Source organism: Pseudomonas sp. v388, assembly GCF_003935425.1.
Lineage (GTDB): Bacteria > Pseudomonadota > Gammaproteobacteria > Pseudomonadales > Pseudomonadaceae > Aquipseudomonas.
On the sequence record NZ_RHQN01000002.1, the window covers coordinates 113,501 to 168,722 of the forward strand.

Here is a 55,222-nt window from a genome sequence, read left to right on the forward strand (position 1 = left end):
GCAAGGGCGACGATCAGGATCGTGCGTTTAATATCCATGATTACTCGGCCATCGAAGAAGAACGGGAGGTGGGGACAGGTGGAACCGGGTCATAACCGCCGGGATTCCACGGATGACAGCGACCTAGACGACGAAGAGTCAGCCAGCCGCCGCGCAAAAGGCCATGATTATCGATGGCTTCATACGCGTAGCAGGAACAAGTGGGGTAGAAACGACAGTGACTGGCCATCAGCGGGCTAATGGCATAGCGATAAAACTGGATCGGAACGAGCGCCAGTTTACGCATCTGAACTGTCTACCCCCGCAGTTTCGGGTTTGTCTGCTGAAATGGGTCGGCTGCGCGCCAGACGTTTCCAGAGCTTGCCGAAATGCTCGATCAATTCGGGGTTTTCTACGTCACCCAAGCCTTTACGCGCGACGATCACGATATCCCAACCGACCAGCAGATCCTGGTGTTGGCGAAACGATTCGCGCATTAGGCGTTTCAAGCGGTTGCGCTCAACGGAGAGCTTGACGCTCTTTTTACCTATCACAAGCCCCAGGCGGGGATGCGGCAGGTCGTTGTTGCGCGCAAGGAGCAGGAGATTTTTCCCCGGAACCTTGCCGGTAGGGGAGTCAAAGACTGCCTTGAAATGCCGGGGAGTAAGCAAACGCTTTTCCCGACTGAAGTCCCGACTCACCACCAGTGCCGATTAATCAAACTGCCAGACGCTTACGGCCTTTGGCGCGACGACGCGAAAGGACTGCACGGCCGTTCTTGGTGGCCATGCGAGCACGGAAACCGTGGGTGCGGGCGCGCTTGATAGTGCTGGGTTGGAAAGTACGTTTCATGGCGTGTTACCTGGTTCGTCCACTACGGGCCGGAATGGCCCCCGTTTTAAGAGACCGGGGATTCTAGAGAAAGCAGGCGCGCAGGTCAATTTCCAACCAGCTTTTCCGTCATTTACTTCGCAGAGGGTAATTGTGGCCCCTGCCCCTTCGGTGTGGCCGCGCGGCTGAGTCAGTAATAGAAATAAAAAGAACGAAGTATTTAAAGCTTTTTTATAGAGCTTATAAAGACTAGGGGCGACCCTATCTGTGGATAAGTGGCTCGAGGCCAATGTAATCAATGTGTACAGAGAAGGGTAACCCTGTCGAGAAGCGGTGGTGACCCTGTGCTGGGGCCTCGGAAAACCTGTGCATGGAACGCCATGTTATCCACAGGGCGGTTATCCACAGAGTTCAGCCCGGGGTTATGCAATGGGCTGAAGCGTGGTTATCCACATGGCTTATGCACATGCCGTTGAACGTTTGATTCACAGCGGATGAACGCTAAAACTCGGTTCGACCCGATACCTACATGTGGATAAGTCCGCATCGGATCGTTACAATGGCGGCTGTTTTTGGCCTTACCGGCGTTCAACCTAGGGGATATCCGTGTCAGTGGAACTTTGGCAGCAGTGCGTGGAGCTTTTGCGCGATGAGCTGCCTGCCCAGCAATTCAACACTTGGATCCGTCCGCTACAGGTAGAAGCCGAAGGCGACGAGTTGCGTGTGTATGCACCAAACCGCTTCGTTCTCGATTGGGTCAACGAAAAGTATCTGGGTCGTTTGCTCGAGCTGCTCGGCGAACATGGCCAGGGGATGGCGCCTGCTCTTTCCTTATTAATAGGGAGCAAGCGCAGTTCTGCTCCGCGGGCCGCTCCCAATGCCCCGTTGGCCGCTGCTGCCTCTCAGGCGCTGTCGGCCAATTCGGCAAGCAGCGTCGCGAGCGCTGCGCCGGCAGTGCCTGCGCCTGTAGCGGCGGTGAGCGCGCCTTCACGTGCGGTCGAGACCGAAGGCGAGCCTTCGCGTGACAGTTTCGATCCGATGGCCGGGGCAAGCTCACAGCAGGCTCCAGCCCGGTCCGAGCAGAGAACCGTCCAGGTTGAAGGCGCGCTCAAGCACACCAGCTATCTCAACCGCACGTTCACCTTCGAGAACTTCGTCGAAGGTAAGTCCAACCAGCTGGCACGTGCTGCTGCGTGGCAGGTCGCGGATAATCCCAAGCATGGCTATAACCCGCTCTTCCTTTATGGGGGCGTTGGTTTGGGTAAGACTCACTTGATGCATGCGGTGGGCAATCACCTGCTCAAGAAGAACCCCAACGCCAAGGTGGTTTATCTGCATTCCGAGCGCTTCGTGGCCGATATGGTCAAGGCGTTGCAGCTCAACGCAATCAATGAATTCAAGCGCTTCTACCGTTCGGTCGACGCGCTGCTGATCGACGATATCCAGTTCTTCGCGCGCAAGGAGCGTTCCCAGGAAGAGTTCTTCCACACGTTCAACGCGCTGCTTGAAGGCGGACAGCAGGTCATCCTGACCAGCGACCGTTACCCCAAGGAAATCGAAGGCCTCGAGGAACGTCTCAAGTCCAGATTCGGCTGGGGCCTGACGGTTGCGGTCGAACCGCCCGAGCTTGAAACCCGGGTTGCGATCCTTATGAAGAAAGCTGATCAGGCCAAGGTCGACCTGCCTCACGATGCGGCGTTCTTCATTGCTCAACGTATTCGTTCCAACGTCCGTGAACTCGAAGGCGCGCTCAAGCGTGTCATCGCGCACTCGCACTTCATGGGCCGCGACATCACGATCGAACTGATCCGTGAGTCGCTGAAAGATCTGCTTGCTCTGCAAGACAAACTGGTGAGTGTGGATAACATCCAGCGCACCGTCGCCGAGTACTACAAGATCAAGATCTCCGACCTGTTGTCCAAGCGTCGCTCTCGATCTGTTGCACGGCCTCGTCAGGTGGCGATGGCGCTCTCCAAGGAGCTGACCAACCACAGCCTGCCGGAAATCGGTGACGTATTTGGCGGCCGGGACCACACCACCGTTTTGCATGCGTGCCGCAAGATCAACGAACTCAAGGAATCCGACGCGGATATCCGTGAGGACTACAAGAACCTGCTGCGAACTCTGACCACGTGATGACGCCAGTGCAGCTTATTAAGGCAAGGGACTAGACCATGCATTTCACCATTCAACGCGAAGCCCTGTTGAAACCCCTGCAACTGGTCGCCGGCGTGGTCGAACGCCGCCAGACCTTGCCGGTATTGTCCAACGTGCTCCTGGTTGTCGAAGGCCAACAGCTGTCGCTGACCGGTACCGACCTGGAAGTGGAACTGGTTGGCCGCGTGCAACTGGAAGAGCCAGCCGAGCCAGGCGAGATCACCGTCCCGGCGCGTAAGCTGATGGACATCTGCAAGAGCCTGCCTAACGACGCCCTGATCGACATCAAGGTCGACGACGCCAAGCTGGTCGTCAAGGCGGGGCGCAGCCGTTTCACGCTGTCCACCTTGCCGGCCAACGATTTCCCGACGGTAGAAGAAGGTCCAGGCTCACTGACCTTCGATCTGGTGCAGAGCAAGCTTCGCCGCTTGATCGAGCGGACCAGTTTCGCCATGGCGCAGCAGGACGTCCGCTACTACCTCAACGGCATGCTGCTGGAAGTCAGCGCAGGCATCCTGCGTGCCGTGGCCACCGATGGACACCGCCTGGCCATGTGTTCGATGTCTGCGGATATCGGGCAGGCCGACCGTCATCAGGTCATCGTGCCTCGCAAAGGTATCCTGGAGATGGCCCGCCTGCTCACCGAGCAGGACGGTATCGTGAGTATCGTGCTGGGTCAGCATCATATCCGTGCCACGACCGGCGAATTCACCTTTACCTCCAAGCTGGTGGACGGCAAGTTCCCGGACTACGAGCGGGTGCTGCCTAAAGGTGGCGACAAGCTGGTTCTCGGCGATCGTCAGGCGTTGCGCGAAGCGTTCAGCCGCACGGCCATCCTGTCCAACGAGAAGTATCGCGGCATCCGCCTGCAACTGGCTAATGGTCAACTGAAGATTCAGGCCAATAACCCGGAACAGGAAGAAGCGGAAGAAGAGATCGGCGTTGAATACAACGGTGGTTCTCTGGAGATCGGTTTCAACGTGAGCTACCTGCTCGACGTGCTGGGTGTGATGACGACCGATCAGGTTCGCCTGATTCTGTCGGACTCCAACAGCAGCGCCCTGGTGCAAGAGTCGGACAACGACGATTCCGCCTACGTTGTCATGCCGATGCGTCTGTAACGTCATGTTCAGCGGAATCTAGATGTCTCTCAGCCGCATCTCGGTCACCGGGGTGCGCAATCTGCACCCGGTGACCCTCTCCCCCTCCCCGCGTATCAATATCCTTTACGGCGCTAACGGCAGCGGCAAAACCAGCGTGCTGGAAGCCATTCACTTGCTGGGGATCGCCCGCTCGTTCCGCAGCACCCGGTTGCTTCCCGTCATTCAGTACGAACAGCCTGCCTGTACGGTTTTCGGCCAGGTTGAATTGGCAGAAGGCGGCCATAGCGCTCTGGGTATTTCCAGAGACCGCCAAGGCGGGTTTCAGATTCGCATCGATGGGCAGAATGCCCGCAGTGCCGCGCAGCTCGCGGAAATACTCCCCTTGCAGTTGATCAACCCCGACAGCTTTCGCTTGTTGGAGGGTGCACCGAAGATCCGTCGTCAGTTCCTCGACTGGGGAGTGTTCCACGTGGAACCACGTTTCATGGCCACTTGGCAGCGCCTGCAGAAGGCCTTGCGGCAGCGGAACTCGTGGCTTCGGCATGGTACACTTGACGCCGCTTCGCAAGCTGCATGGGACCGTGAGCTGTGCTTGGCCAGTGATGAAATCGATGAGTTCCGACGTGCTTACATCAAGGCACTGAAGCCGGTCTTCGAACAGACATTGGGCGAGTTGGTAGAGCTTGAAGGGTTGACGCTCAGTTACTACCGCGGCTGGGACAAAGAAAAGGAGTTGAGCACCGTACTCGCCTCTTCCTTGCACCGGGACCAGCAAATGGGTCATACCCAAGCCGGGCCACAACGCGCTGATCTGCGTCTTCGACTGGGCGCACACAACGCGGCGGACATATTGTCTCGCGGTCAGCAGAAGCTGGTGGTGTGTGCGCTGCGCATTGCGCAGGGACACTTGGTCAGTCAGGCGCGCCGTGGCCAGTGTATCTACCTGGTAGACGACCTGCCGTCCGAGCTGGACGAGAACCATCGACAGGCACTATGCCGCTTGCTGGAAGACTTACGCTGCCAGGTTTTCATCACCTGTGTAGATCAAGAATTTTTGAGGGAAGGCTGGCAGACGGAAACGCCAGTCGCTTTGTTCCACGTGGAACAGGGCCGTATCACCCAGACCCACGACCATCGGGAGTGATTGCATGAGCGAAAACCAAACGTACGACTCGTCCAGCATTAAAGTGCTGAAAGGACTTGATGCCGTGCGCAAGCGTCCCGGGATGTACATCGGTGATACAGACGATGGCAGCGGTCTGCACCACATGGTGTTTGAGGTGGTTGATAACTCGATCGACGAAGCGCTGGCTGGCCATTGCGACGACATCAGCATCATCATCCATCCTGACGAATCGATCACCGTGCGCGACAACGGTCGCGGTATTCCGGTAGACGTGCATAAAGAAGAAGGCGTCTCGGCAGCAGAGGTCATCATGACCGTGCTCCATGCCGGCGGTAAATTCGACGATAACTCCTACAAAGTTTCCGGTGGTTTGCACGGTGTAGGTGTCTCGGTCGTAAACGCCCTTTCAGAAGTCCTGCAACTGACAGTTCGCCGCAGCGGCAAGATCTGGGAACAGACCTACGTCCACGGTGTGCCACAAGAGCCGATGAAGATCGTAGGCGACAGTGACAGCACGGGCACTCAGATTCACTTCAAACCTTCCGCTGAGACTTTCAAGAACATCCACTTCAGCTGGGACATTCTGGCCAAGCGGATTCGTGAACTGTCCTTCCTGAACTCGGGTGTTGGCATCGTCCTCAAGGACGAGCGTAGCGGCAAGGAAGAACTCTTCAAGTACGAGGGCGGCCTGCGGGCGTTCGTTGAATACTTGAACACCAACAAGACACCGGTGAACCAGGTGTTCCATTTCAACGTCCAGCGTGACGATGGTGTGGGTGTCGAGATTGCCCTGCAGTGGAACGACAGCTTCAACGAGAACCTGTTGTGCTTCACCAATAACATTCCACAGCGCGATGGCGGTACTCACCTGGTGGGTTTCCGCTCTGCCCTGACGCGTAACCTCAATACCTACATCGAACAGGAAGGCCTGGCCAAGAAGCACAAGGTCGCGACCACCGGGGACGATGCCCGTGAAGGTCTGACGGCGATCATCTCGGTAAAAGTACCTGATCCGAAATTCAGCTCGCAGACCAAGGACAAGCTGGTTTCGTCCGAAGTCAAAACCGCAGTTGAACAAGAGATGGGCAAGTACTTCTCGGACTTCCTCCTGGAAAACCCGAACGAAGCCAAGGCCGTCGTCGGCAAGATGATCGACGCTGCACGTGCTCGTGAAGCTGCGCGCAAAGCGCGGGAGATGACGCGTCGCAAAGGTGCTCTGGATATCGCCGGCCTGCCGGGCAAGCTCGCGGATTGCCAGGAAAAAGACCCTGCCCTCTCCGAACTGTACCTGGTGGAAGGGGACTCTGCTGGCGGATCAGCCAAGCAGGGACGCAACCGTAAGACCCAGGCCATCCTGCCGCTCAAGGGCAAGATCCTCAACGTAGAGAAAGCGCGTTTCGACAAGATGATTTCCTCTCAGGAAGTCGGCACCTTGATCACTGCGTTGGGCTGCGGCATCGGGCGTGAAGAGTACAACATCGACAAGTTGCGTTATCACAACATCATCATCATGACCGATGCTGACGTCGACGGTTCCCACATCCGCACCCTGCTGCTGACGTTCTTCTTCCGCCAGCTGCCGGAGTTGATCGAGCGTGGCTACATCTACATCGCCCAGCCGCCGCTGTACAAGGTCAAGAAAGGCAAGCAGGAGCAGTACATCAAAGACGACGAGGCCATGGAAGAGTACATGACCCAGTCGGCACTGGAGGACGCCAGCCTGCACCTCAGCGACTCCGCACCGGGTATCTCCGGCGCCGCGCTGGAGAAACTGGTGAACGACTTCCGTATGGTGATGAAGACGCTCAAGCGCTTGTCACGCCTGTATCCACAGGAACTGACCGAGCACTTCGTTTACCTGCCGCCGGTGACGCTGGAGCAGTTGTCCGATCACGCCGGCATGCAAGCCTGGCTGGCCAAGTTCGACGAGCGCCTGCGCGCCGGCGAGAAGTCGGGCCTGGTCTACAAGGCCAGCCTGCGTGAAGATCGTGAGCGCAACGTATGGCTGCCGGAAGTCGAACTGATCTCCCATGGCCTGTCAAACTACGTCACCTTCAACCGCGACTTCTTCGGTAGCAACGACTACAAGACCGTAACGGCCTTGGGTGCGCAGATCAGCTCGCTGTTGGAAGAAGGCGCCTACGTGCAACGCGGCGAGCGCAAGAAGCCCGTCACCGAGTTCAAGGACGCCCTCGCCTGGCTGATGGCCGAAAGCACCAAGCGTCATACCATTCAGCGATACAAAGGGCTGGGTGAAATGAACCCGGACCAGTTGTGGGAAACCACCATGGACCCAAGCGTGCGCCGCATGCTCAAGGTCACCATCGAAGACGCCATTGGCGCTGACCAGATCTTCAACACCCTGATGGGTGATGCGGTCGAACCACGCCGTGACTTCATCGAGAGTAACGCGCTGGCGGTGTCCAACCTGGACTTCTAAGCCGTCTGGACGCAAGCACGCTGCCGATCTCCGGCTTCGAGCCGGCATCCAAAGCGTTCAAAAAGGCCAACCTTGACCGGTTGGCCTTTTTTTGTGCCCGCATCGCGGGATGCACGGGCATCAGCGAGCCATAAATAACCGTGATATCAGGAAGCGTTCGGTTTGATTTAGAGCATGGGCGAATTTCCCTTTTAATACGTTCAGCACCTAATCAATTACAGGAACTGAACATGAAATACACCATCGCTTTTTCCATGCTGGCCGCACTTTCAACCACCCAGGCATTCGCCCAGGACGAGGTCACAAGCGATACCCACTCGTTGCCGACCGAGCAGTATCACTACGGTATGAAGGTGGATGTTGCAAAGGTCATCCACCTGAGTGGCAACCAGGATCGCGCGGGGCTTACCCGCTCGGTGATGATCTACAAGGACCCCCAAGGCGAGGTTCACAAGCTGCAATACCTGATCGAAGGGACACAGCAAAACCAGAACGGCTGACACCTGCAGCAGAAACTAAAAACCCGGCCTGAGCCGGGTTTTGTTTTCGCATCGCACGTATATGCACGAAGTCATTTTGAACTTATGCACGTTTTTCCAAAAATCCGAGCTTTTGAAATATCCATCAAAAACAGCAGCTTAAGAGACATTTACGACGCTTTGTCAAAAACGGTACACAGGTTATCCACAAAATCAGACAGGCACTTTTTCACCTGTGGACACTGGCCTGACGGGCGAGCCTAGTGCGCGCTGTGCATCCTCGTTCCAGGTCTGGACACGCTCGTTGAGCGCCGCGATGGCGCGGGGTCCAGTGCCCTCGGCAAACATGGGCTCGCCAATCACTACTTCGATAGTGCCGGGTTGCTTGGCCCAGCCTTCCTTTGGCCAGTACTTGCCGGCGTTGTGTGCTACCGGCAGTACAGGCAAGTCAGCGTTGACCGCCAGTGCCGTACCCCCTCGCGAAAACTTGCCAACCTGACCGAATGGAACACGTGTGCCTTCCGGAAAAATCAGCACCCAGACACCGTCCTTGAGCAATTCGTCGCCTTTCTTGGCGATTTCCTTGAGCGCGGCCTTGGGGTTGTCACGATCAATGGCGATAGGACGCAGCATAGCCATCGCCCAGCCGAAAAACGGCACGTACAGCAGTTCGCGCTTGAGCACCTGGCTCATGGGCTCGAAGTACGCCGAAAGGAAGAATGTTTCCCACGTGCTTTGATGGTTGGAAATGATGACGCATGGCGTCTTGGGCACGTTCTCGGCGCCGGTGACGTTGACCCGAATGTTCAACAGCACACGCGTGAGCCAGATTGCGCAGCGGCACCAATAGACGTTGATGAACCGGTAGCGAGCCTTGAACGGCAGGAAAGGCGCGATGAAAAAACTCAATGTGCACCACAGCAGCGAGCTGGTGCCCAGCAACAGGTAGAAGAGAAAAATCCTGATTGCCCGCATGATCGACATAGTTGCGTTTACCGTACGGGCAACTGCCCGCTCCTTGAGCGTGCCGAACCCGAAGGCTTAACGGTTCAGCGAACGCCGGTGTGGATAAGTTCTGCGGCGACTGCCGCCAGATCGTCAAAAATCAAGGTGCCCGCGGGCACCTCGCCGTCCAGGGTCCTGCGGCCTTTGCCGGTCATCACCAGAACTGGCTGAGAATCGACGGCCAAAGCGGCCTGCAGGTCACCTTTGCTGTCGCCTACAAACCATAGCCCCTGCAGATCGACCGCGTAGTGGCGAGCGATGGTCTGCAGCATACCGGGCTTGGGCTTGCGGCAATCGCAGCCTTCGTCCGGCCCGTGCGGGCAATACACGATCAGACCGACCTCGCCGCCCTGCTCCGCCACCAGAGCGCGCAAACGCTCATGCATGGCATCCAGAGTGGCCAGATCGTAATAACCTCGGGCAATGCCCGACTGGTTGGTGGCGATGGCCACCGTCCAGCCGGACTTGCTCAATGCTGCGATGGCTTCGATCGAGCCTGGAATGGGAACCCACTCCTGCACCGACTTTATATAAGCGTCGGAGTCGTGATTGATCACGCCGTCCCGATCGAGTATCAGCAGTTTCAACGGCGACCCCTTGTCAGCCCAGCAGCGAGATATCGGCCACGCCCAGGAACAGGCCGCGCAGACGCGCCAGCAACGCGTAGCGGTTGGCACGCACGTTGGCATCTTCTGCGTTGACCATGACGGCCTCGAAGAAAGCGTCGACCGGTTCGCGCAAAGTCGCCAGACGCGCCAGCGACTCGCTGTACTGACGCTCGGCGGCCATCGGCTGCACCGCGTGGTCGGCCTGTTGAATGGCCGAGTACAGCGAGAACTCGTTGGCGTTGTCGAAATACTTGGGCTCGACGGTCTGGGCAATGTTGCCCTCGGCCTTGCTCAACAGATTCGACACACGCTTGTTCACCGCTGCCAGCGCTGCGGCCTGCGGCAACTTGCGGAATGCCTGCACCGCCTGCACGCGCTGATCGAAGTCCAGTGCCGAACCTGGCTGCAGCGCGCGCACCGACAGGTACACCGCCACTTCCACACCTTCGTCTTCATAACGCGCACGCAGGCGGTCGAAGATGAATTCCAGCACCTGCTCCGCAAGCCCGGCTGCCTTGACCTTGGCACCGAATTGAGCGACCGCGTACTTAACCGTTTCGATCAGATCCAGGTCCAGCTTCTTCTCGATCAGGATACGCAGGATGCCCAATGCCGCACGGCGCAGTGCATAGGGGTCTTTGCTGCCGGTGGGCAACATGCCGATGCCAAAAATGCCGACCAGGGTATCAAGCTTGTCAGCGATGGCGACCGCCGCTCCGGTCAGCGTCGTCGGCAGTTCCGCTCCGGCGCCGCGTGGCATGTACTGCTCGTTCAGAGCCAGTGCGACATCTTCTGGTTCACCGTCGGCCTTGGCGTAGTAGTAACCGGCAACGCCCTGCATCTCAGGGAATTCGCCGACCATCTCGCTCGACAGGTCACACTTGGAGAGCAAGCCGGCACGGGCAGCGCGCGTTGCATCGCCGCCAATACGCGGCGCGATAAAGGCCGCCAGTTTGGAAACCCGCTCGGCCTTGTCGAAAACGCTGCCCAGCTGAGCCTGGAATACAACGTTCTTCAAACGGTCGTTGAAGGTTTCCAGCTTCTGCTTTTTGTCCTGCTTGAAGAAGAACTCGGCGTCGGTCAGGCGCGGGCGAACCACTTTTTCATTACCGGCGATGATCTGCGCCGGGTCCTTGCTTTCGATGTTGGCCACGGTGATGAAGCGTGGCAGCAACTTGCCGTCGGCATCCAGCAGGCAGAAATACTTCTGGTTGTCCTGCATGGTGGTGATCAGCGCTTCCTGGGGAACATCCAGGAACCGCTCTTCGAAAGAGCAAACCAGCGGAACCGGCCATTCGACCAGGCCAGTCACTTCGTCCAGCAGGCTTGGCGGCACGATGGCGGTGCCTTCCTGCTGGGTAGCCAATTCTTCAATGCGCTTGGCAATGATCTGACGACGTTCGTTGAAATCGGCCAGTACGTGGGCGCCACGCAGGTCGCTCAGGTAGCCGGCTGGCGAAGAAATGCGCACATCTTCCGGATGGTGGAAGCGGTGACCACGGGAATGACGGCCTGCGCTCTGGGCCAGGATCGTGCAATCCACGACCTGCTCGCCGAACAGCATGACCAGCCACTGGGTCGGCCGCACGAACTCTTCCTTGCGCGCGCCCCAACGCATGCGCTTGGCGATTGGCAGGTCGTTCAGCGAATCTTCGACGATGGTCGGCAGCAAGCTGACTGTCGGCTTGCCGACGATGCTCTGGCTGTAACGCAGCTTCGGGCCGCTCTGATCGATTTCGCTCAGATCGACGCCGCACTTCTTGGCGAAGCCGAGTGCGGCCTGGGTCGGATTGCCTTCGGCATCGAATGCCGCCTGACGCGGCGGGCCGTCGAGATTGACGCTACGGTCCGGCTGCTGGATTGCCAGCTCAGTGATCAGGACAGCCAGGCGGCGCGGCGCGGCATAGACCTGTTTGGCGCTGTAGGTCAGCCCTGCGCCCTGCAGGCCTTTCTCGATACCGGCCAGAAAGGCATCGGCCAGGGAACTCAGGGTCTTGGGTGGCAGTTCTTCAGTGCCCAGTTCGACCAGAAAATCTTGAGCACTCATTGTGCAGCCTCCAGCTTAGCCAACACTTCGTCGCGTAGATCAGGCGGCGCCATCGGGAAGCCAAGCTTGGCCCGGGCTTGCAGGTAGCTCTGGGCAACAGAGCGGGCAAGGGTGCGCACGCGCAGGATGTATTGCTGGCGCGCCGTGACCGAAATCGCCCGGCGAGCATCCAGCAGGTTGAAGGTGTGCGACGCCTTGAGCACCATCTCGTAGCTTGGCAATGGCAGCTCGAGTTCGATCAGGCGTGCTGCTTCACTCTCGTAGAAATCGAAGAGGTCGAACAGCTTCTCGACATTGGCGTGTTCGAAGTTGTAGGTCGACTGCTCCACTTCGTTCTGGTGGAACACATCGCCATAGGTCACTTTGCCGAACGGGCCGTCAGCCCAGACCAGGTCGTAGACAGAGTCCACGCCCTGCTGATACATCGCCAGACGTTCCAGGCCGTAGGTGATTTCGCCAGTGACCGGGTAGCACTCGATGCCACCGACTTGCTGGAAGTAGGTGAACTGCGAGACTTCCATGCCGTTGAGCCAGATCTCCCAGCCCAGACCCCAGGCACCCAGAGTCGGCGATTCCCAGTTGTCTTCCACGAAGCGGACGTCATGCACCAGCGGGTCGAGGCCGATGTGCTTGAGCGAGCCCAGGTACAGTTCCTGGAAGTTGTCCGGGTTCGGTTTCAGGATCACCTGAAACTGATAGTAATGCTGCAGGCGGTTGGGGTTTTCCCCGTAACGGCCATCGGTCGGGCGACGGCTTGGCTGTACGTAAGCGGCGTTCCAGGTTTCCGGGCCTACGGCGCGCAGAAACGTGGCGGTGTGGAAAGTGCCGGCGCCTACTTCCATATCGTAGGGCTGAAGTACCACGCAACCTTGTTCCGCCCAGTATTGCTGGAGGGCGAGGATCAAGTCTTGGAAGGTACGCACGGCTGGCGTAGGCTGGCTCACAAAATTCACCTGTGCTGGGCTGCGATTCAAAGAGCGGGAGTATACCCGATTCGGCCACGCGTCCACTCTTGGGAGCCTTATGACACGCTGCTATTGGTGCAACGAAGACCCGCTTTATATCGCCTATCACGATCATGAGTGGGGCGTGCCGCTGCGCGATGCGCAGAAGCTCTTCGAGTTGCTTTTGCTCGAAGGGTTCCAGGCGGGCCTGTCGTGGATCACGATCCTCAAGCGCCGCGCCCGTTATCGCGAAGTATTGTTCGGCTTCGACGCCGAGCGCCTGGCGCGGTTGAGCGATGACGAAATCGAGCACCTGATGCTCGACCCGACCATCATCCGCAACCGCCTGAAGCTCAACGCCGTACGCACCAACGCGCGGGCCTGGCTGGCGCTGGAAGATCCGGTCGGCCTGCTCTGGTCGTTCGTCGACGGCAAGCCCAAAGTCAATCATTTCAGGGACCGCAGCGAGGTGCCGGCGATCACGCCAGAAGCCCAGGCCATGAGCAAGGCACTCAAGAAAGCCGGCTTCACCTTCGTCGGCCCTACCATTTGCTACGCCTACATGCAGGCCACCGGCATGGTCATGGATCACACCACCGATTGTGATCGGTACGCGATTCTGACCCGCTGACGGTTACAATGCCCGCCTCGAGAATTTGGGAGTGATCTGTGGATAAGTTCAAAGGCGCCATGATAGTCGGGGCGTTGCGGTTGTTTGCCCTGTTGCCGTGGCGAGCGGTCCAGTGGGTCGGTACTTCGATCGGCTGGCTGATGTGGAAGATTCCCAACAGTTCGCGGGAAGTGGTGCGGATCAATCTATCCAAATGCTTTCCCGAACTGAGCAAGGACGAACTTGAAAAGCTGGTCGGCCGCAGCCTGATGGACATCGGCAAGACCTTGACCGAGAGTGCCTGCGCCTGGATCTGGCCCGCCCAGAAATCCATCGACCTGGTGCGTGAAGTCGAGGGTCTGGAAGTGCTTACCGCGGCGCTGGCTTCGGGCAAAGGCGTCGTAGGCATCACCAGTCACCTGGGTAACTGGGAAGTGTTGAATCACTTCTATTGCAGCCAGTGCAAACCGATCATTTTCTATCGTCCGCCCAAGTTGAAAGCCGTCGATGACTTGCTGCGCAAACAGAGGGTGCAATTGGGCAACCGCGTGGCGGCGTCCACCAAGGAAGGCATTCTCAGCGTCATCAAGGAAGTGCGCAAAGGCGGTTCGGTGGGTATCCCGGCCGATCCGGAGCCTGCGGAATCGGCGGGCATCTTCGTCCCCTTCTGCGCCACCCAGGCACTGACCAGCAAATTCGTGCCCAACATGCTGGCCGGCGGCAAGGCAGTCGGCGTATTCCTGCACGCCATGCGCCTGCCGGACGGCTCAGGTTACAAAGTCGTCCTGGAAGCCGCGCCCGAAGCGATGTACAGCACCGACACCGAAACCTCGGCGGCGGCCATGAGCCAGGTGGTGGAGAAATATGTACGCGCTTATCCAAGCCAGTACATGTGGACGATGAAACGCTTCAAGAAACGCCCGGCCGGAGAGAAGCGCTGGTATTGAAGGGATGAACGTGGTGTCGGTGTAGGAGCGACCCTGGTCGCGATCTGCCGCGCCGCGGCAGCAAACCGGCACACCCGCAGCAGGTCTGTCACCAGGAATACCGCCTTCGCGAGCAAGCTCGCTCCCACAGTAATCAGATGTGCGCTGAGACCTGTGTAGGAACGACCCTGGTCGCGATCTGCCGCGCCGCGGCAGCAAACCGGCACACCCGCAGCCGATCCGTCACCAGGGACACCGCCTTCGCGAGCAAGCTCGCTTCCACAGTAATCAGATGTGCGCTGAGACCTGTGTAGGAGCGACCTCGGTCGCGATCTGCCGCGCCGCGGCAGCAAACCGGCACACCCGCAGCAGGTCTGTCATCAGGAACACCGCCTTCGCGAGCAAGCTCGCTCCCACAGTAATCAGATGTGCGCTGAGACCTGCGTAGGAGCGACCTCGGTCGCGATCTGCCGCGCAGCGGCAGCAAACCGGCACACCCGCAGCAGATCCGTCACCAGAGACACCGCCTTCGCGAGCAAGCTCGCTCCCACAGTAATCAGATGTGCGCTGAGACCTGCGTAGGAACGACCCTGGTCGCGATCTGCCGCGCCGCGGCAGCAAACCGGCACACCCGCAGCAGATCTGTTACTAGGAACACTGCCTTCGCGAGCAAGCTCGCTCCCACAGTAATCAGATGTGCGCTGAGACCTGTGTAGGAGCGACCCTGGTCGCGATCTGCCGCACAGCGGCAGCAAACCGGCACACCCGCAGCAGGTCTGTCACAGGGACACCGCCTTCGCGAGCAAGCTCGCTTCCACAGTAATCAGATGTGAGCTGAGACCTGTGTAGGAGCGACCTCGGTCGCGATCTGCCGCGCCGCGGCAGCAAACCGGCACACCCGCAGCAGATCTGTCACCAGGAACACCGCCTTCGCGAGCAAGCTCGCTCCTGCAGGCGAGTCGTCAGAAAAAGCTCAACCCCACCTGGAACAGCCGCTCCACGTCGCGAATGTATTTCTTGTCCACCAGAAACATGATCACGTGATCGCCGGACTCGATCATGGTGATGTCGTGGGCGATCAGGACTTCGTCCTTGCGGATGATGGCGCCGATGGTGGTGCCTTGCGGCAGGGCGATGTCCTTGATAGGGCGGCCAATGACCTTGCTGGATTTGCTGTCGCCATGCGCCACGACTTCGATCGCCTCCGCAGCGCCTCGGCGCAGGGAGTGGACGCTCACGATATCGCCACGCCGCACGTGGGCCAGCAAGGTGCCGATGGTTGCCAGTTGCGGGCTCAGGGCGATATCGATCTCGCCGCCCTGCACCAGATCCACGTAGGCCGGGTTATTGATCAGCGTCATCACTTTGCGCGCGCCCAGCCGTTTGGCCAGCAGCGACGACATGATGTTGGCCTCGTCATCGTTGGTCAGAGCCAGAAAGAGGTCGGTGTCACCGATGTTCTCTTCCATCAGCAAGTCGCGGTCCGAAGAACTGCCTTGCAACACCACCGTGCTGTCGAGGTTCTCCGACAGATATCGGCAACGCGAAGGGTTCATCTCGATGATCTTGACCTGATAACGGCTTTCGATGGCCTCGGCCAGACGCTCGCCGATGTTGCCGCCGCCAGCGATCACGATGCGTTTGTAGCTTTCATCCAGCTGCCGCAGCTCACCCATGACCGCGCGGATATGCGCCTTGGCGGCGATGAAGAACACTTCGTCGTCGGCTTCGATAACGGTATCGCCCTGGGGCAGGATCGGCCGGTCGCGGCGGAAGATGGCCGCAACGCGGGTGTCGACATTGGGCATGTGGGCACGCAATTGGCGCAACTGTTGGCCAACCAGCGGACCGCCGTAGTAAGCCTTCACGCCGACCAGTTGAGCCTTGCCCTGACCAAAATCGATCACCTGCAACGCGCCGGGATATTCGATCAGGCGCTTGATGTAGTTGGTCACCACTTGCTCGGGGCTGATCAACACATCCACCGGAATCGCATCGTTGTCGAACAGCCCGGCGCGGGTCAGGTATGCACCTTCACGAACCCGAGCGATTTTGGTCGGCGTCTTGAACAGGGTGAACGCGACCTGACAGGCAACCATATTGGTTTCGTCGCTGTTGGTTACCGCCACCAGCATATCGGCATCGTCGGCACCGGCCTGGCGCAGCACCGTCGGGAACGAACCCCGGCCTTGCACCGTGCGGATGTCCAGGCGGTCGCCGAGGTCGCGCAGCCGATCACCGTCGGTGTCGACCACGGTTATGTCATTGGCTTCGCTGGCCAGATGTTCGGCTAGCGTGCCACCGACCTGTCCTGCACCCAGGATGATGATTTTCATACGGCAATCTCCTGTCAGCGCTTGGTCGAGGCAGCGATCTTCATCAGCTTGGCGTAATAGAAGCCGTCGTGACCGCCCTCTTGGGCCAGCAGTTGACGGCCATGGGGCTGGCGGATGCCTGCCGGCGGCTGGCCGAGCTGCCCGGCGATATCCAGCTCACGAGCACCGGATGTGCGAGCGAGGAACGCCTCGATCACTTCGGTGTTCTCGGTCGGCAAGGTCGAGCAGGTGGCGTACAGCAGGATGCCGCCCACTTCCAGCGTAGGCCACAGCGCGTCGAGCAGTTCACCTTGCAAGGCTGCCAGCGCCACGATGTCGTCGGGCTGACGGGTCAGCTTGATGTCCGGGTGGCGGCGAATCACGCCGGTTGCCGAACAGGGTGCGTCGAGCAGAATGCGCTGGAATGGCTTGCCGTCCCACCACTTGGCGGTATCGCGGGCGTCGGTGGCGATCAGTTCGGCGTCCAGGCCCAGGCGATCAAGGTTTTCCCGCACGCGGACCAGGCGCTTGGCTTCCAGATCAACCGCGACCACGCCAGCGAGCTGCGGTTGTACTTCCAGCACATGGCAGGTCTTGCCGCCCGGTGCACAGCACGCGTCGAGCACGCGCTGCCCCGGCGCCAGTTCCAGCAGGTCGGCGGCCAGTTGCGCGGCTTCGTCCTGCACGCTGATCCAGCCTTCGGCAAAGCCCGGGAGCGTGCGCACGTCGCAGGGTTCGGCGAGCAGAATGCCGTCCTGGCTGAACGTACAGGGCGATGCTTCATGCCCGGCAGCCTTGAGCAGCTCAAGGTATTGAGCGCGACTGTTATGACGACGATTAATCCGCAGGATCATCGGCGGATGCGCATTGTTGGCGGCGCAGATGGCTTCCCACTGCTCAGGCCAGGCGGCTTTCAAGGCTTTTTGCAGCCAGCGCGGATGAGCCGTGCGCACCACCGGGTCATGTTCCAGTTCGACCAGCAGCGCTGCGCCGTCCCGTTGTGCGTTACGCAGCACGGCGTTGAGCAAACCTTTGGCCCATGGTTTTTTCAGCTTGTCCGCGCAGCCGACGGTCTCGCCAATGGCGGCGTGGGCGGGGATTCGGCTGTAGAACAGCTGATACAGACCCACCAGCAACAGCGCTTCGACATCGGCGTCGGCAGCCTTGAATGGTTTTTGCAGCAGCTTGGCCGCCAGCGCCGACAGACGCGGCTGCCAGCGGGCGGTGCCGAACGCCAGATCCTGGGTCAGGCCGCGATCACGGGCGTCGACTTTATCCAGTTGGGTTGGCAACGAACTGTTCAGCGATGCCTTGCCGCTGAGGACTGCAGCCAGAGCCTTGGCGGCCGCCAGACGCGGGTTCATCGACCCAGTACCGTGCCGGTCGCGAATTTCTCGCGGCGGCTGTTGAACAGGTCTGTGAAGTTCAGCGGTTTGCCGCCCGGTAGTTGCAAGCGCGTCAGACGCAATGCGCCCTGGCCGCAAGCGACGATCAGGCCGTCCTTGCTGGCGCCGAGAATCGTACCCGGCGCACCCTGCCCTTCGGCCAGACCTGCGGCGAGAATCTTCAACGTTTCTTCGTTCAAGGTGCTGTGGCAGATCGGCCACGGGTTGAACGCGCGGACCAGACGTTCCAGCTCATCGGCCGGACGCGTCCAGTCGATACGCGCTTCATCCTTGTTCAGCTTGTGGGCGTAGGTGGCCAGGCTGTCGTCCTGAACCTCACCCACCAACGAACCATCTGCCAGCCCGGCGATGACTTGCAGCACGGCTGGCGGGCCAAGTTCGGCCAGGCGATCGTGCAGCGAACCGCCGGTATCTTCGGCGCTGATCGCAGTAATGGTCTTGAGCAGCATCGGCCCGGTATCCAGCCCGGCTTCCATGCGCATCACGGTCACGCCGCTCTCGGCATCGCCGGCCTGCACCGCGCGCTGGATCGGCGCTGCGCCGCGCCAGCGAGGCAGCAGCGAGGCATGGCTGTTAATGCAGCCCAGGCGCGGAATATCCAGCACCACCTGCGGCAGGATCAGGCCGTAGGCGACCACCACCATCAGGTCGGGCTTGAGCGCGGCCAGTTCGGCCTGGGCGTCGGCATCGCGCAAGGTCGGCGGCTGCAAGACCTGCACACCGTGCTGCAAAGCCAGTTGCTTGACCGGGCTGGGCATCAGTTTCTGGCCGCGACCCGCCGGACGATCAGGCTGGGTGTAGACCGCAACGATCTGGTGAGGGCTGTCGAGCAGGGCCTTGAGGTGTTCGGCGGCGAAGTCCGGGGTGCCGGCGAAAACGATGCGCAGTGGCTCAGTCATGGGCTTCTCATCTGAAAAAAGAAAAGGCCCTGAACAGGCCTTTTGAGGTGACGGATCAGGCGTTCTGCTTGTGCTGTTTTTCAAGCTTCTTCTTGATCCGGTCACGCTTGAGATTGGAGAGGTAGTCAACGAACAGCTTGCCGTTCAAGTGATCGCATTCGTGCTGGATGCACACGGCGAGCAAGCCTTCGGCGATCAGCTCATAGGGCTGGCCGTCGCGGTCCAGCGCCTTGACGCGGACTTTCTGCGGACGGTCTACGTTTTCGTAGAAGCCCGGCACCGACAGGCAGCCTTCCTGATACTGATCCATTTCATCGGTCAGCATCTCGATCTCGGGGTTGATGAACACCCGCGGCTCGCTGCGATCCTCGCTCAGGTCCATGACCACGACGCGCTTGTGAACGTTGACCTGGGTCGCCGCCAGACCAATTCCTGGCGCTTCATACATGGTTTCAAACATGTCGTCGACCAACTGGCGGATGCCGTCGTCTACTATCGACACGGGCTTTGCGATGGTGCGCAGGCGCGAGTCGGGAAATTCGAGAATGTTTAGGATGGCCATATACGTAAGAGCTGCACTGTAGGGTAAAGTCAAAATCGGCTGCCGGCTTGGGACATCGAAGCGAGGCAGGCCTGATAACGAGCCTGTTGGGACTCTATGTTCACGCGAAGCAACATGATAAAGGGATTCACCGCATGAGGAAATCACTACTCGCCTTGCTGCTGTTGACCGCCAGCGGTCTTGTCCAGGCGCAAGTGCAGCTCAGGGAAGGCCATCCGCAGCGTTATACCGTCGTCGCCGGAGACACGCTGTGGGATATTTCCGGGAAATTCCTCAGTGAACCCTGGAAGTGGCGGGAAGTATGGCGGGCCAATCCGCAGGTGAGTGATCCGGACCTTATCTATCCTGGCGATTCGCTGTCGCTGGTGTACATCGACGGCCAGCCACGCGTGACCCTCAGTCGCGGCGAGTCGCGCGGGACGATCAAATTGTCACCGCGTGTGCGCAGCACCCCGACCGTCGAGGCGATTCCCAGCATTCCTTTGGGCGCGATCAATGCCTTTCTGATCAGCAACCGGATCGTCGACAGCGCCGAGCAATTCCAGACCGCGCCGTACATCGTGGCCGGTAACGCCGAGCGCGTGCTCAGTGGCCGAGGCGACCGCATCTATGCGCGCGGCACCCTTGATCCGGAACATTCGGTGTACGGCATTTTCCGTCAGGGCAAGACTTACACCGACCCGGAAACCAAAGAGGTCTTGGGCATCAACGCCGATGACATCGGTGGCGGTGAGATCGTTGCCACCGAAGGCGATATCTCGACCATGGTGCTGCAACGCTCCACCCAAGAGGTGCGACTGGGGGATCGGCTGTTCAGCAGCGAAGAACGGGCCATCAATTCAACGTTCATGCCTGCCGCGCCGCAAACCGCCATCGAGGGCCTGATTGTCGACGTGCCCCGTGGCGTCACCCAGATTGGCGAGTACGACGTAGTGACCCTGAACAGAGGCAAGCGCGACGGACTGGCGGAAGGCAATGTGCTGGCGATTTTCAAGACCGGCGAAACCGTGCGTGACCGCATCACCGGCGAGTCGGTCAAGATCCCTGACGAACGTGCCGGCCTGCTGATGGTGTTTCGTACGTACGACAAATTGAGCTACGGATTGGTCCTGCAAGCCAATCGATCGATGGCCATCATGGATAAGGTGCGTAACCCTTAACGCTATGTTTCAGTTTTGAGACGTTTTTTTTCATTGATTCACAACTTTTCAAATTGTTGTCAACAGAGTTATCCACAGGTTTGTCCGCTCATTGAGCGCGCATCTGGATCAAGGACGATCTTATGCCACTGTTCGAAGACGCTACTGTTTCGCCCGCCGAACTGGAGGCGCGTTTGCGTCTTCAGCGCCTACCTGAAATCGGCTCTCAACGTTTTTCACGACTGATCGAAGCCTTCGGTTCAGCCTCCGCTGCTCTTGCGGCACCCGCCAGCGCCTGGCGCGCATTGGGCCTGCCGGCGGCCTGTGCCGAGGCGCGGCGCGAGCCTTCGGTGCGCGATGGTGCAAGCGCCGCATTGGCCTGGCTTGAGCGTCCGGGCCAGCATTTACTGATGTGGGACGATCCCCGCTACCCCGCTCTGCTCGCCCAGATCGCCGATCCGCCACCGCTGATCTTCATCGCCGGTAATCCTGAAATCCTCGACCGACCGCAGCTGGCAATGGTCGGCAGTCGACGCGCCTCCAGGCCCGGCCTGGACACTGCCGCAGCGTTTGCGCGAAGTCTGGCTTCGGCCGGCTTTGTGATTACCAGCGGCCTGGCGCTGGGCATCGACGGCGCCGCGCATCACGCCGCGCTGGCGGTCGGCGGCACGACAATCGGAGTGTTGGGTACCGGGCTCGAAAAACTTTATCCACAGCGCCATCGTCAGCTGGCTGCGCAGATGGCTGCCCAGGGCAGCGCGGTGATTTCCGAGTTCCCCCTCGACGTTGCGGCGCAGCCGGGCAACTTTCCGCGACGCAACCGGATCATCAGCGGCCTGTCACTCGGCGTGCTGGTGGTCGAGGCCAGTGTCGGCAGCGGCTCGCTGATCACCGCCAGGCTGGCAGCCGAGCATGGCCGCGAGGTGTACGCGATTCCGGGGTCGATTCATCATCCCGGCGCCCGCGGCTGCCATCAGCTGATCCGCGACGGCGCGATTCTGGTGGAAACGGTCGATCACATACTTGAAGCGCTCCAGCACTGGAAGGTAGTGGCACCCGCAGCGGCCGCGCCTGCCGCCAGCCCCGAGCAAGCCATTCATCCTTTGCTGGCGCTGCTTTACGCCGCACCCCACAGCAGCGAAGCCCTGGCGGTGTCCAGCGGCTGGCCTTTACCTCGCGTACTGGCGGCATTGACCGAGCTGGAACTGGAAGGCTGCATCAGTAATGAAGCCGGGCGATGGTTCGCACGCGTGCGCTGAGGTTAAACTTCGCGGACGTTTTAGCGGAGAAGAGCAATGGTCAGCAGTTGGCGTGTGCAACAAGCCGCTCGGGAGATTAGAGCAGGAGCGGTGATTGCCTACCCAACCGAGGCGGTCTGGGGGCTGGGGTGCGATCCATGGGACGAGGAGGCGGTCTATCGCCTGCTCGCCATCAAGTCGCGACCTGTGGATAAAGGGCTGATCCTGATCGCGGACAACATTCGTCAGTTCGATTTTCTGTTCGAGGATTTCCCCGAGCTGTGGCTGGACCGGATGGCCAGCACTTGGCCCGGCCCCAACACCTGGCTGGTGCCGCATCAGAATCTGCTGCCGGAATGGATAACCGGCAAGCATGAAACCGTGGCCTTGCGAGTGACCGATCACCCGACCGTGCGCGAACTGTGTGCGCTGGTCGGCCCGTTGATTTCCACATCGGCCAACCCGGCCGGGCGCCCGTCCGCCCGCAGCCGGCTGCGGGTCGAGCAGTATTTCCGGGGCCAGATCGACCTGGTACTCGGCGGCAGCCTGGGCGGTCGCCGTCACCCCAGCGTGATTCGCGATATCGCCACCGGGCAGGTAGTGCGGCCCGGCTAGCGACAGGTGCGCGGTTTTACGGGATCAGGATGGTGGAGCCTGTGGTGCGGCGAGCGGACAGCTCGATCTGCGCCCTGGCGGCATCCTTCAACGCGTATTGCTGAACGTCATTGACCTTCAGCTTGCCGCTGGCAAGCATGTCGAACAGTTCGTCGGCCATCGTCTGCAGGTTCTGCGCGTTGTTGGCATAGCTGGTCAGTGTCGGCCGGGTCACGTAAACCGAGCCTTTCTGGGCAAGGATGCCCAGGTTCACCCCGGAAACCGGCCCCGAAGCGTTGCCGAAACTCACCACCAGGCCGCGCAGCGCCACGCTGTCGAGGGACGTCAGCCAGGTATCCTGCCCGACGCCGTCGTAGACCACCGGGCATTTTTTGCCGTCGGTCAGTTCCAGCACACGACGGGCAACATCCTCATGGCTGTAGTCGATGGTTTCCCACGCACCGAGTGCCTTGGCGTGAGCGGCTTTTTCGGGCGAGCTGACGGTGCCGATCAATCTGGCACCCAGCGCCTTGGCCCACTGACAGGCCAGCGAACCCACGCCACCGGCGGCGGCGTGGAACAGAATGATCTCGCCGGGCTTGACCTGATAGGTCTGACGCAACAGGTATTGCACGGTCAGGCCTTTGAGCATGACCGCTGCGGCTTGCTCGAAGCTGATCGAGTCCGCCAGCTTTACCAGGTTTGCTTCGGGCAGCGTGTGCACATCACCGTAGCTGCCCAGCGGGCCGGTGGCATAGGCCACGCGGTCGCCCACCTTGAACCGTGTGACTTCATTGCCCACCGCCTCCACAACGCCGGCCCCTTCGGTGCCCAGGCCCGACGGCAGGGATGGCGCCGGGTACAGGCCGCTGCGGTAATAGGTGTCAATGAAGTTCAGGCCGATCGCCTTGTTGCGCACAAGCACTTCCTGCGCGCCCGGCGCAGCAGGCTCGAAGTCGACATAATCGAGCACCTCGGGGCCGCCGATCGCGCTGAACTGGATACGCTTTGCCATTTGCTCTCTCCATGCTGGTGGGTAACCGATGCTCTATCGGACGCTTTCCCCTGACCTTCGTCAACTGCGAAGGCCGCCCGGCCGGTGGTATGCTACGCGCCAATTTGCCTGCGCCCCTTTCAATCCGGGCGCCGAGACGTTTGAAGCCAGTTGTAAGGGATCGCCATGAACACCCGTACCGAGGCCGTGAAAGCCTATCTGCTCGACCTGCAAGACCGGATCTGCACTGCTCTGGAACAGGAAGACGGCAGCGCCCGCTTCGTCGAAGACGCCTGGACTCGCCCGGCGGGCGGCGGTGGTCGCACGCGAGTCATCGAGAATGGTGCCGTGATCGAGAAAGGCGGCGTGAACTTCTCGCACGTCTTCGGCAGCAACCTGCCGCCTTCGGCCAGCGCACATCGGCCCGAACTGGCCGGTCGTGGTTTTGAGGCGCTGGGTGTGTCGCTGGTCATTCACCCGCACAACCCACACGTGCCGACTTCCCATGCCAATGTGCGGTTCTTCATTGCCGAAAAGGAAGGTGAAGAGCCGGTCTGGTGGTTCGGTGGCGGTTTCGACCTGACACCCTACTACGGCGTCGAGGAGGACTGCGTGCATTGGCACCGGGTGGCCGAGCAGGCGTGCGCCCCTTTCGGTGACGACGTCTACCCGCGCTACAAGGCCTGGTGCGACAGCTATTTCCACATCAAGCACCGCAACGAGCCACGAGGTATCGGCGGCCTGTTCTTCGACGATGTGAACCAGTGGGATTTCGACACCAGCTTTGCCTTCCTGCGCACCATCGGCGATGCGTTCATCAACGCCTACCTGCCCATCGTGCGCCGCCGCAAGGCAGCGGCCTATACCGTGCAACAGCGCGAGTTCCAGGAATTCCGTCGTGGCCGTTACGTGGAGTTCAATCTGGTCTACGACCGAGGCACGCTGTTCGGCCTGCAATCGGGCGGGCGTACCGAGTCGATCCTCATGTCCCTGCCGCCGCAGGTGCGTTGGGGTTATGACTGGAAGGCGGCACCCGGCAGCGAAGAAGCGCGCCTGACTGAATACTTTCTCACCGACCGGGACTGGCTCGCGGCGGATTGACGCTGTTTGTTGCGGGAGCGGACCGGGCGGCGCTCCTACAGAACTCCACAGGTCTTGCACCGGAACAGGAACTCCCATGGACCACTACGTCGTTTTCGGCAACCCCATCGGCCATAGCAAGTCACCGCTGATCCATCGGCTGTTTGCCGAACAGACCGCACAGCAGCTGGATTACCAGACTGCCCTGGCACCACTGGACGATTTTGCGGCCTTCGCTCGCAGGTTCTTTCAAACTGGCCGTGGCGGCAACGTGACGGTGCCATTCAAGGAGCAGGCATTCCAACTGGCTGACAGCCTGACCGAACGTGCGCGACGTGCCGGAGCGGTGAACACATTGGCCAGACAGGCCGACGACACGCTTCTGGGCGACAACACTGACGGCGCCGGGCTGGTTCGCGATCTGACCGTCAATTGCGGCATCAGCCTGCGCGGACAGCGGGTTCTGGTATTGGGGGCCGGTGGCGCGGTGCGCGGCGCTCTGGAGCCGCTGCTGGCGGAAAAGCCTGCGGTGTTGGTCATCGCCAATCGCACGGTGGAGAAAGCCGAACAACTGGCCCGCGAGTTCACGGACCTCGGCCCGGTATTCGCCAGTGGCTACGACTGGCTGGAAGAACCGGTGGACGTGATCATCAATGCCACGTCAGCCAGCCTTGCCGGTGAGTTGCCGCCGATTTCACCAACCCTGATCCAGTCGGGCGCGACGTTTTGCTACGACATGATGTACGGCAAGGAACCCACTGCATTCTGCCGCTGGGCCACCGAGCATGGCGCGGCGCAGTCGGTGGACGGCCTGGGCATGCTGGTCGAACAGGCCGCCGAAGCCTTCCTGCTCTGGCGCGGCGTGCGCCCGGATTCAGCACCCGTGTTGGCCGAGATGAGACGGCAGTTGGCGATTGGCTGAAAGAATCACGTAGAGCCTTTCGCCAGCAAGCTGGCTCCTACCACGCTTAAGTGCGCCAAGATCCAGTAGGAGCCAGCTTGCTGTGGGCGGCAATCCGACGATCTGGCGCGAAGCGGTAGTAAAAACGGCTTACCTCAATCCTCAAACAAAACCGGGCAATTCTCCGGGCCTTCCAGCTTGTGCAGCTCTTCGATCACTTGCGGCCTGGCATGGCGCAGGACCAGCGCGCGCTCCTGCTGGCGCAGGCGGCGGGCTTCCTGATGGAGCATCTCCACGCCTGAATAATCAATGAAGTTGATCTGCTGCGCTTCGATCACCACCCGCTTGCCCTGGGTGCGTTGCAGGCGCGTCTGCAGGTAGTGGCTGGCGCCGAAGAAGATCGAGCCGCCGACGCGCAGGATCTCGTCCTCGCCGTCGCACCATTGCTGCACCCGCGGCTGTGACGTGCGCTTGAGGTAGAAAAACAGCGAGGCCAGCACGCCGGCGTAGATGGCGGTCTGCAATTCCAGCAGCAGGGTCGCCAGGCAGGTCAGCGCCATGACGAAAAACTCTGCACGGCTGACGCGGTACAAGGCGCGTATGCCGCGCCGATCCACCAGACCCCAACAGATCAGCAGAATCGAAGCAGCCATGCTCGGGATCGGAATATGCGAGATCAGCGACGCGCCGGCCACTGCGAACAGCGCCACCCACATGGCGGAAAACACGCCCGCCAAAGGCGAGCGCGCGCCTGCTTCATAACTCAGCGCGGCGCGGGTGAACGAGCCGGCTGACAGATAGCCGGAGAACAGCGAGCCGACCATGTTCGACAGCCCTTGGGCGCGGACTTCCTGATTGGCATTGATCATCTGCTGCGAGCGCGCCGACAGTGAGCGGGCAATCGACAGGCTGTTGACCAGGCCGAGCATGCCCACGGCGACGGCGGTGGGCAGCAGCCGCAGAATCAGATCCAGATCCAGTGGCAGTGCGCTGAACGGAGGCAGTTGGCCAACGAATTGGGTCACGACTTTTACCTGGCCGAACATGGCCGGCCACCACCAGACCAGCAGCGTGCTTGCCACTAGCGTGATCAACAATGTCGGCCAGCGTGGCACCACGGATTTGAGCGCGATGCCCAGCGCCAGGGTCAGCACGCCGAGCAATAGCGAAGGTACGTCCAACTCACCGCGATGAACGAGGAGCGAGGTCAGGCTGCCAAGAGCGGTGGACTGGCTTGGCAGGTTAATGCCGAGCAGGTTGGGCATTTGCCCCAGCGCAATGACGATGGCGGCGCCGAGCGTGAAGCCCAGCACCACGGAATGGGAAACGAAATTTACCAGTGCACCGAAGCGCATCATGCCCAGCAGCAACTGGAAAGCGCCGGCGATAAAGGTCAGTAGCAGGATAAGCGTGATGTAGTCCTGACTGCCGGGAATCGCCAGCGGGCTGACGCTGGCGTAGAGCACCACGGAAATGGCAGCGGTCGGCCCGCAGATCAGGTGCCACGACGAACCCCACAGGCAGGCGATCACTACCGGAACGATGGCGGCATACAAACCGTATTCAGGTGGCAGACCGGCGATCAGCGCGTAGGCAATCGACTGCGGCAGGGCGAGAATCGCGCCGCTGAGTCCCACCATCGCGTCACGACCGACGCTGGCGCGATTTTGCCTGGGAAGCCAGGCAAGGAAAGGCAGGAATTTATGGCGGTTGAGCCAGCGCATCGGTTCCTCAAGGTGGGTGGGGTGCGGGCAAGATTAACCCGGAACCGGGGCTGCGTTGGTTACCCGTGCCCGAACTGTAGGAGCCGGCTTGCTGGCGAAGAGAACGGCACAGCCACAGAGTCAACATCGTCTGTGCCTGAGCCTTCGCGACCAAGGTCGCTCCTACAGGCGATGTGCGTGGGTTAGAGCTTGGCTTTTACTGCCGCCAGCGCATCTTTGTCATCGATGGTCTTCACCCCGTCGAGCCACTTGTCCAGTACGGCAGGATTGGCCTTGATCCAGGCTTTGGCTGCCTCGGTGTTGCTGATCTTTTTGCTGGCCACGTCCGCCATGATGCTGTTTTCCATGTCCAGCGTGAAGCTCAGGTTGGTCAGCAGCTTGCCGACGTTCGGGCAGGCCTGGGCGTAGCCTTTGCGGGTCAGGGTATGGACCGAGCCGGTATCGCCGAAGTACTTCTCGCCGCCCTTGAGGTAGCGCATGCCCTTGATCTGCACATTCATCGGGTGCGGCGTCCAGCCCAGGAAGGCCACGAATGCCTTGCGCTTCACGTTGCGGTTCACCTCGGCAAGCATCGCCTGCTCGCTGGATTCCACCAGCTTCCAGCCGCCCAGTTCGAATTCATTGTTCTTGATGATTTCCTGCAACGACTGATTGGCCGGCGCCCCGGAGCCGATACCGTAGATTTTTTTGCCGAACTTGTCGGCAAATTTGTTCAGGTCGGCAAAGTCGTGCACGCCCGCTTCCCAGACATAATCGGGTACGGCGAGCGTAAATTCGGTGCCTTGCAGATTTTTGGCCAGCTGGGTCACGTCTCCGGTGGCGATGAACTTGTCATAGAAGCCCTGCTGCGCAGGCATCCAGTTACCGAGAAACACATCCAGCTGGCCGTCCTTCAGGCCGCCGTAGGCGATAGGTACGGCCAGCGTGTCGATCTTGGTCTTGTAGCCCATACCGTCGAGCAACAGGCCGGTGATAGCGTTGGTTGCCGCAATGTCGCTCCAGCCTGGATCGGCCATCTTCACCGTGTTGCAACTGGCGTCGGCCGCATGTACGGCGAAACTGCCGAGCGCCAGGACACTGACCGCAACTGCTGTGGATAACTTCTTCATTGACGTACCCCTTTGGTTTTCTTGGTTTGGGCAGGGTTTCAAAGTTGCGGATAACGTGCCTTGCGCTCCAGATCGTCCAGATCAATATGGTTGCGCATGTATTGCTGACTGGCGTCTACCAGTGGCTGGTGATCCCAACTCTTCAGCTTGCCGGTTGCCAGTGCGCGGGCGACAAAACGTCGCCGACGCTGGCTGGCGAGCACCTGGTGGTGTATCGCCGGTATGTTCCATTTCGCCCGGGCTTCGAGCAGGAGATCGCTGAACACCTGTTGATGGGCGGGCGAGCCGTTCAGGTCTTCCCTTTCCTGCGGGTCGCTGTGCACGTCGAACAACAAGCACGGGTCCTGTTCCGAATAGACAAACTTGTAGCGGCCGCGACGAATCATCATCAACGGGCTGGTGGTGCCCTCGGCCATGTACTCGCCGAACACTTCGTCGTGACCGCCCTGCCCCATGAGGTGCGGCATCAGCGAGCGACCGTCCAGCGGCAGGCCGCTGTCCAGTTCACCTTCGGCCATGTCGACGAAGGTCGGCAGCAGGTCGGCGGTCGACACCGAAGCACTCACGCGACCGGCCTTGAACTGACCCGGAGCGTACACCAGCAGCGGCACGCGCGCCGCCATCTCGAACCAGTGCATTTTGTACCAGAGGCCTTTTTCCCCAAGCATGTCGCCGTGGTCGCCGGAGAACACGATGATAGTGTCCTCGGCCAGACCCACCTCTTCGAGCGTCGCCAGCAACTTGCCGACGTTGTCGTCGATATAGCTGCACGCCCCGAAATACGCTCGGCGTGCATCGCGGATCTTGTCCTGCGGCAGAGGTTTGTCCCATAGATCGTAGACTTTGAGCAGGCGTTGCGAATGTGGGTCCAGGGCTTGCTGGTCGGCCGGTTGCGCCGGCATCGGGATCTCGTCGTCGCGGTACAGGTCCCAGTAGGGTTTGGGAATGGTGTACGGGTCGTGAGGATGGGTCATGGACACTGTCAGACAGAACGGCGCGTCGCCGTCCTGGCGGACATGGTCGTACAGATACTGCCGCGCCTTGAACACCACTTCTTCGTCGAAATCCAGCTGGTTGGTGCGCACGCTCGGCCCGGCTTGCAGCACCGACGACATGTTGTGGTACCAGCTCGGCCGAACGTCCGGCTCGTCCCAGTTCACGGCCCAACCATAGTCGGCCGGGTAGATATCGCTGGTCAGGCGCTCTTCATAGCCATGCAACTGATCCGGGCCGCAGAAATGCATCTTGCCCGACAGCGCAGTCTTGTAGCCCAAGGCACGCAGGTAGTGGGCGTAGGTCGGAATATCGGCCGGGAAATCGGCTGCGTTGTCATAGGCACCGATCCGGCTGGGCAACTGGCCGCTGACCAGCGTAAAGCGGGATGGCGCACAGAGCGGGCTGTTGCAATAGGCAGAATCGAACACCACGCCTTCGGCGGCCAGACGACTCAGGTTGGGCATCTTGATCGGGGACGGCGCGTGGAATGGCAACATGGGCGCGGCCATTTGATCGGCCATGATGAAAAGAATATTTTTGCGCTTCATGTAATCGCTGCATCCCATAGTGAATAGTTATGCGAAAGTGCTGAACATCAGAATGAAGCCGTTGGATTAGACGGTAAAGCCCATGCAAGGCAATACCTAGGATAAGCACAGCTTATGTTTGAAACGCTTGGCGAGATGTCGCTCGATCTACTGCGCGCCTTCGAGGCGGCTGCGCGGCTGCGCAGTTTCACGGCTGCGGCCATTGAGCTGGGGACCACTCAGCCTGCCGTGAGCCAGCAGATCAAGCGCCTGGAAGAACAGTTGGCCATCCGGCTGTTCGACCGCATCTACCGCGGCATCGAGCTGACCGACGCTGGCCAGGTGCTGTTCAACCATGTGCAGGCAGGTCTTCAATCGATGGACAGTGGTCTTGTGGCGATCACCGACCGGCATCAGCACGAAGTGCTGCAGGTGGCGACGGACTTCGCCTTCGCCGCCTACTGGCTGATGCCGCGCCTGCATCGTTTCCATAAACTGAACCCGGACGTGGACGTCAGCCTGGTCACCAGCGAACGTACCCACAGCATGCTACGGGCGGATGTCGACGTGGCCGTGCTGTTCGGCGATGGGCGCTTCAAGCAAGGCGAAAGCCGCTGGCTGTTCAGCGAAGAAGTGTTTCCGGTGTGCAGCCCGCAGCTGGTGGCCGGTCGTGAGACACCGCTGACCAACGACGCGCTCAAGGAGTTTCCTTTGCTGCACCTGCGTGGCGAGGGCAGCAATGACTGGTTTGACTGGAGCGGCGTATTCCGGGCCTTGGGCATTGCCCAGGCGCCTGCGCCCGGCCAGTTGCGTTTCGACAATTACACGCTGCTGATTCAGGCGGCCATCGGTGGACAGGGCGTTGCCATCGGCTGGCGGCACTTGATCGACGACCTGCTCGCCCAGGGTTTGCTGTGCCGCCCGGTGGTGGGCACGGCGATTTCCGCTTACGGTTATTACGTGGTTCTGCCACAGCGTAAACGCCGGGTGCAGATCGTTCAGCAGTTCGTCGACTGGCTGGCCAGCGAGCAGGCATTGAGCAGTGATTCGCTGGCGGGCAAGCCGCTGCCGTCTATTGCGGTCTGAGGCTCGATCACTGATTCGGATTACGGAGGACTCGGTCATGCCGACCGTTCAGGGCTATCACGCCCATGTTTACTTTGATGCGCAAAGCCTCGAACAGGCGCAAGCGCTGTGTGAGGCCGCCGTTGACGAGTTCGGCGTGCAAATGGGCAGGGTTCATCAGCGCCCGGTCGGGCCGCATCCGGACTGGAGCTGCCAGCTGGCGTTCGAGCACGCGCAATTGGCGGACGTGACGCTGTGGCTGGCGCTCAATCGCAAGGGGTTGGTGGTGTTCGTGCATCCGCTGACCGGCGATGAGCTGCGCGATCACACGGAGCACGCTATCTGGATGGGTGCGGTCAGGCCGCTCAATCTGAGCGTTTTCAGCTAGGGATGCAGACTGGACCTGAGTCGCGAGCTGAAAACTCATTTGGATACCGTTCGTAAGTTTCTTCTGAAATTCTTGAACGAAAGTAAATATCCGTTGTCAGGCTGCGCCCGCGGCTTATAATCCGGCGCCCTTGCGCTGGATTCTGCCCAGAAGCAAGCCAAACCGGCAGCGTTGCTGCTGAACAGACGGACCTGTATAGCGCGCATCGCCGTGGCTATTCGAATTCAAGGATTGAACGCGCATGTCATCTCGTGCCTTGACCGCACTCGCTGTGGTCGTCGCTGTGCAATTGACCGGTTGTGCTGCCTTTCGAAGCTATGATTCCGAATTGCTGGAAACCAATCAGCAGTTGGTATCCGGCAATGTCGATGCCGCCCTCGGCACCCTTGAAAAGAACAACAGCAGCGCCGACAAGGATCTGCTGTATTACTTCGAGAAGGGCGAACTGCTGCGCGCCAAGGGGGATTTCACCGGCAGCCAGACTGCCTGGCGCACCGCCGATCAGGTGGTGTTCAAGTGGGAAGAATCAGTCAGGCTCGACACTGACAAGTACCTGGCCCAGTTCGGTAGCTTCCTGGTGAACGACAAGGTTCGTCGCTACGAAGGCTATGACTACGAAAAGGTCATGCTGACCACACAGATGGCGCTCAACCGGCTGGCGCTGAACGATTTCGACGGCGCCCGCACGGAAATCAAGAAGACCCACGAGCGTGAAGCGATCATCGCCGAACTGCGCGACAAGGAGTACCTCAAGAGCGAGCAGGAAGCCGAGAACCGGGGCGTCAAAACCCAGTTCAAGGACCTGCAGGGCTACCCGGTTGCCTCACTCGATGCGCCTGAAGTGGTTGGTCTGAAAAACAGCTATCAGAGCGCATTCAGTCACTACCTTTCCGGTTTCGTTTATGAGGCCCTGGGTGAAAAAGGTCTGGCCGCGCCGGGCTATCGCAAGGCTGCAGAGTTGCGCCCCAATACGCCGTTGCTGGAACAGACCCTCAAGGATCTGGACGCCGCCGGCAGCAAGGACGGCAGCAGTGAAGTGCTGATCATCGTCCAGTCCGGCTTCGCCCCGGCCCGCGATTCGGTACGCGTTCCGTTGCCACTGCCGATCAGCGGCAATCTGGTGATCACGCCCCTGTCGTTCCCGGTGATCAAGCCGGACACCCTGACGCCCGCCTTCAATCAGATCAGCCTGGACGGCAAGCCGCTCAATCTGACTCTGCTCAACAGCACCACTGACATGTCGCGCCGTGCGCTGCGTGATGACATGCCGGGCATCATCCTGCGCACGACGGTGCGCGCCATCACCCGTGGCGTCGCACAAAAGCAGCTCAATGACGTCAACCCGCTGGCCGGCCTGGCCCTGGGCATCGCTTCGGCCGTGACCGAAGGTGCAGATACCCGCACCTGGCGCACCCTGCCGGACAACACGTTGGTGGCACGCTTGCGTCTGACCCAGGGCGAACACCAGATCGTTCTGCCTAGCTCGCTGGGCGGTACTCGAGTGCAGGTCAAGGTCGATCAACGCTACCAGGTGATTCCGCTGCGCGCCCTGGGCAACCAGGTCTATGCCGGCAGCCTGGCTGCTCAAGTGATACCGACGACCCTGCCTCAAGCCATTGCGGCTGCCAAATAACTGAAACGGAGATTCTCATGCGTATGAAGATTTTCGGCGCGCTGGCCCTTGCCATGCTCGCCGGTTGCGCTACGCCGCCGCCACCTGCGCCCGGCAGTGCCGCCAGCAAAGTGGTGTCGATGGGCGACACCAAAAATATCGAGGTTGGCGCTATCCGCGTCGCCCGTGAAAACGGCTTTCTGACGGTCAAGGCGCAGTTGAGCAACACCAGCAGCCGTAACAGGATGATGTATTACCGCTTTGCCTGGCTGGGTAACGACGGTTTCCCGGTTGCCGATGAAGAAGGCTGGAAAAGCCTGACCCTGTATGGCTCGCAGAGCACCGTTTTGCCGGCCATTGCGCCGGTTCCTCGCGCGACTGATTTCCGCCTCGAAATCAATACGCCTTGATCCCCATTCGCTCAGTTCAAGAGAGTCCCGACATGCTGTCCATTCGTCTTTGCTCCATCGCCGCCATCGCCATTCTGGCTAGCGGTTGCGCCAATAACTCCCCGGTTCTGGGGAGCAAGAACATCAGCTACGGCGACACCAAGGCCGTCGAGACCGTGACCAACGAGTTCGGCTCCACCGATCTGCAGATGATCGCCGAGAGCATGACCCGCTCCCTGGCCCAGTCCGGGATTCTGCAGGGCCGTCCGGTGGTTCAGGTCTACGATGTGAAGAACAAGACCAGCGAATACATCGACACCCGCGAAATCACCACCTCCATCAAGACCCAACTGATGAAGTCCGGCACTGCCCGCTTCGCCAGTGACAACACCCAGATGCAGAGCCAGGTCGACCAGCTCAAGCTGCAAAACCAGAGCGGCCTCTACAAGCAGACCACCGTGGCCAAGACCGGCAACATGATCGCCGCCAAGTACCGCCTGGAAGGCTCGATCAGCTCCATCGTCAAGCGCAGCAGCGACTACAAGGACGTTTTCTACAAATTCAGCCTGCAATTGATCGACGTTGAAAGCGGTCTGGCCGAGTGGATGGACGAGAAAGAAATCCGCAAGACCACGGAGCGTTAATTGATGCGTGCATGGATTGGCATTATCGGCATGGTGTGCGCCTTCGGCGTCCAGGCCGCTCCGAAGATCGCGGTGGCCGACATGGCGTTCCAGGAACGTGTGGAGCAGTACATCCACACGGTCTCGGCGCGCAGCGACGTGCAGGTCAATCGCTACAGCGCCAGCGGTTCCGCCAGCTACGATGAGTACGAGTCGCGTACCAGCTACATCGAGCAAGGTGAACTGCGTAAATTCAGCGGCGACATCAAGGGCGAGATCCTCAAGTCCGGGATGTTCCAGCTGGTGCAAGGTACGCCCTACACCGCCGGCTCCAAGGAAGATGTCTACGACGTCATCAAGCGCATCAAGAACGGCAACTTCAAAGGTGCGGACTACGTGCTGTTCGGGACGGTTTCCGATATCGACTTCCGTCAGGATGTAGGCGAGATCGCCAATACCGACACCCATTCGGCCATTCTGGGCCTGACCCTGGTCGCCGATTTCAGCCTGATCAACACCCGCACTTTCGAAATCACTTCGGCTTTTACGGCGATGGGGGAAGGTCAGGACACCAGGCTGGTCAACGGTCGGGACATCAAGGTGTCGCTCAATCGTGGCCGAGTGGTGCGTGAGGTGTCCAAGTCGATTGGTGTGGATGTCGCGCGCCAGATGCGTGAGCAGCTGCGTGGCGAGGTGGAGTACAGCCACCAGCCCATGCAGCAGAACAACCTGCCCCGTGACGAGGCACCGAAGATTCTGCGCTGAACGCAGCGTCTGAATGAGCCGGCTCCTGGTAGCGGAGCCGGTTCATGGCTTCAGATTCAAGCCGTGCCGCGATGCAAGGTCGCCAGGAACCCCGCGGCGCCGACGAACAGGCTGGCGAAGGTGCGGTTGAGGCGACGCTGTTGGGTCGGCGTCTTCAAGGCGCGCAGCACACGGGCGGCCAGTCCGGTATAGCCGGCCATCACGATCAGATCCACCGACACCATGGTTGCCGCGATGATCACGTACTGGATCAGCAGCGGCGCCGCCGGGTCGATGAACTGTGGCAGGATCGCCAGCATGAACACCAGCGCCTTGGGGTTGCTGATATTCACCAGAAAGCCACGCAAGACCAGGCTCAACGGCTTGCCGATCGGGCGAATCGTCGACTCGTCAGCCAGATCGGTGGGCAGCGCCCGCCATTGCTTGATGCCCAGATAAATCAGGTACGCCACGCCAAACCATTTGATCAGGCTGAACGCCAGCTCCGATGCGGCGAGCACGGCGCCCAGGCCGGCTGCGACCACCGCGATCTGCGCCACCAGCGCGATTTGCAAACCCAGGGCATTCCAGTAACCCCGCCAGAAACCATATTGCAGGCCGCAGGACATCGACGCGATGGCGCCTGCGCCCGGGGAAAGGCTGATAATCCAGCTGGCCGCCAGGAATCCCAGCCACGTCTCAAGCTCCATCACATCCTCCAGGCAAAATCATGTTTCGCTAAGTTAGTGCCTGGCCGCGCCGAATGCTACTCGCCCAGGGTCTTTTCGATGGATGCCAGGGGCAGCGCATCACTGCCGCGCCAGCGACGCACCGACTTCTGGAAGAACTGGCTGTTGGGCACTTGAACCAGCGCGCCGCCTGACTCAGGCATCTCGATCAGGGTCGTGAACATCAGGTTGATGGCGACCACACGCCCCTTCACACCCGGCTTGTCCAGGGTGTCGACCAGCTCCACCACATCGCCGATGCGGAACGGGCCGATGGTGTAGATCAGGATTGCGCACAGCAGATTGGACAGCACGCTCCACATGGCGAAGAACGCCACCGCCGCAACGGCGACAAAGCCCGACAACGCTGTCCAGAGCACCGTGGCTGAAACACCCATGCGCCCAAGCACCACCACGAAGGCGCTGCCCATGATCAGCCAGCGCAAAACACCGCGCACCGGCACCAGCAGTTCAGGGGGCAGCGGATATCGCTCGCCCAACCCGGTCAGGAAGCGCCCGACGACACGTTGCAACACGTAACCGACCAGCAAAATCAGCAGAATCTGCACACCCAGCAGGATCGGTTCGACCCAGTGTGGCGCAACCAGCAAACCAAACAACTCCATCATGTTCTCGCCTTACTCACGACAGCGCTTCCAGCTCGGCCTGCATCGACTCCAGCAGCTCCAGCGCCTCCATCCACGTCTCTTCCAGTTCCGCCTCGCGGACCTTCAGTTTTGCCTGCTCGGCCAGCAGCTCGCGCAGCTTGTCCTTGTTGGCCGCCTCGTAGTTGGCACTGTCGCCCAGTGCTTCTTCGATTCTGGCCAGCTTTTCGTTGACGGTACCCAACTCGCGCTCAAGCTTGTCCGCTTCGCGCTTGTGCGGCGCCAGTTGCTGACGCAGGGCGGCAGCCTGCTGGCGCTGGGCTTTCTTGTCAGTCTTGTCGGCATTGACCGGCGTGGTGCTGACCGGCGCGTTACGCAACCGGTAGTCCGCCAGCCAGCGGGTGTAGTCGTCCAGATCGCCGTCGAATTCCTGCACGCGGCCGTCGGCCACCAGCAGGAAGTCATCGGTAGTGCTCTTGAGCAAGTGTCGGTCGTGGGAGACCACCAATACCGCACCGCTGAACTCCTGAAGTGCCATGGTCAGCGCCAGGCGCATTTCCAGATCCAGGTGGTTGGTGGGTTCGTCGAGCAGCAGCAGGTTGGGCTTTTCCCAGGCAATCAGGGCAAGAGCCAGCCTGGCTTTTTCACCGCCGGAGAAATTCACCACCGGCTCGTCCAGCCGAGCGCCACGGAAGTCGAAGCCACCCAGGAAGTCGCGCAGGGTCTGTTCACGCTCGGTCGGCGCCAGGCGTTGCAGGTGCAGCAACGGGTTGGCCTTGGCATCCAGCGAATCGAGCTGGTGCTGGGCAAAATAGCCGACGGTGAGGTTTTCACCGCGTACCAGTCGGCCGCTTTGCGGAGAAAGCTCACCGGCAAGGTTCTTGATCAGCGTCGACTTGCCCGCCCCGTTGGGGCCGAGCAGGCCGATGCGCGCGCCCGGAGTCAGTTGCAGCTTGACCTTTTCCAGGATGGTTTTGTCGCCATAGCCCAGACGCGCTTCGGACATGTCCAGCAACGGGCTGGAGATCTTGTCGGACTCACGGAACACGAAATTGAACGGCGAGTCGACGTGCGCGGCCGACAACTCTTCCATGCGCTCCAGCGCCTTGATGCGGCTCTGCGCCTGGCGCGCCTTGGTGGCCTGGGCCTTGAAGCGGGCGATGTACTTTTCCATATGCGCCCGCTGCGCCTGCTGCTTCTCGTAGGCTTGTTGCTGCTGGGCCAGACGCTCGGCACGCGCGCGCTCGAAGGCGCTGTAGCCGCCGCGGTAAAGCGTGATCCTGCGTTGCTCGACATGCGCGATGTGATCGACCACGGCGTCGAGGAAGTCCCGGTCGTGGGAAATCAGCAGCAAGGTGCCGGGATAACCCTTGAGCCAGTCCTCCAGCCACAGAATCGCGTCGAGATCCAGGTGGTTGGTCGGCTCGTCGAGCAGCAGCAGGTCGGATGGGCACATCAGTGCCTGCGCCAGGTTCAGGCGCATCCGCCAGCCACCGGAGAAGCTGCCGACCTGGCGTTCCATCTGCTCGTTGGTGAAGCCCAGGCCCGCCAGCAGCTTGCGGGCACGGGCATCGGCGGTGTAACCGTCGGCGCTGTCCAGCTCCGCATGTAAGCGAGCCTGCGCCGCGCCGTCCTGCGCCGCTTCGGCTTCGGCAAGCAGACGCTGCACTTCGCGCAGGCGAATGTCGCCGTCGAGCACGTAGTCCACCGCCAGGCGTTCGAGGGTATCGACCTCCTGACGCATGTGCGCGATGCGCCAGTCGGCGGGCAGCAGGCAGTCACCGGAGTCGGGAGTCAGCTCCCCGCGCAGCAGTGCGAACAGGCTGGATTTACCGGCGCCATTGGCACCGATCAGGCCGGCTTTCTGGCCGGCGTGCAGGGTCAGCTCGGCGTCTTCTAGCAGACGTTGCGGACCACGCTGTAAGGTAAGGCTTTGAAGTCGAATCATAATGGCGGCGGAGTCTACCAGCTTCGTCCCGAACAGGTTGATCACTATGCCTTCAGACCTCTGGAGTTTCACCCTCGATTTTTACGCAAGGCCCGGCGTGGAACAGGCGTGCCTGGACCTTCAAGCCGGCGGCGCCAACGTATGCATGGTGCTTTGCGGTGTGTGGCTGGCCATGCATGACGTGCCCTGCAACGGCCGACGACTGAGGGAAGTCCGGGAACGGGCCGAGCCTTGGCACGCTGATGTGGTGCGTCCGCTGCGTGAGTTACGTAGCCGGTGGAAAGCCGCAGCGATTCACGATTCCGCGTTGAGCGCGTTGCGCGAGCAGGTCAAGGCGCTTGAACTGGATGCCGAACGGCAATTGCTGACGAGTTTGCAGGCACTGGTCGAGGCGTGGCCTGCAGTAGATGAGCGGGGTTCGCAAGAGTGGTTGAGCGAAGTGGCCGGAGAAGCGGGTAAAAACCGCCGTGGCGCGCTGCAAGTGCTGCGCGACGCGGCGGGACTGACGACCAACCAGACTTAGGAAGCGCTGCTTGGCGTCACGCTGTTGCCGGCCACCGGTGCTGCGGCAGCGGGAGCCGCCGCCGGTGCAGGGCTTGCCGCGGGTTTGGCGGCCGGTTTTGCAGCAGTCGGTTTTGCCGCTGCGGGCTTGGTGACAGGCTTGGCTGTTGCCGACTTCGCCGCTGGACGTGCGGCAGGCTTGGCTGCCGGCTTGGCGGCACTGCCTGTGGTTGGCGCTGCTTTGGTTGCTGCCGGTTTGGCCGCTGATTTGACTGGGGATTTGCTCGCCGTGCTGGCTGCCGGCTTGGCGGCGGCAGGCTTCGCAGGTGCCTTCACCGCCGCGGCTTTGCCCGTTACCGGTTTGGCGACCGTCGAGGCGGCGGCCGGCGTTCTTCTGGCGGCGGGTTTGGCAGTTGCCGTCTTGGCCGGAGCCTTCAGCGCAGCCGGCTTGGCGGCCGCAGTCTTGGTCGCGGTTGAGCGCGCGGCGGTCTTGCTGGCAGCAGGCTTGGCGGCAACTTTCACCGGCGCTGCCGGTTTGGCTTCACGGGCGATCAATACCTTGCCGACCGCTTCCTTGACGCGGCCGACACCCTGAGCGAGCTTCAGGCTTTCCTGGGCATCGCGCTTGAGTTGCAGGATGTAGGCGCGGGTTTCGGTCTGGCGATTCTTCAGCGCGTCGAGCAGTTCTTCCAGCTCGGTGGTGACACTCTTGGCTTTTTTCTGGGCCTTGGCTTTACCGACAGCAGCGGCGTCCTGCACTTTGGTGCGAGATTTATGCAGCTTTTCCTGGGCTTTTCCGCGCTGTTTTTCGAGCTTGGCGAGCAGTTTCTCGGCATCAGCCAAAGCTTGGGAACAGGCGTCTTCCAGATGTTCGAGCAAGCTGCCCGACAGTTGCTGGAGCAGGTGTAGCGGAGTGTTTACTGGCTTCTTTTTGGCCGACATGACTTACCTCCTGGCTGACGAATTAGCGGCTCATACTAGACCTCTGCTGGAACCGCGGCTAGGGCATCTTGACAGCATCGGATGCACCCTGTTGCATGGCTGCGCAAACGACTGCGGTGGCTGTTCAATCCGCGATCAAGAATTTCATTTACCCACAATCGCAACTGCACGTGCTGGCGCTGGCATAATCGCTGCCTTCCCAGGCCGGAGAGCATTCATGTCGCGCTACTTGTTAACGTCGTTGTTCCTGTTGCTACCACTGGCGCAAGCCGCCGAACCCGCCTCCCTGACCAATTCCCATGATCTGGCCTACAGCCTGGGCGCCAGTCTGGGTGAGCGTCTGCAGCAGGAAGTGCCGGACCTGGACCTCAAGGCGCTGGTCGAAGGGTTGCAACACGCTTATCAGAATAAACCGCTGGCGCTCAAGCAACAGCGCATCGATGAGATTCTGCGTGAACATGACGCCGCAATGGCACAAGCCGAAGTGTCGGGCTTGCCGGATGCCTCCAGCGAGGCGGCCCTGGGAGCCGAACGGCGTTTCCTGGATGCGGAAAAAGCTCGCCCGGGCGTGAAGGTGTTGGGCGACGGTATCCTGATGACCGAGCTTGTAGCCGGCACCGGCCCCAAGCCGGACCTCAACGGCCGGGTCGAGGTGCAATATGTGGGTCGATTGCCGGACGGCACGATTTTCGATCAGAGCAGGCAACCGCAATGGTTCAGGCTCGATAGCGTCATCAGTGGATGGACCACCGCGCTTCAGGAGATGCCCGTGGGTGCGAAGTGGCGGCTGGTGATTCCGTCCGATCAGGCCTACGGCGCAGAAGGCGCGGGCGACCTGATCGACCCGTTCACGCCTCTGGTGTTCGAAATCGAGCTGATTGCCGTTTCCCAGTAGCCTTTGCCGGGTGCCAGACATGCAAAAGGGTGCAAAAGCACCCTTTGGCAACGACCGGTTCAAGCCGTGTGACAGCGCTTACGCCTGAGCGGCGACTTCTTCCTTGTGGGAGTTGTGCAGCACTTCGATCAGGCAGTCTTCCAGTTCGAAACGCTCGTGCAGCAAACCGCCCAGTTTGTTGAATTCACTGGCGACCAGGGAGCAATCCGAACAGTCACCCTTGTCGCAGCGGTCATTGAACGCCAGCGCAAATTTGGTGATCACGTCCAGACGCGGATAGATCGTGTCGGCCAGTTCAAGCCCGCGCTCATCATTGAACGCTTTGGCTTCACTGCTCAGTTGCTCATACACTTCGAAATGCCCGGCCGAAACGTAGTCGACCAGGATTTCGCAAAACCGCTGGAGCGCGTCGAGATCCGCAGCCAGTGCTTCTGGCGTATCGCCCAGCGCATCGTAGGCCTTGATCAGTTCGTGACGATCCTGCAACCAGCGGTCAATCAGCAGATTGACTCCACCCCATCGTTCCTGAGCGTTCTGACAACTTTCCAACATGATGTTTTCTCTTCCCTTCAGGGGCATGCGGTCCTGTGCCGGCCCTAGTGTGGTGTAGGAACCTGCCTGTTAAATGCGCCAGGACTGCATACTTCCAATGACGCGTGCGGCCAGATTATGCCCGCAAGACAAGGCCATCAAGGTACGCAGGAGAGAAAGTTCATACAAGCGTTTAATCCTTTGCCCGACCTTCGGTGTATCGGCGGCCCGAGGAGCCCTTGAAAAGCGGATAGCAGGCGAGCGCCATGATTCCGGTGAAAGCCAGCAGGCTCCACTCCGGCAGGGTGAATCCGCACAGCGACCAGTTTATTTCAGCGCAGAACACGATCTCGCTGTCCAGGCGGACAAGCCAGGTGTGTAGGGACAGCGCGCTAAGCACTGTTTCGAGACGGGCCACGATCGGCACCAGTTGATCATGGGTGGCGGTCTGCAGCCAGACCTGGCTGCCCGCTGCCGCTGCACCGAACGCCGCAATCAGCAGCACGGACGTGGCGTATCGCCGCCAGCCTGCGATTCCCGGCGCATGCCACGCAGCGGAAAGTCCCAGCAGCCCGCAACCGATCATGGCGATGCGTTGCAGCATACAAAGCAGGCAGGGGTCGAGGCCGAAGGTTCGTTGCAGGTAGAAGGTCGCGCCGATGATCAATGCACATGCGATGGAGACGAACAGAAACAGGGAGCGCGTGCAAGCCAGATACATGGCAAATCCGTTACCAAAGACATTGGTGGTTACGGTAGAGGAAAGCGCCTGGCGCTATCAAGGCGACAAAGTACGGACGATTCGCTGTTTTGAGAGGAAAGCGCGCATAGATCTGCTGCGCTTTTTCACGAATCGATGTAGGAAATATCTGGGCCTGGTTTCACGCCAGGATGACGGCCATGAACGGCAGGCCAGCAGGGTGAGGGCATCGGACTGGCCCCCACCGGTGTCAGGCTTTGGTCAACGCGGGAACCGGGCGAGCGAGAAGGCGTTCATCGAGCATGCCCAGACCTTCCTGAAACAACTGGTTGCTCCGGTCCGTCTCGCCGAGTTGGGCGAGCAGGCGCGCCAGTTCGGCACAGGTTTCCGGATTACGCTGCATCCGCAGGCTGCTTTCCAGATAGTCGCGGGCCTTGCCCCACAATCGGCTTTGCAGGCAGATACGCCCCAGAGTGAGCAACAGGCTGGGATCGTCGGGGTGCTGTTTGAGCCAGCCTTCGGCCGCTTGCAGCTGTTTCGAGGGTTCACTGCCGCGAACCAGCCCGTAAAGACGTGCCAGATGGCTGTGGTAGTCGCGCTTGATCGCCGTGCGCAGCACTTCTTCGGCCTGGGCGTCGGCACCCAGACGCCGTAGCTGTTCGGCATACGCCAGCACCAATTGCGGTTCCTGACGTTGCGCGGAAGTCAGGCCTTTCCAGGCACTTTCCAGCGACGGCAGCCCGGCCTGCGTGCCTTCGCTCTCGTCGCGCCAGGCGGCCAGGGTCAGGTTCTCACCCCAGGCACGACGCTCCAGCTCTGCCAGTTCCTTGGGCGGCAGCACCTTGTCCTTGCGTAGTTCAGGCATCATTTTGATCAGCTGCGACCAGTCCCCGCGCTGCTGATACAGGCGCTGCAACTGGCGCAGAACCTGCGGATTATGCGGATGACGTTCATGCATCGCCTGCAGGGTCACCAGCGCGTTGTCCGTGTCGCCTCGGTCCTGCTGCAACTGCGCGTGACTCAGGGCAATGGCCAGTTCCGCCTGTGGCTGGCGTTCCAGGGCGCGCTCCAGCAGGCTGTCGCAATCTTCGTAGCGACCTTGCTCGTTGGCTGCCCGTGCAGCGCCGATGTAGTAGAGCAGCGGTTGCGGATCTGCCTCGGCAGCGCGGTGCAAGTGACGCTGGGCGCTGGCCCACCGTCCCTCGGCCAGATCCATCTGGCCCTGTTCGATCGCCAGCTGCACGCGGCGGCGGCGATTACGTAGCGACCACGGATTGACCACGCCACCGGAGGTGGTCAGCAGGAGTATCAAGGCGCGGATCAGGAAAATCACCAGCAGCACGGCCACCAGCAATGCGAGCGTTGCCCACAGGCTCGATTCGTAACGGAAGTTCTGGTACGCAATCAGGACGTAGCCGGAATGTTCTGCAATCGCGACGCCGATCAGGGCCGCGACCACAATAGCGATGAACAGCAGGACATAGACGCGCTTCATGGGCTGACACCCCGCGTCGCGTCGGCAGGTTCAGCCGCGGACGCGTGGCGCCGCTCCAGATAGGCTTGCACCGCGCTCAGGCTCTGCGCCAGATCCGGTGTCATGACCGCAACCGGTTGTTTGGCCAGCGCGTCCAGGCGTTCGCCGATCACTCTGCTCTGCGGATCATCCTGATTGAAGTTGGCTTGCAGTACGCTTTTCGCTTCGGTCACGGCCTTGGCGTACACCTGCGGTTCGCCATTGAGCGCCGCCCACTGCGCCTGCTCCAGTGCCAGGCTCAACGCCAGGCGCACCTGGGCCAGCGCTTGGCCCGCCAGCACCGGGCGGATGTCCTTGTCGGCGCTGAAGTCGATACGGAAGTAGTGGGAAATCTGGTTCCACCACTGGGTCCAGTAGTTGTCTTCGGATTTCTCCGAGGTCAGGCCCAGCAGCGATTCGCCTTTGTCCTGGTACTCAGGCGCCAGTTTGTTGAGCTGGACGGCCTGGTCACGCAGCGCGGCCAGTTGCAGGAACAACCCTGTGCGATCCGGCTGCTCGATGCTGCGCAGTGCAGCGAGGCTGCGGGCCAGTTGCTCGCGGGCGGCGTACGACCCCGGGTCGTCCTGTTCGCGAAGAATTTCATCCGCACCCTGGACCAGTGCCAGCGCGCTGTTGATGTCCTGCAATGCCGACAGTCGCAGGCTGGCCAGACGCAGCAGATGCTCGGCTTCAGCCAGGCGCCAGTCCTTGCGGCTGGCGCCCAGTACGGTTTCCAGACGCTGGCTGAGGCGCTGTTGATCGCCTTGCAGCTGGGTCACCAGGCGGCGACTGTCTTCAAGCTGGTCGGCCGGCGGGAACTGGGCCAGGCGGGCCGTGAGCTGCTGATCGCTCTGGGCAAGGGCCAGGGTCTGCTCGGCAATGTTCTGGACCTGACCGCGTTGTTGCTGGTGCCCGGCCTGCAACATTCGCAGCTGCCAGACTCCCCAACCGGCGACGGCAATGCCTGCGATACCCAGCAACAGCGCCAGGATGACCAGGCCGCTGTTACGGTTCCCGGTGCGCTCGGGGCGCTTCGGGTCGGGAGTGGATGTCGGCGTCTTGAGTACCGATTCTTCGTCTTTAGGCAAGGCTGTTTCGCTCACGTATCCATCCTTTGCATTTTGGCGTATTAGCGTAACGACGCGATGTCGATCAGTACGCCTTGACGGCTGGTTGCGGCTGATCCCGCAACGCTGCCAGCAATGCCACGGCGCTGGCGCCATGGCAATCAATAACGGTTGAAGCACCCGCCGCCCGGGCCATTTCGGCAACCCGCGCGCTCGGTACGAACAGAGGCATGTCGGCCAACTGTGGCCATGCATCCGCCGCCAGTTGGAGCAGATGTTCGAATCCCTGCCCACTGCTGACCACCAGCCCGTTCAAGCGTTCCAACTCGACGCGCTGCCGCAGCGTCGAGGGTGGATAGGACGGCAGGAAACGACGGTACAGCGGCAGGTAGTCGACCTCCACACCCTGATCGCGAAGGCGCTCGGCCAACAGCTCGCGACCTTCGTCGCCGCGCAGGATCAGCACTCGGCTGCCGGGCTGTGCGACCGCTTGCTGCAAGCGCGGCAGATCGAGCAAGGCTTCGCTGTCGTCGCCCTCGGCGGGCCAGCTCACATCGAGCCCGAAGTCTGCAAGAATTCTGCCGGTCGCTTCGCCGACGCTGAACCACGGCTGCATGGGCGGCTGCGGCCAGACCTCGTCGACCAACTCCAGACCCAATCGCGCGGCAGGCTTGCTCACCACGATGACCGCAGAATAGTCGAGCAATGTGTAGATGATCGAGCGCTGCGCGGGAGTCAGTGGCAGGGGGTCGATTTCAAGCAAAGGCAGGCTGCTGCTGAAAACGCCCTGCTCGTCGAGGAAACGCGCCAGTGCGGCGGATTCCTGGGCCGGCCGGGTCAGCAGCAGGCGCCATGCGTTCATTCGGTGTCGGCCTCGCCATAAACAGCCTTGAGGATCTTGTCCGCACCTTGCGCGAGCAAGGCCTCGGCGACCTCGACACCCAGCGCCTGGGCCGCGGTCTGCGGCGCACGCGCCTCGGCCTGCAACAGCACCTCGCCCGAAGGCGCGCCCACCAGGCCGCGCAGCCAGACCTGATCGCCTTCAAGCACGGCGTAGCAGGCGATCGGCACCTGGCAGCCACCGTTGAGATGTTTGTTCAGCGAGCGCTCGGCAATGACCCGCACCGCCGTGTCGGCGTGATGCAGGGGTGCGAGCAGTGCATGGATTTCGGCGTCGACGCTGCGGCACTCGATGCCCACCGCACCCTGCCCGCCGGCCGGCAGACTGTCGTCCACGCTGATCGCGGCCGTGATCCGGTCCTCGAAGCCCAGGCGAATGAGCCCGGCCGCCGCCAGGATGATCGCGTCGTACTCGCCGGCATCCAGTTTTGCCAGGCGCGTATTGACGTTGCCACGCAGGAAATGAATCTTGAGGTCCGGCCGCCTGGCCAGCAGTTGGGCCTGACGCCGCAGGCTGGAGGTGCCCACCACGCTTGCGGCCGGCAGTTGCTCAAGGCTGGCGTAGGTGTTGGATACGAAGGCATCCCGCGGGTCTTCCCGTTCACAGATGCAGAACAGGCCCAGGCCTTGCGGGAAATCCATCGGCACATCCTTCATCGAATGCACGGCGATGTCGGCTTCGTTTTCCAGCAGCGCAGTTTCCAGTTCCTTGACGAACAGACCCTTGCCGCCGATTTTCGACAGTGGCGAGTCGAGCAGCTTGTCGCCACGGCTGACCATCGGAACCAGCGTCACGATCAGGCCGGGATGAGCCGCTTCGAGCCGGGCTTTGACATATTCGGCCTGCCAGAGGGCCAGCGCACTTTTGCGAGTGGCAATGCGGATTTCGCGAGAAGACATTGAACAATCCGTACTAGGTAAATACGACGGATCATACCAGCTCAGCCGGAACGACTTCAGCGTCGTCCGTAAAGTCGCAGTGACCCACTGGTTCCAATCAAGGAATACGGTGCCGGGCGCCGCCCGGCCATGCTGGTCGACAAAGAGCCGGAATGCTCGCGAATCGGGCGCTGATGCCGATGCGTGACCAGGTCTCTGCGAGCAGGCCGCCGTGGGTCGAGGTACGTGTCAGAGCTGTTGCATCATCTTGCGCACGCCTGCTACATGGCGGCGGCTGACAATCAGCGCATCACCATTAAGCCCCCTGAGAAACAGCTGGAAATGGCCCAGCGGGGTGCGCTGCAAGCGTTCGATGCGTTCTCGTGCCACCAATGCATTGCGGTGAATACGCACGAACCGGTCACCGAACTCGTCTTCCAGCGCCTTGAGAGGCTCGTCGAGCAATACCTCGCCACCGTCGTGACGCAGGGTGACGTACTTGTGGTCGGCAATGAAAAAGATCACCTGATCCAGCGGGATCAGCTCGATACCTTTTCGCGTCCTGGCACTGATGTGGCTGCGTGGGCCGTTGCCACTTTCGGCAGCGGGCCGCGTCATGGCGGCCAGCTGGACCCGATTGGGGCGCTCGGCCTTCTTCAGTGCTTCGATCAGGTTTTCCGACCTGACCGGTTTCACCAGATAGCCCACGGCGCTGACCTGAAAGGCGTCGAGCGCAAATTCATCGTGCGCCGTGCAGAAGACCACCGCGGGTGGAGCTTCGCGCTCGCACAGTTTGGCAGCCACTTGCAGGCCGTCGATACCCGGCATGCGGATATCCAGCAGCACGACATCGGGCTTCAGATTTTCAATCAGCGCCAAAGCCTCTTCACCATTGGCGGCGCTAGGTTCAAGTACCCGGTAACCCTCGATTTCGCTGACCAATCGGCTCAGTCGCTCGCGGGCCAGGGGTTCGTCATCAACGATCAGGACATTCATATAGCTCTGGCTTCCTGCGTGAGTCTCGCACAAGGATAGCGTAGACAGGTGTAGTGACGACCGTCACGGCGCTCCACGCTCAGACTGGCGTGCGGGCCAAAAAGTGCCGTAAGACGAGCACCTATATTCAGCAAGGCCTGTTGCGTTCCGTGGGAAGTCTGCCGTGTGGCAACTTCGTCAAAGGGATTGCTGACGCACAACATGAGCTCTCCCCCTCTATAGTCAGCTTCGACCCGGACCACGCCCCCTTCCACCCGCGGGGCAATACCGTAGATCAACGCGTTTTCCAGCAATGGCTGCAAGGTTAGCTGGGGAATCGGCAAGTCATCGGGAATTGTGTTCACCCTCCAGTCCAACTGTAGACGCTCGCCGAGACGATATTGCTCAATCGATAAATATCGTTTCGCCAAAGCCAGTTCTTCGCGCCATGTCACCAGGCTGCCGGGCTTGGCCAGGCTGGCGCGAAAAAGGTCGGAGAGGTCCAGTACGGCCTGTTCGGCCTTGGCCGGATTGCTGGCGACCAGGCTGGCAATGCTGTTGAGCGTGTTGAACAGAAAATGCGGCCGGATGCGCGCCTGCAGCGATTCGATCCGTGCGCGCAGCTCGCCTTGTTGTTGCTTGCGCCACTGACTTTGCAGGTAAAAATAACGCAGCATCAGCGCCGACATGATCAGCGCGATCAATGCGTATCGCAGGTAACGCTCGACCATGCCGTCTACCGAGATTCGTCCGGTGAGCTGGCAGATGTCGGTTACCGCCGTACACAACAGGGTCAGTGCGACCACCAGCAGGCAGCTCAACACGCCGGCCAGTCCCGCCGGCAGACGCGCCAGCCAGGGACGAAGGCCGCACAACAAGGCAGCCGACAGCAGTACGATCCACTGCACGAACAGCGACATCAGTGCCAGGCGCACCCAGTTGAATCCGCTGCGCATCGGCTCGACCAGCACCAGCACTAACACCAGCAGCTCGGCCAATACCACGAGCACCAGCAATGCCTGCGGCAGGCACAGCTCGGGGAGGAAGAAGTCTTTGCCGGGCGCGGGGCTGGCAGTCGGGTTCGCAGGGTTTTTTCGCATGCAGCCAGTCTCGTCCCAAGCCTGGCCAGCGGCAAGCCGTCCGGGGATAAAAAAACGACAACCCTGTTATCATCGCACTCGCCCTTGTGCCACGTTTTCGGGCACGCCACTTTCCAGCAGAGCAACGAGCGAAACCATGAGCACCGACAAGACCAACCAGTCCTGGGGCGGCCGCTTCAGTGAACCCGTCGACGCCTTCGTCGCGCGCTTCACCGCCTCCGTCACCTTCGATCAACGCCTGTACCGCCACGACATCATGGGCTCCATCGCCCACGCCACGATGCTGGCCAAGGTCGGCGTGCTGACCGATGCCGAGCGCGACACCATCATCGATGGCCTGAACACCATTCAGGGCGAGATCGAGGCCGGCCAGTTCGAATGGCGCGTCGATCTGGAAGATGTGCACATGAACATCGAGGCGCGCCTGACCGACCGCATCGGCGTCACCGGCAAGAAACTGCACACCGGCCGTAGCCGTAACGATCAGGTCGCGACCGATATCCGCTTGTGGCTGCGTGACGAAATCGACCTCATCCTGGGCGAGATCAACCGCCTGCAACAAGGGCTGCTGGGCCTGGCCGAGCGCGAAGCCGACACCATCATGCCGGGTTTCACTCACCTGCAGACCGCACAGCCGGTGACCTTCGGACACCACATGCTGGCCTGGTTCGAAATGCTCAGCCGCGACCATGAACGCCTGGTCGATTGCCGCAAGCGTCTGAACCGCATGCCTCTGGGCAGCGCGGCACTGGCCGGCACCACCTATCCGATCGACCGTGAGCTGACCTGCAAGCTGCTGGGCTTCGACGCTGTGGGTGGCAACTCGCTGGACGGCGTTTCTGATCGCGATTTCGCCATCGAATTCTGCTCGGCTGCTTCGGTTGCGATGATGCACCTGTCGCGTTTCTCTGAAGAGCTGGTGTTGTGGACCAGTGCCCAGTTCCAGTTCATCGACCTGCCGGATCGCTTCTGCACCGGCAGCTCGATCATGCCGCAAAAGAAAAACCCGGACGTTCCCGAGCTGGTTCGCGGCAAGAGCGGCCGTGTGTTCGGTGCATTGATGGGGTTGCTGACCTTGATGAAGGGCCAGCCGCTGGCCTACAACAAGGACAATCAGGAAGACAAGGAGCCGCTGTTCGACGCGGCCGACACCCTGCGCGATTCACTGCGTGCCTTCGCCGACATGGTTCCGGCCATCAAGCCCAGACACGCGATCATGCGCGAAGCGGCGCTGCGCGGTTTCTCCACCGCTACCGATCTTGCCGATTACCTGGTGCGCCGTGGCCTGCCGTTCCGCGACTGCCATGAGATCGTTGGTCATGCCGTGAAGTACGGTGTGGAAACCGGCAAGGACCTGGCGGAAATGAGCCTGGAAGAGCTGCGTAAATTCAGCGATCAGATCGAGCAGGATGTCTTTGCCGTGCTGACCCTAGAAGGTTCGGTGAATGCCCGTAATCACATCGGCGGCACCGCACCGGAACAGGTCCGCGCCGCAGTGGTGCGTGGTCAGGCGATGCTCGCAGCACGCTGAGTGCCTGGCTTGTAGGAGCGACCTTGGTCGCGAAGACTTTGGTACAGACGACGCATGTTCTGCGGCTGCACCGGGCTCTTCGCGAGCAAGCTCGCTCCTGCAGGTGGTGTCGGCCTTTTCGCGAGCAGGTGCCGGATCACCCCGCCGTTTGGGCTACGGCCTGAACACGCGCCATGAATCTGGGCCAGTCCGCTTCGCGGCCGGCTGCCACCTTCTGCACGTTCGGATTCGCAGCCAGGCGCTCAAGCAATGCTCGTGCTCCCGGTACGTCCCCCAGTAAATCCAGGCCGAACATTTCCTCGCCTACACGTTGTGCAAGGTCCACGGTGTACAGGAAGTAAATATCCGCCAGCGTAAAATGCTCACCCGTCACATAGGGTGTGAAACATGCGCGCTGAGCCAAGGCAGCGAAGCCCTTGATCAAATCCCGGCGGGCCTTGGCCTTGAGATCCGGTGGCGTCGGACGCCCACCGAAGATGACCTCGACGTAGCACGAACGAGCCGGCAGCTCGATGTACAGCTCGATTTCCTTGGCGATGGTCCACATCTGCGCGCGTGCGAACGGCTCGGCAGGCACGAGCGGTCGGGCGTTTGAAGTCTCTTCGATATAGCGCAGGATCACGTCGGTTTCGCTGATGAAGCCTTCCGGCGTTCCCAGCACGGGCACCTTGCCTCGTGCACTGATTGCCAGCGTTTCGGGGTTCTGGCAGCCATGCAAAGGCACTACCTCGAACGGCAGTTGCTTCTCCAGCAGTGCAAGCTGGACCATGTTGAAATAGTTGCTCGCCGCGAATCCATAAAGTTTCAGCATCGGTGGCCTCCATGAGCCTTGGCGCGATGGTTTGGGGGCGGGAGACTTTATCGGTTTATTCATTAAAGTCAGATACTTAGAGGGCACTCCATGGGCATTTCAGACCGCTCCTACATTGCCAGGCGATTTCGGCGACAGGATTGCGGTTAAAATGCGTGCCTTATCTGAGGAATCATCATGACCGACGTAATCGACAACGACGAAGAAGAGTTCGCCGCCTCGACCTTGATCCAGGCCATCGAAAACCAGATCGAAGCCGACAACCCGCCTGCCGCCAAGGCCACCTTCAACAAGCTGACCCTGGTCGGCTACGAGCGTGAAGACATCCTGGAATTGATGGCCCATGTGCTTGCGTTCGAGATCGATGCAATGCTCGAGACGGATCGTCCCTTCGATACCCAGTGGTATGAAACGGCCCTGCGAGCCCTGCCCGAGCTGCCGCCCGAAAAATAGTCGTTTGCCGGCAGAGATATCCGGCAAGGGATAAAGACGGTGTCTACACTCCAGAAGCCCCCTGCCAACGCTTTGTCGGGGCTTTCGCGCCATGCCGGCTTTAGCGGCCTCCGGATGCCGACGAGCATCGCATCTGCTCGTCGACCTCAGGCACTTCCGTCAGCCTGTGGCGTATATCTAGAAAAGTCTGGAGCACCTATGTCGTATACCTCTGAGCTGGTTGCCGAACTGGAAATCCTTGCACTGTTCAACCTGGCCAATACCCAGGAAGGCCTGAAAGTCCACCATGTGGCGGCACCTTCGGCCATTGCCGCGGCACAAAGACTGTTTGAAAAAGGCCTGACCACCCAGGTCGATGGTGGTTACCTGACCAGCCTTGGGCTGGAGGCGGCCGAGCATGCGCAATCCCTGCTGACCATTCTGGACGTATCCCGAGAAGCCGCCTGACGTCGTGGGGCCTGCACAAAAAACTGTGACGGCCCCTTCATTTCCGGGATGATGGGTCGATATAAAAAATTGGCGCCAGAATAATAACCCGACTGAACATGCATCCTCTCGGCTGTAACTTCTTCGCCATCTTGCTCACTACTTCAATGCCTGCGCGGCCAGATGCAATGAGTTGCGATGACGCATAACCTCGAAATTCGCCCGGACCTGGATGAGGGCATCGACCGCAAGGTGCTCAGCCAGCTTCGTAATCGCTTCCTGACTCTCAATGACGGGCGGTACGCGCGCGCCATGGAGGGACTGTCGACACGCCAGCAGTCGGTCATGACGCTGCTGCCGCTGTTCTTCCACGTCAACCACCCGTTACTGCCCGGCTATGTGTCCAGCAGCACGCCGGCCGGCGTCTCGCACTACGAACCCGATGCCCTGGCCCTGGCCGAAGCCCAGCGCCTGACGCGCTCGTTTTCCTACAAGGTGCGCCACGGCAATCCGCCGCAACCCATTCATGGCCTGTTTCTCATGGGCAGCCTGGGCACTTTGGCGCAGGCCGATCAAAGCGACATGGACGTCTGGGTGTGCCACGACTCCAGCCTGCCGGCCGAAGCCATCGCCGAACTGCGCAGAAAGTGCCAGGCACTGGAAGCCTGGGCGGCGACCATGGGCGCCGAGGCGCATTTCTTCCTGATCGACCCCCAGCGTTTCAAGGCGGGAGATCGGGACACTCAGCTCAGCTCCGACGATTGCGGGACGACCCAGCACTATCTGCTGCTGGACGAGTTCTATCGCACCGCCATCTGGCTCGCCGGGCGCACGCCGATGTGGTGGCTGGTGCCGGTGTACGAGGAAGAGAGTTACGAGGACTACACCCATACGCTGCTGTCCAAGCGTTTCATCCGCGCTGACGAGGTACTCGACCTCGGCCCGATGGCGCAGATCCCGCCCGGCGAATTCGTCGGCGCCGGGTTGTGGCAACTGTTCAAGGGCATCGAGTCCCCTTACAAGTCGGTGCTCAAACTGCTGTTGATCGAGGTGTATTCCAGCGAATACCCCAGCGTTCAGTGCCTGAGCATGCGCTTCAAGCAGGCGGTGTTTGCCAATCGACTGGATCTGGATGAGCTGGACCCCTACATGGTGGTGTACCGGCGCATCGAAGAGCACTTGCAGGCCCGTGGCGAGAGCGAGCGGCTGGAGCTGGTGCGCCGCAGCCTGTACCTGAAAGTCAATCGCAAGCTGACCGGCCCGACTCGCCAGCGCAGCAACAGCTGGCAGCGCCGGTTGCTGGAGCGCCTGACCGGCGAGTGGGGCTGGGACGAACGCCAGCTCGCCTTGCTCGATAGCCGAAGCCAGTGGAAAGTCCGCCAGGTTGCCCATGAGCGCCGCTCGCTGGTCAATGAACTGAATTTCAGCTACCGCTTCCTCACCCTGTTCGCCCGGCTGCAGAACATCGAAAGCTCGATCGACAGCCGTGACATGACGGTGCTCGGGCGTCGGCTGTATGCCGCTTTCGAACGCAAGGCGGGCAAGGTCGAGTTCATCAACCCCGGCATCGCGCCGGACCTGGCCGAAGACACCCTGACGCTGGTCCAGTCTCCGAACAAGCGCGAGCCAGGCAAAAACCAATGGGCGCTCTACAACGGCAACCTCAACGTGCATGAATGGATCGACTTTTCGCCGATCAAGCGCAGCCGCGAGTTGCTGGAACTGCTCACCTGGTGCCACCGCAACAACGTCATCGACACCACGACCCGGCTGGCGCTGCACCCCGGTACCAGCGATCTGAGCGAGTTCGAACTGTTCAACCTGCTCGGCGCCCTGCAACAGGCCATCGCGCTGCCGTTGCCCGAAGTGAGTGACGAGGTGTTGCTCAAGGCCAGTGTGCCGAAGGAAATCCTGCTGCTGGTCAACGTCGGTGTAGACCCGCTGCGACATCACCGCGACCTGAACATCCTGATGACCACCGAGCGTACCGATTCGCTCAGCTACGCCGGGGTTCGTGAAAACCTGGTGCTGACGCTGGACCAGATTACGCTCAACAGCTGGAACGAAACCCTGGTCAGTCGCTTCGACGGCCCGCATGCCCTGCTCGACTGCATCAGTGAACTGCTCGGCAGCCTGGGCGACAGTCAGGCGCATGTCCGGGTGCGTTGCTTCTGCCACAACCGCGCCTCGGCCATCGCCCAGCGAGTGGATGAACTGGTCAGCACCGCGCGGCTGTTGCATGCCCGGCGACTGAATCATCGATACCTGATTCAGGTCCAGCAGCAGTACCACGTGCTGGAGATGAACCCCGAGCAGGTCACGCACGTGGTGGTCAACAGCCTGGGCGGACTGTTCACTTATCTGGGCGAAGAGCGGCCGCGCTACAGCCCGCTGCACCTGGACCCGCAAGCGCTGGACGACCATGATCTGGCGCTGATCCTGCCATTCGGGCAGCCGGAGTGCATCCAGGTGTTCTACCGTCTGAACGAGGCGGAAGCGGATCTCTACGTGCTCGACGAGCACAACTCGCTGTGGCACCAGCGCTTGCCGTATCACGACGAACACAGCCTGTTGATGCCGCTGCAGCGCTTTCTTCATTCGCTGGTGTATCGCCGGGGTGCGTCATTGCCGCTGGATAACCCGGCCGAACCGGTGTCGCTGGAAACCCTTTATTACCAGGTATTGCCGTCCGGAGCCGGACGCGCCCGGCGTGTCGAGTCACGTACGCCGCCGACCGCTGCCCATAAGCCGTTCTATGACGTCCAGGCCATCATCGAAGAGACATCTCCGGGCCAGATGAGCGTAACGCTCTACTGCGACAACAGTGAGTATTCCGAACTGGAGTTCGGTGATCAGCTCTACGCGGAAGTTGCCCGCCAGATCCTCGCCAAACGCCGGGAAACCCGGCGGTATCGCTGCTACATCACCGATCTGGACTTGTCCGGCCTGCTCAACGAAGGTCATGGGCAGAGCATCCTGTTCCTGCGCCATAAGGCTGAGCTGGAACAGCTGCTCAATGACGCGATGGATGATGTCGGCGCTAACCCCTAGGACCGAGCTTGCTCGCGATCTGGCGCGAAGCGGCAGCAGAGATGAGTGCGAGATGACTCAGGCCACCGCGCTCCTACGCAAACACCAGGCCGACAAGGCTTATTGGTACTCCCCCGCCGCCTCCGGCTGGTACTCGACGGCCAACAGAGTCAGCTTGAGGGTCTTGCCGCCCGGCGCGGGCCAGTCGATGTGCTGGCCGACCTGCAAGCCCAGCAGCGCCGAACCAATCGGAGCCAGGACTGAAACCGTGCCTTCGACGCCTGCGTCCTGCGGGTAGACCAGCTTGAGGTGGTAGTCCTTGCCGCTGCTTTCTTCACGGCAGTGCACACGCGAATTCATGGTCACCAGGCCCGCAGGCACCTCGTCGTGGCCGACCACTTGATCGGCGCGATCCAGTTCGGCCTGCAGCGCCTTTACGCCGGGACTGTTCTCATCCTGGCTGTCGATCAGGCGCTCCAGACGCTGAACGTCGAGCCGGGTGAGGATGATGGGAGGGACGGTGTTCATGACTAAGGCAAACTCCTGTTCTGCGCGTTATAAAAGCAAAACCCCGCCAGCGTGGGCGGGGTTTTGATTGGCCTCTCTTTCAAGAAAAGCAGGTTCTGACACTAACACAGGGCAATAAATACACAACCCGACGGGACGTTACCCGGCCACTTGGGCGTGTTGCCTGCGCAGGTCTGCCTGGATGCGAATCTGGCGTCTGCGGTCATCGTCGGCCGAACGCCATTCGCGGATGTCTTCCACGTGGCGGAAGCAGCCGAGACAGACCTTTTGCTCATCGAGACGGCACAGGCTGACGCACGGCGACGGCACCGCCGGGCTGACGTTGCTGAACAGCGGCTTGGGCGGGCGCGGAGAAACAGGAGGTTGAGACACGATCAGATCTCGTCGAAGTCCAGCTCGACGCCGGCTTGCTCGTGGGTAAAGCGGGTCAGCATTTCGCTCAACAGCTCGTCACTGGAGTCGCAGGCCCAGCGGCCGTGCTCTTCGTCATAGTCGAAGTGAAAACCGCCCGAGCGCGCGGCCAGCCAGAGCTGACGCAGAGGCTCCTGACGGCTGAAGATCAGCTGCGTGCCGTTTTCGAATTTAACGGTCAGAACGCC

General features: G+C 60.8%; 56 protein-coding genes (2 of these 56 cut by a window edge). 24 read left to right on the top strand and 32 right to left on the bottom strand.

Annotation, left to right across the window (positions count from 1 at the left end; all coding sequences use genetic code 11):
* The 4 genes in view from yidC to rpmH are tightly spaced (at most 16 nt apart) and all read right to left on the bottom strand, a layout consistent with a single transcriptional unit that may run on beyond the window.
* A protein-coding gene (yidC, locus tag EGJ27_RS04630) for a membrane protein insertase YidC (protein ID WP_125829557.1) crosses the window boundary here: on the bottom strand, positions 1-38 show its 5' end (the start). The gene continues 1,645 nt to the left of window position 1, outside the view; 38 of the gene's 1,683 nt are visible here — the first part of the coding sequence; its start codon is at positions 36-38; its stop codon lies beyond the left edge, outside the window.
* A gap of 2 nt (positions 39-40) precedes the next feature.
* On the bottom strand, positions 41-286 hold the full coding sequence (gene yidD / locus EGJ27_RS04635; protein WP_125829558.1) for a membrane protein insertion efficiency factor YidD: 246 nt from the start codon (positions 284-286) through the stop codon (positions 41-43).
* On the bottom strand, positions 279-680 hold the full coding sequence (gene rnpA / locus EGJ27_RS04640) for a ribonuclease P protein component (RefSeq protein WP_125829559.1): 402 nt from the start codon (positions 678-680) through the stop codon (positions 279-281). The genes yidD and rnpA overlap by 8 nt, the downstream gene beginning before the upstream one ends.
* 16 nt (positions 681-696) lie before the next feature.
* Complete coding sequence (gene rpmH, locus EGJ27_RS04645) at positions 697-831, bottom strand: 50S ribosomal protein L34 (protein ID WP_002551315.1); 135 nt, start codon at positions 829-831, stop codon at positions 697-699.
* 585 nt (positions 832-1,416) lie between these two features.
* Between rpmH and dnaA the strand changes: the two genes are divergently transcribed.
* From dnaA to EGJ27_RS04670, 5 genes are all read left to right on the top strand, one after another.
* A complete protein-coding gene (gene dnaA / locus EGJ27_RS04650; RefSeq protein ID WP_125829560.1) occupies positions 1,417-2,946 on the top strand; it encodes a chromosomal replication initiator protein DnaA in 1,530 nt (509 codons plus the stop codon).
* Between the two features lie 38 nt (positions 2,947-2,984).
* Positions 2,985-4,088, top strand: coding sequence for a DNA polymerase III subunit beta (gene dnaN / locus EGJ27_RS04655; protein WP_125829561.1), 1,104 nt, complete (start codon positions 2,985-2,987; stop codon positions 4,086-4,088).
* A gap of 22 nt (positions 4,089-4,110) precedes the next feature.
* Positions 4,111-5,214 carry a DNA replication/repair protein RecF gene (recF, locus tag EGJ27_RS04660; RefSeq protein WP_125829562.1) on the top strand — a complete coding sequence of 368 codons (1,104 nt, stop codon included), beginning with the start codon at positions 4,111-4,113 and terminating at the stop codon, positions 5,212-5,214.
* A gap of 4 nt (positions 5,215-5,218) precedes the next feature.
* Positions 5,219-7,636, top strand: coding sequence for a DNA topoisomerase (ATP-hydrolyzing) subunit B (gyrB, locus tag EGJ27_RS04665; protein WP_125829563.1), 2,418 nt, complete (start codon positions 5,219-5,221; stop codon positions 7,634-7,636).
* Positions 7,637-7,866: 230 nt separating this feature from the next.
* Entirely contained in the window at positions 7,867-8,136 is a 270-nt protein-coding gene (locus EGJ27_RS04670; RefSeq protein WP_125829564.1) for a DUF2790 domain-containing protein, read from the top strand.
* A 192-nt stretch (positions 8,137-8,328) separates the two neighbouring features.
* On the opposite strand, the gene EGJ27_RS04675 is transcribed toward EGJ27_RS04670, so the two are convergent.
* The 4 genes from EGJ27_RS04675 to glyQ form a co-directional block, all read right to left on the bottom strand.
* Positions 8,329-9,099 (bottom strand): 1-acyl-sn-glycerol-3-phosphate acyltransferase, encoded by a 771-nt coding sequence (locus EGJ27_RS04675; protein WP_125829565.1) that lies wholly within the window; start codon positions 9,097-9,099, stop codon positions 8,329-8,331.
* Between the two features lie 65 nt (positions 9,100-9,164).
* Positions 9,165-9,707, bottom strand: a complete 543-nt coding sequence (gmhB, locus tag EGJ27_RS04680; RefSeq protein WP_125829566.1) for a D-glycero-beta-D-manno-heptose 1,7-bisphosphate 7-phosphatase — start codon at positions 9,705-9,707, stop codon at positions 9,165-9,167.
* Between the two features lie 13 nt (positions 9,708-9,720).
* Positions 9,721-11,775: a glycine--tRNA ligase subunit beta gene (gene glyS, locus EGJ27_RS04685; protein WP_125829567.1), complete on the bottom strand. Its 2,055-nt coding sequence runs from the start codon at positions 11,773-11,775 to the stop codon at positions 9,721-9,723.
* Positions 11,772-12,719 carry a glycine--tRNA ligase subunit alpha gene (gene glyQ, locus EGJ27_RS04690; protein ID WP_125829568.1) on the bottom strand — a complete coding sequence of 316 codons (948 nt, stop codon included), beginning with the start codon at positions 12,717-12,719 and terminating at the stop codon, positions 11,772-11,774. The genes glyS and glyQ overlap by 4 nt, the downstream gene beginning before the upstream one ends.
* A gap of 79 nt (positions 12,720-12,798) precedes the next feature.
* Between glyQ and EGJ27_RS04695 the strand changes: the two genes are divergently transcribed.
* Positions 12,799-13,350 (top strand): DNA-3-methyladenine glycosylase I, encoded by a 552-nt coding sequence (locus EGJ27_RS04695; RefSeq protein ID WP_125829569.1) that lies wholly within the window; start codon positions 12,799-12,801, stop codon positions 13,348-13,350.
* Between the two features lie 38 nt (positions 13,351-13,388).
* A complete protein-coding gene (locus EGJ27_RS04700; RefSeq protein ID WP_125829570.1) occupies positions 13,389-14,276 on the top strand; it encodes a lysophospholipid acyltransferase in 888 nt (295 codons plus the stop codon).
* A 941-nt stretch (positions 14,277-15,217) separates the two neighbouring features.
* Here EGJ27_RS04700 and trkA read toward each other — a convergent pair.
* The 4 genes from trkA to def are packed head-to-tail and all read right to left on the bottom strand — an operon-like array spanning position 15,218 to position 19,437.
* On the bottom strand, positions 15,218-16,591 hold the full coding sequence (trkA, locus tag EGJ27_RS04705) for a Trk system potassium transporter TrkA (RefSeq protein ID WP_125829571.1): 1,374 nt from the start codon (positions 16,589-16,591) through the stop codon (positions 15,218-15,220).
* A gap of 14 nt (positions 16,592-16,605) precedes the next feature.
* Positions 16,606-17,934: a 16S rRNA (cytosine(967)-C(5))-methyltransferase RsmB gene (gene rsmB, locus EGJ27_RS04710; RefSeq protein ID WP_125829572.1), complete on the bottom strand. Its 1,329-nt coding sequence runs from the start codon at positions 17,932-17,934 to the stop codon at positions 16,606-16,608.
* Positions 17,931-18,875: a methionyl-tRNA formyltransferase gene (gene fmt, locus EGJ27_RS04715; protein ID WP_125829573.1), complete on the bottom strand. Its 945-nt coding sequence runs from the start codon at positions 18,873-18,875 to the stop codon at positions 17,931-17,933. Before fmt ends, rsmB begins: the two co-directional genes overlap by 4 nt.
* A 55-nt stretch (positions 18,876-18,930) precedes the next feature.
* Positions 18,931-19,437 carry a peptide deformylase gene (def, locus tag EGJ27_RS04720; protein ID WP_125829574.1) on the bottom strand — a complete coding sequence of 169 codons (507 nt, stop codon included), beginning with the start codon at positions 19,435-19,437 and terminating at the stop codon, positions 18,931-18,933.
* A gap of 134 nt (positions 19,438-19,571) precedes the next feature.
* Here def and EGJ27_RS04725 point away from each other — a divergent pair, with 134 nt between their 5' ends.
* The 3 genes from EGJ27_RS04725 (at position 19,572) to EGJ27_RS04735 (ending at position 22,429) form a co-directional block, all read left to right on the top strand.
* On the top strand, positions 19,572-20,597 hold the full coding sequence (locus tag EGJ27_RS04725) for a LysM peptidoglycan-binding domain-containing protein (RefSeq protein ID WP_125829575.1): 1,026 nt from the start codon (positions 19,572-19,574) through the stop codon (positions 20,595-20,597).
* A 122-nt stretch (positions 20,598-20,719) separates the two neighbouring features.
* A complete protein-coding gene (dprA, locus tag EGJ27_RS04730) occupies positions 20,720-21,835 on the top strand; it encodes a DNA-processing protein DprA (protein ID WP_125829576.1) in 1,116 nt (371 codons plus the stop codon).
* Positions 21,836-21,871: 36 nt separating this feature from the next.
* The gene (locus tag EGJ27_RS04735; RefSeq protein ID WP_125829577.1) at positions 21,872-22,429 is read left to right on the top strand and encodes an L-threonylcarbamoyladenylate synthase; all 558 of its coding nucleotides are present in this window, start codon (positions 21,872-21,874) and stop codon (positions 22,427-22,429) included.
* 16 nt (positions 22,430-22,445) lie between these two features.
* Here the strand turns inward: EGJ27_RS04735 and EGJ27_RS04740 are convergent, their stop codons facing one another.
* Positions 22,446-23,423, bottom strand: a complete 978-nt coding sequence (locus EGJ27_RS04740) for an NADPH:quinone reductase (RefSeq protein ID WP_125829578.1) — start codon at positions 23,421-23,423, stop codon at positions 22,446-22,448.
* A 165-nt stretch (positions 23,424-23,588) separates the two neighbouring features.
* Between EGJ27_RS04740 and hemF the strand changes: the two genes are divergently transcribed.
* Positions 23,589-24,503, top strand: a complete 915-nt coding sequence (hemF, locus tag EGJ27_RS04745) for an oxygen-dependent coproporphyrinogen oxidase (protein WP_125829579.1) — start codon at positions 23,589-23,591, stop codon at positions 24,501-24,503.
* Positions 24,504-24,579: 76 nt separating this feature from the next.
* Positions 24,580-25,404, top strand: a complete 825-nt coding sequence (gene aroE / locus EGJ27_RS04750) for a shikimate dehydrogenase (RefSeq protein WP_125829580.1) — start codon at positions 24,580-24,582, stop codon at positions 25,402-25,404.
* Positions 25,405-25,538: 134 nt separating this feature from the next.
* Here aroE and EGJ27_RS04755 read toward each other — a convergent pair whose 3' ends face one another.
* From EGJ27_RS04755 to betC, 3 genes are all read right to left on the bottom strand, one after another.
* Positions 25,539-27,107: a SulP family inorganic anion transporter gene (locus tag EGJ27_RS04755; RefSeq protein ID WP_125829581.1), complete on the bottom strand. Its 1,569-nt coding sequence runs from the start codon at positions 27,105-27,107 to the stop codon at positions 25,539-25,541.
* A 182-nt stretch (positions 27,108-27,289) separates the two neighbouring features.
* Positions 27,290-28,216, bottom strand: a complete 927-nt coding sequence (gene choX / locus EGJ27_RS04760) for a choline ABC transporter substrate-binding protein (RefSeq protein WP_125829582.1) — start codon at positions 28,214-28,216, stop codon at positions 27,290-27,292.
* Between the two features lie 38 nt (positions 28,217-28,254).
* On the bottom strand, positions 28,255-29,760 hold the full coding sequence (gene betC / locus EGJ27_RS04765; protein WP_125829583.1) for a choline-sulfatase: 1,506 nt from the start codon (positions 29,758-29,760) through the stop codon (positions 28,255-28,257).
* A 114-nt stretch (positions 29,761-29,874) separates the two neighbouring features.
* On the opposite strand from betC, the gene EGJ27_RS04770 reads away from it, so the two are divergent.
* The 6 genes from EGJ27_RS04770 (at position 29,875) to EGJ27_RS04795 (ending at position 34,581) form a co-directional block, all read left to right on the top strand.
* The gene (locus tag EGJ27_RS04770; RefSeq protein WP_125829584.1) at positions 29,875-30,825 is read left to right on the top strand and encodes a LysR family transcriptional regulator; all 951 of its coding nucleotides are present in this window, start codon (positions 29,875-29,877) and stop codon (positions 30,823-30,825) included.
* A gap of 37 nt (positions 30,826-30,862) precedes the next feature.
* Positions 30,863-31,192, top strand: coding sequence for a DOPA 4,5-dioxygenase family protein (locus EGJ27_RS04775; protein WP_125829585.1), 330 nt, complete (start codon positions 30,863-30,865; stop codon positions 31,190-31,192).
* A gap of 241 nt (positions 31,193-31,433) precedes the next feature.
* On the top strand, positions 31,434-32,825 hold the full coding sequence (locus tag EGJ27_RS04780; protein ID WP_125829586.1) for a COG3014 family protein: 1,392 nt from the start codon (positions 31,434-31,436) through the stop codon (positions 32,823-32,825).
* Positions 32,826-32,842: 17 nt separating this feature from the next.
* Positions 32,843-33,214, top strand: a complete 372-nt coding sequence (locus EGJ27_RS04785) for a YcfL family protein (protein ID WP_125829587.1) — start codon at positions 32,843-32,845, stop codon at positions 33,212-33,214.
* 32 nt (positions 33,215-33,246) lie between these two features.
* Complete coding sequence (lpoB, locus tag EGJ27_RS04790; RefSeq protein WP_125829588.1) at positions 33,247-33,837, top strand: penicillin-binding protein activator LpoB; 591 nt, start codon at positions 33,247-33,249, stop codon at positions 33,835-33,837.
* Between the two features lie 3 nt (positions 33,838-33,840).
* Positions 33,841-34,581: a penicillin-binding protein activator LpoB gene (locus EGJ27_RS04795; protein ID WP_125829589.1), complete on the top strand. Its 741-nt coding sequence runs from the start codon at positions 33,841-33,843 to the stop codon at positions 34,579-34,581.
* 56 nt (positions 34,582-34,637) lie between these two features.
* On the opposite strand, the gene EGJ27_RS04800 is transcribed toward EGJ27_RS04795, so the two are convergent.
* From EGJ27_RS04800 to EGJ27_RS04810, 3 genes are read right to left on the bottom strand one after another with little or no spacing between them, the layout of a single operon-like run.
* Positions 34,638-35,270: a LysE family transporter gene (locus EGJ27_RS04800; RefSeq protein ID WP_125829590.1), complete on the bottom strand. Its 633-nt coding sequence runs from the start codon at positions 35,268-35,270 to the stop codon at positions 34,638-34,640.
* Positions 35,271-35,326: 56 nt separating this feature from the next.
* A complete protein-coding gene (locus EGJ27_RS04805; protein WP_125830103.1) occupies positions 35,327-35,914 on the bottom strand; it encodes a mechanosensitive ion channel family protein in 588 nt (195 codons plus the stop codon).
* Between the two features lie 16 nt (positions 35,915-35,930).
* Complete coding sequence (locus EGJ27_RS04810; protein WP_125829591.1) at positions 35,931-37,841, bottom strand: ATP-binding cassette domain-containing protein; 1,911 nt, start codon at positions 37,839-37,841, stop codon at positions 35,931-35,933.
* Positions 37,842-37,887: 46 nt separating this feature from the next.
* Between EGJ27_RS04810 and EGJ27_RS04815 the strand changes: the two genes are divergently transcribed.
* On the top strand, positions 37,888-38,364 hold the full coding sequence (locus EGJ27_RS04815) for a TIGR02444 family protein (protein WP_125829592.1): 477 nt from the start codon (positions 37,888-37,890) through the stop codon (positions 38,362-38,364).
* Here EGJ27_RS04815 and EGJ27_RS04820 read toward each other — a convergent pair.
* Complete coding sequence (locus EGJ27_RS04820) at positions 38,361-39,284, bottom strand: AlgP family protein (protein ID WP_125829593.1); 924 nt, start codon at positions 39,282-39,284, stop codon at positions 38,361-38,363. The genes EGJ27_RS04815 and EGJ27_RS04820 overlap by 4 nt on opposite strands.
* A gap of 217 nt (positions 39,285-39,501) precedes the next feature.
* Between EGJ27_RS04820 and EGJ27_RS04825 the strand changes: the two genes are divergently transcribed.
* Entirely contained in the window at positions 39,502-40,179 is a 678-nt protein-coding gene (locus EGJ27_RS04825; protein ID WP_125829594.1) for an FKBP-type peptidyl-prolyl cis-trans isomerase, read from the top strand.
* A gap of 78 nt (positions 40,180-40,257) precedes the next feature.
* Here EGJ27_RS04825 and rsd read toward each other — a convergent pair whose 3' ends face one another.
* The 8 genes from rsd to EGJ27_RS04870 all read right to left on the bottom strand — a co-directional run bounded on the left by rsd (position 40,258) and on the right by EGJ27_RS04870 (position 47,844).
* The gene (gene rsd / locus EGJ27_RS04830; RefSeq protein ID WP_125829595.1) at positions 40,258-40,731 is read right to left on the bottom strand and encodes a sigma D regulator; all 474 of its coding nucleotides are present in this window, start codon (positions 40,729-40,731) and stop codon (positions 40,258-40,260) included.
* 172 nt (positions 40,732-40,903) lie between these two features.
* Positions 40,904-41,431, bottom strand: coding sequence for a disulfide bond formation protein B (locus EGJ27_RS04840; protein ID WP_125829596.1), 528 nt, complete (start codon positions 41,429-41,431; stop codon positions 40,904-40,906).
* A gap of 229 nt (positions 41,432-41,660) precedes the next feature.
* On the bottom strand, positions 41,661-42,905 hold the full coding sequence (locus tag EGJ27_RS04845) for a heme biosynthesis protein HemY (protein ID WP_125829597.1): 1,245 nt from the start codon (positions 42,903-42,905) through the stop codon (positions 41,661-41,663).
* On the bottom strand, positions 42,902-44,026 hold the full coding sequence (locus EGJ27_RS04850; RefSeq protein WP_177522933.1) for a uroporphyrinogen-III C-methyltransferase: 1,125 nt from the start codon (positions 44,024-44,026) through the stop codon (positions 42,902-42,904). Before EGJ27_RS04850 ends, EGJ27_RS04845 begins: the two co-directional genes overlap by 4 nt.
* A 49-nt stretch (positions 44,027-44,075) precedes the next feature.
* Complete coding sequence (locus tag EGJ27_RS04855) at positions 44,076-44,852, bottom strand: uroporphyrinogen-III synthase (protein ID WP_125829599.1); 777 nt, start codon at positions 44,850-44,852, stop codon at positions 44,076-44,078.
* On the bottom strand, positions 44,849-45,790 hold the full coding sequence (gene hemC / locus EGJ27_RS04860) for a hydroxymethylbilane synthase (protein WP_125829600.1): 942 nt from the start codon (positions 45,788-45,790) through the stop codon (positions 44,849-44,851). Before hemC ends, EGJ27_RS04855 begins: the two co-directional genes overlap by 4 nt.
* A gap of 228 nt (positions 45,791-46,018) precedes the next feature.
* Positions 46,019-46,765: a LytTR family DNA-binding domain-containing protein gene (locus EGJ27_RS04865; protein ID WP_125829601.1), complete on the bottom strand. Its 747-nt coding sequence runs from the start codon at positions 46,763-46,765 to the stop codon at positions 46,019-46,021.
* On the bottom strand, positions 46,762-47,844 hold the full coding sequence (locus EGJ27_RS04870) for a sensor histidine kinase (RefSeq protein WP_125829602.1): 1,083 nt from the start codon (positions 47,842-47,844) through the stop codon (positions 46,762-46,764). The genes EGJ27_RS04865 and EGJ27_RS04870 overlap by 4 nt, the downstream gene beginning before the upstream one ends.
* Positions 47,845-47,980: 136 nt before the next feature.
* Here EGJ27_RS04870 and argH point away from each other — a divergent pair, with 136 nt between their 5' ends.
* Positions 47,981-49,375: an argininosuccinate lyase gene (argH, locus tag EGJ27_RS04875; protein WP_125829603.1), complete on the top strand. Its 1,395-nt coding sequence runs from the start codon at positions 47,981-47,983 to the stop codon at positions 49,373-49,375.
* 136 nt (positions 49,376-49,511) lie between these two features.
* Here argH and EGJ27_RS04880 read toward each other — a convergent pair whose 3' ends face one another.
* Positions 49,512-50,186, bottom strand: a complete 675-nt coding sequence (locus EGJ27_RS04880) for a glutathione S-transferase family protein (RefSeq protein ID WP_125829604.1) — start codon at positions 50,184-50,186, stop codon at positions 49,512-49,514.
* 177 nt (positions 50,187-50,363) lie between these two features.
* Here EGJ27_RS04880 and EGJ27_RS04885 point away from each other — a divergent pair, with 177 nt between their 5' ends.
* From EGJ27_RS04885 to EGJ27_RS04895, 3 genes are all read left to right on the top strand, one after another.
* A complete protein-coding gene (locus tag EGJ27_RS04885) occupies positions 50,364-50,639 on the top strand; it encodes a hypothetical protein (protein ID WP_125829605.1) in 276 nt (91 codons plus the stop codon).
* Between the two features lie 198 nt (positions 50,640-50,837).
* Positions 50,838-51,086, top strand: coding sequence for a TIGR02647 family protein (locus tag EGJ27_RS04890; protein WP_125829606.1), 249 nt, complete (start codon positions 50,838-50,840; stop codon positions 51,084-51,086).
* Positions 51,087-51,263: 177 nt separating this feature from the next.
* Positions 51,264-54,116 carry a class I adenylate cyclase gene (locus EGJ27_RS04895; RefSeq protein WP_125829607.1) on the top strand — a complete coding sequence of 951 codons (2,853 nt, stop codon included), beginning with the start codon at positions 51,264-51,266 and terminating at the stop codon, positions 54,114-54,116.
* A gap of 99 nt (positions 54,117-54,215) precedes the next feature.
* On the opposite strand, the gene rnk is transcribed toward EGJ27_RS04895, so the two are convergent.
* The 3 genes from rnk to cyaY all read right to left on the bottom strand — a co-directional run.
* Positions 54,216-54,623 (bottom strand): nucleoside diphosphate kinase regulator, encoded by a 408-nt coding sequence (rnk, locus tag EGJ27_RS04900; RefSeq protein ID WP_125829608.1) that lies wholly within the window; start codon positions 54,621-54,623, stop codon positions 54,216-54,218.
* Between the two features lie 138 nt (positions 54,624-54,761).
* The gene (locus EGJ27_RS04905) at positions 54,762-54,995 is read right to left on the bottom strand and encodes a DUF1289 domain-containing protein (RefSeq protein ID WP_125829609.1); all 234 of its coding nucleotides are present in this window, start codon (positions 54,993-54,995) and stop codon (positions 54,762-54,764) included.
* A 2-nt stretch (positions 54,996-54,997) separates the two neighbouring features.
* Positions 54,998-55,222: the 3' portion of an iron donor protein CyaY gene (cyaY, locus tag EGJ27_RS04910; protein WP_125829610.1), read on the bottom strand. 108 nt of this gene lie beyond the right edge of the window; 225 of the gene's 333 nt are visible here — the last part of the coding sequence; its start codon lies off the right edge, out of view — the gene reads right to left on this strand; the stop codon is at positions 54,998-55,000.

Bases quoted from the DNA above. Each gene is read 5' to 3' on its own strand.
- EGJ27_RS04800 (WP_125829590.1), bottom strand. From the start codon at position 35,270: ATGGAGCTTGAGACGTGGCTGGGATTCCTGGCGGCCAGCTGGATTATC.
- dprA (WP_125829576.1), top strand. From the start codon at position 20,720: ATGCCACTGTTCGAAGACGCTACTGTTTCGCCCGCCGAACTGGAGGCG.
- rsd (WP_125829595.1), bottom strand. From the start codon at position 40,731: ATGTTGGAAAGTTGTCAGAACGCTCAGGAACGATGGGGTGGAGTCAAT.
- EGJ27_RS04675 (WP_125829565.1), bottom strand. From the start codon at position 9,099: ATGTCGATCATGCGGGCAATCAGGATTTTTCTCTTCTACCTGTTGCTG.
- rnk (WP_125829608.1), bottom strand. From the start codon at position 54,623: ATGAACACCGTCCCTCCCATCATCCTCACCCGGCTCGACGTTCAGCGT.
- EGJ27_RS04880 (WP_125829604.1), bottom strand. From the start codon at position 50,186: ATGCTGAAACTTTATGGATTCGCGGCGAGCAACTATTTCAACATGGTC.
- EGJ27_RS04670 (WP_125829564.1), top strand. From the start codon at position 7,867: ATGAAATACACCATCGCTTTTTCCATGCTGGCCGCACTTTCAACCACC.
- EGJ27_RS04890 (WP_125829606.1), top strand. From the start codon at position 50,838: ATGTCGTATACCTCTGAGCTGGTTGCCGAACTGGAAATCCTTGCACTG.
- lpoB (WP_125829588.1), top strand. From the start codon at position 33,247: ATGCTGTCCATTCGTCTTTGCTCCATCGCCGCCATCGCCATTCTGGCT.
- EGJ27_RS04785 (WP_125829587.1), top strand. From the start codon at position 32,843: ATGCGTATGAAGATTTTCGGCGCGCTGGCCCTTGCCATGCTCGCCGGT.
- recF (WP_125829562.1), top strand. From the start codon at position 4,111: ATGTCTCTCAGCCGCATCTCGGTCACCGGGGTGCGCAATCTGCACCCG.
- glyS (WP_125829567.1), bottom strand. From the start codon at position 11,775: ATGAGTGCTCAAGATTTTCTGGTCGAACTGGGCACTGAAGAACTGCCA.
- EGJ27_RS04780 (WP_125829586.1), top strand. From the start codon at position 31,434: ATGTCATCTCGTGCCTTGACCGCACTCGCTGTGGTCGTCGCTGTGCAA.
- betC (WP_125829583.1), bottom strand. From the start codon at position 29,760: ATGAAGCGCAAAAATATTCTTTTCATCATGGCCGATCAAATGGCCGCG.
- EGJ27_RS04725 (WP_125829575.1), top strand. From the start codon at position 19,572: ATGAGGAAATCACTACTCGCCTTGCTGCTGTTGACCGCCAGCGGTCTT.
- EGJ27_RS04755 (WP_125829581.1), bottom strand. From the start codon at position 27,107: ATGCGCTGGCTCAACCGCCATAAATTCCTGCCTTTCCTTGCCTGGCTT.
- EGJ27_RS04805 (WP_125830103.1), bottom strand. From the start codon at position 35,914: ATGGAGTTGTTTGGTTTGCTGGTTGCGCCACACTGGGTCGAACCGATC.
- hemF (WP_125829579.1), top strand. From the start codon at position 23,589: ATGAACACCCGTACCGAGGCCGTGAAAGCCTATCTGCTCGACCTGCAA.
- EGJ27_RS04885 (WP_125829605.1), top strand. From the start codon at position 50,364: ATGACCGACGTAATCGACAACGACGAAGAAGAGTTCGCCGCCTCGACC.
- EGJ27_RS04735 (WP_125829577.1), top strand. From the start codon at position 21,872: ATGGTCAGCAGTTGGCGTGTGCAACAAGCCGCTCGGGAGATTAGAGCA.
- trkA (WP_125829571.1), bottom strand. From the start codon at position 16,591: ATGAAAATCATCATCCTGGGTGCAGGACAGGTCGGTGGCACGCTAGCC.
- argH (WP_125829603.1), top strand. From the start codon at position 47,981: ATGAGCACCGACAAGACCAACCAGTCCTGGGGCGGCCGCTTCAGTGAA.
- aroE (WP_125829580.1), top strand. From the start codon at position 24,580: ATGGACCACTACGTCGTTTTCGGCAACCCCATCGGCCATAGCAAGTCA.
- EGJ27_RS04815 (WP_125829592.1), top strand. From the start codon at position 37,888: ATGCCTTCAGACCTCTGGAGTTTCACCCTCGATTTTTACGCAAGGCCC.
- EGJ27_RS04770 (WP_125829584.1), top strand. From the start codon at position 29,875: ATGTTTGAAACGCTTGGCGAGATGTCGCTCGATCTACTGCGCGCCTTC.
- EGJ27_RS04870 (WP_125829602.1), bottom strand. From the start codon at position 47,844: ATGCGAAAAAACCCTGCGAACCCGACTGCCAGCCCCGCGCCCGGCAAA.
- def (WP_125829574.1), bottom strand. From the start codon at position 19,437: ATGGCCATCCTAAACATTCTCGAATTTCCCGACTCGCGCCTGCGCACC.
- EGJ27_RS04810 (WP_125829591.1), bottom strand. From the start codon at position 37,841: ATGATTCGACTTCAAAGCCTTACCTTACAGCGTGGTCCGCAACGTCTG.
- EGJ27_RS04845 (WP_125829597.1), bottom strand. From the start codon at position 42,905: ATGAAGCGCGTCTATGTCCTGCTGTTCATCGCTATTGTGGTCGCGGCC.
- EGJ27_RS04775 (WP_125829585.1), top strand. From the start codon at position 30,863: ATGCCGACCGTTCAGGGCTATCACGCCCATGTTTACTTTGATGCGCAA.
- EGJ27_RS04695 (WP_125829569.1), top strand. From the start codon at position 12,799: ATGACACGCTGCTATTGGTGCAACGAAGACCCGCTTTATATCGCCTAT.
- yidD (WP_125829558.1), bottom strand. From the start codon at position 286: ATGCGTAAACTGGCGCTCGTTCCGATCCAGTTTTATCGCTATGCCATT.
- rpmH (WP_002551315.1), bottom strand. From the start codon at position 831: ATGAAACGTACTTTCCAACCCAGCACTATCAAGCGCGCCCGCACCCAC.
- rsmB (WP_125829572.1), bottom strand. From the start codon at position 17,934: ATGAACCCGCGTCTGGCGGCCGCCAAGGCTCTGGCTGCAGTCCTCAGC.
- gyrB (WP_125829563.1), top strand. From the start codon at position 5,219: ATGAGCGAAAACCAAACGTACGACTCGTCCAGCATTAAAGTGCTGAAA.
- dnaN (WP_125829561.1), top strand. From the start codon at position 2,985: ATGCATTTCACCATTCAACGCGAAGCCCTGTTGAAACCCCTGCAACTG.
- EGJ27_RS04865 (WP_125829601.1), bottom strand. From the start codon at position 46,765: ATGAATGTCCTGATCGTTGATGACGAACCCCTGGCCCGCGAGCGACTG.
- EGJ27_RS04740 (WP_125829578.1), bottom strand. From the start codon at position 23,423: ATGGCAAAGCGTATCCAGTTCAGCGCGATCGGCGGCCCCGAGGTGCTC.
- hemC (WP_125829600.1), bottom strand. From the start codon at position 45,790: ATGTCTTCTCGCGAAATCCGCATTGCCACTCGCAAAAGTGCGCTGGCC.
- choX (WP_125829582.1), bottom strand. From the start codon at position 28,216: ATGAAGAAGTTATCCACAGCAGTTGCGGTCAGTGTCCTGGCGCTCGGC.
- EGJ27_RS04895 (WP_125829607.1), top strand. From the start codon at position 51,264: ATGACGCATAACCTCGAAATTCGCCCGGACCTGGATGAGGGCATCGAC.
- EGJ27_RS04820 (WP_125829593.1), bottom strand. From the start codon at position 39,284: ATGTCGGCCAAAAAGAAGCCAGTAAACACTCCGCTACACCTGCTCCAG.
- EGJ27_RS04855 (WP_125829599.1), bottom strand. From the start codon at position 44,852: ATGAACGCATGGCGCCTGCTGCTGACCCGGCCGGCCCAGGAATCCGCC.
- EGJ27_RS04795 (WP_125829589.1), top strand. From the start codon at position 33,841: ATGCGTGCATGGATTGGCATTATCGGCATGGTGTGCGCCTTCGGCGTC.
- EGJ27_RS04825 (WP_125829594.1), top strand. From the start codon at position 39,502: ATGTCGCGCTACTTGTTAACGTCGTTGTTCCTGTTGCTACCACTGGCG.
- EGJ27_RS04840 (WP_125829596.1), bottom strand. From the start codon at position 41,431: ATGTATCTGGCTTGCACGCGCTCCCTGTTTCTGTTCGTCTCCATCGCA.
- fmt (WP_125829573.1), bottom strand. From the start codon at position 18,875: ATGACTGAGCCACTGCGCATCGTTTTCGCCGGCACCCCGGACTTCGCC.